The sequence below is a fragment of the Vibrio sp. Vb0667 genome (assembly GCF_033391095.1).
Genome location: NZ_JAWPOL010000007.1, coordinates 1 through 57,671 on the forward strand (window position 1 = coordinate 1; position 57,671 = coordinate 57,671).

A 57,671-nucleotide genomic window follows, 5' to 3' on the forward strand; every position below is an offset into this window, starting at 1 on the left:
TTAAAATACAAAACGCCCGATGAAGTACATCGAGCGTTTTAGTTAAAAAGTGTCAACCCATATCAGGACGGGTCAGTCGATATCATCACGATAAAGCTTACTGTTCGGAGTGATGCTCTCTCCCGAGCATAAGCAAACACGGTGTCAGAACTAACGTTAGCAAAGTCGCAAACGCCAAACCACCCGCGACAGCGGTCGCAAGCTGAGACCACCATTGAGTGCTTGGTGCGCCAAACTCCACTTTCTGATTAACTAAGTCGATGTTCATTTCTAACACCATTGGCAATAAGCCTAATATGGTGGTCACCGTCGTAAGTAAAACGGGTCTTAAACGCTGCACACCCGTACGCAAAATAGCCTCAGATTTTTCTAAGCCACGTTTACGCATCTGATTATAAGTATCGATTAAAACAATATTGTTGTTTACCACGATACCAGCCAACGCAATCACTCCAATTCCCGACATAATGATGCCAAATGGCTTTTGGAAAATAAGTAACCCGGCGAAGACACCAACGGTAGAAAACAGCACTGCACTAAGGATTAAGAAAGCTTGATAAAAGCTATTAAACTGCGTAATTAAAATCAAAGCCATCACACCAAGCGCGACAATAAAAGCATTTTGCAAGAATGCTGATGAGTTTTCCTGCTCTTCATTTTGACCCCGAATCTTATATTCAATGCCTTCCGGTAAGTCGAGCTGTTCCATTCCAGCGGCAATCTTAGGTAACTCAAGCGCCAAATTGTAACCTTCCACCATATCCGCTTTAATATTGATAACTCGATGACCGTCGACCCGACGAATAGTGTCTTGCTTATGATCTGGTTTGATTTGAGCAAAATTCGTAATCGGTACCAGACCAGCTGCCGTTTTCACTCTCAGTTGATCAAATCGACCTATGTCGCGCTTATCTTGCGGATAGCGCACCAAAATATCGACTTCTTCATCCGCATCATCGGGCAAATAATCACCTATTTTCAAGCCGTTCGTAACAAACTGGACGGTATTCCCGACTAAAGTAGCATCCGCTGCAAAGCGAGAGGCGTCATCTCGCTGGATATCAATTTGCCAATCAATCCCTTCCTTATTAGTGGTATCACTCAAGTTGGTCAGTGCAGGATTACCATCAGCCCAATGTCGTACTTTTTTGGCTGCTTCATCTAACGCACTAACACTCAAATTTCGTGATGACACTTCAATCACGAGATCATGCTCGACAGGCGGTCCTGCGTCCGGGAATTTATACTCAAGTTCAACACCATAAAAGCGGTCTGTCGTCTCTTTTAGTTCCTCAATAATGGTTTTCACTTTGCGTCGATACTGCCAATCCACAGGCGTTATTTGAATCTGGCCAATCTCGTCCCCATTATCGCTCGATCCTGTGCGCGTGTAGACACTTTCAAACTCGTCATGACCGAGCATCACCTTCTCGATTTCGCGCATAACAACATCTTTTTCGTGAATAGACAAGTCACCATAAGAACGAACTTTAACGGTAAAAAAGGCAGGGTCCACTTCAGGGAAAAACTCTGCACCCAAGCCAGCTTTGTTGTAAGTGAAGCCGACCCCTGCCGCTAGCAGTATCGCGCTGAGTAAGACTTTCCATGGATGACGAATCGCTACCGACAGAGTCTGGTAATAAAGCTTGGTAATGCCTGTCGCTTTTTCAAAGTTGCCGTTATGCAGCTCAACCATTTCTCGCTGAGCTTTCTGATTGACGACTTGAGGCTTGCCAATGATTCCACCGATGACAGGAACGAACAATAAAGCCATCATCAGCGAAGCGGCCAAAGTAGCAATTAAAGTAAGTGGTAAGTACTTCATGAACTCACCAGTGATGTCTGGCCAGAAAAGTAACGGAGCAAACGCAGCCAACGTGGTTGCTGTGGATGCAGTAATAGGCCAGGCCATTCGCTTTGCTGCATCTCGATAGGCTTCTTTACGTGGCGTTCCTTCTTGCATGCGCCGATCTGCAAACTCTGTCACCACAATGGCACCATCCACCAACATGCCTACTGCCATAATTAAAGCAAACAGTACGACGATATTGACCGTCAGCCCAAATACCGATAACACCAACAACCCAGTCAAGAACGATCCTGGAATAGAAATCCCCACGAGAAGCGCGGTCCTAACCCCCAATATGGCAATAATGACGATAACTACGAGGATAATTGCGGATAAGATATTGTTTTGTAGATCACTGAGCATCAATTTGACATCGTCGGATTGGTCCCAAGTGTATTTAACTTGCAAATTGTCGGGCCACTCGGAGCGCTTCTGTCCCTGAGCCAGTACTTCTTTTACCAGCTCAACCGTTTCAATGATGTTTTCCCCTGCCCGTTTTTTTACGTCCAAAACGATGGCAGATTCGCCATCTAAACGAGCAAAACTTTCAGGATCGCGAAATGCACGCCGTACTGTCGCCACATCGCCAAAAGTGATCACCTCTTTGCCATTCACCTTGATCGGTAGTTCAAGCACATCTTTCAGTGAATCAAAAACCGATGGGACTTTTACCGAAAAGCGTCCATACCCAGTATCGACAAACCCCGCAGCCACAACTCGGTTATTCAAGGCAATTAAATTATAGATGTCCGCTTGATCGAGACCGTAGCTTTCCATCAATAGCGGATCGACAACTATCTCCACGATGTCTTCGCGATCTCCTGCGATTTCAACCTCAAGAACCTGACGGAAACTTTCCAAACGATCACGTAACGTTCTGGCAATCTGAACAATGGTTCGCTCTGGTACGGTGCCATAGAGCACAACGGTCAAAACAGGCTCTTCAGATGCAAACGTGACTTCGTTTACCGTCGGCTCATCACTGTCCTCTGGTAACTTTGGCTTCGCAAGATCAACCGCATCACGCACATCTGCCATCGCTTTATCAAGATCCACTCCGACACTAAATTCCAGCGTCACCGAAGCATGACCTTCTGATGCCACAGAGGTCATCTCTTTTACGCCTTCAATAGAGCGCAACTCTTGCTCTATTGGGCGAACCAATAAACGCTCGGCATCGACAGGAGAAATGCCTTGATGTCCAACAGAAACATAAATAATCGGAATGGTAATATCAGGGCTCGATTCCTTGGGGATTGTGACGTAAGTAATGACACCAGCAATTAATATCATCACCAACAATGTCAGCATAGTGCGAGCGCGAGATAACGCAGCATCAATCAGAGTGTACATAAGTGCTCCTTACTGCTCACTAGCCGCTTCAACAACTACGTCATCAACTTTATTGGCCAGTACTTGATCACCATCTCGCACAAAACCTTGTCCCAGCACGATAATGTCTGCACGCTCTCCTAACCCAGAGAGCCACACACCATCATCCTCGGCCTTAACGAGTTGAATTGGAACAAACTCAACATACTCATTACGCAGTGTCTTGACACCTAAGTTACCTTCTTCATCTAGTGCTAACATGGCAGCCGTAATCTTTACTGCCAACACTTCACTCAAAGGCAGCTGTACTTCTGCGCTCATACCGGCAGGAATTCTTGCGTCTTGATTATCAATTTCGATTTCAATTGGAAATGTATTAGTAGAAGCAGAAGAAACACGTCCAATGTAGCGCACACGACCTTGATGATGCTGTTGGTTAATGGTTCTTACGTCGGCTTCTAGGCCTTCCTTAAGGTATTGTATATGCCGTTCACTGACATCGGCTTCAATCACTAAAGTATCCAAATCAATGACCGTCGCAATAGGATCGCCAATCCCGACAAAATCACCTAACTCAACAAAGTGGTGATCTACGATGCCATCAAATGGCGCTTTAACCTCAGTATTTCTTAAAGCCGTTTGCACGTTACTCAAATTCGCACGTGCATCTACCAACGCTGCTTGCGCTGTCGCAAATGCAACCTCACCTTGCAGTCCACGACTTTTTAGCGATTTAGCTGCATTAAACTCTTTCTCTTTAACCAACAGCATCGCCTGGGCCCGTTTAAGTTGAATGCCAAGGTCGCGCTTATCGATGTTTGCGATCACTTGTCCCTGTTTGACCGCTTGGCCTTTCTTTATGTTAAGACTGACTATTTTACCGGCAACTTCGGCGCCAAGACGCGCTTGACGATTGGGCGCTGTTCGTCCATACAATTCAATGGTTTTACTGGTAGGTTCGGCAAGAAAAGTATCAAACATCACCTTTGCAAGTGGTGTTGTGTTCGTGGATGTTGAAGAGTTAGGATGATCATCTTGTGCTTTGAGTTGGCCGATGGTTAGCCATGCAACAAGAAGTAAGACGAGGATAAGAGATACTAGCCAAGGGCGCTCGACAATTCGGCGTCCAAAAGAAAGTCCAGACATATAAAGTCCTTTTTATTATTTCTCTGCATATCTGCGAGTGTGCGCTTTACGTGACATCCTTCTACATAAAGCACAGGCAGCCATTAGCTGCCTGTTAGGTGTTAATTACACACTGAACGATGCACCACAACCACATGTTGTCGTTGCATTTGGATTATTTACGAAGAAGCGCGCTCCTTCCAACCCTTCTGTGTAGTCAACAATACCGCCAACGAGATATTGCAGACTCATAGGGTCTACAACCAGTGTTACACCACTGTTTACGATTGTCGTATCGCCTTCGTTTACATTTTCATCAAAAGTAAAGCCGTATTGGAAGCCGCTGCAGCCGCCGCCAGTAATGTATACGCGCAGTTTCAATGCTGGGTTTTCTTCTTCAGCAATCAATGCTTTAACGCGAGATGCTGCTGCGTCAGAAAAAGATAATGGTACGTTTACTTCGCTCACGAAGACCTCTCTCACTCGTGTAATGCGTCAAGCCTGAAGCAAGACGTCAAATTTGTGCTAATTGAGACGATTATCCAATACCTGACAAACTCGTTCAAGTATTCGCCGCCGATTCTTTATAACAGATGCGGATATATAAGATTACACTGCGAAACAACACATAAATTAAGCAAAACGTTTCTAACTTGATTATAGCTAGGTACAATGCGCTCCACTTGGTCCGAGCAATCAAAAGAGGATAACCCCATGACCAAATCATCAGAGCTGTATCAAAAAGCTCAGCAAACCATCCCTGGCGGTGTCAATTCACCAGTTCGTGCATTCAACGGCGTTGGCGGCTCTCCGCTATTTATCGAACGAGCAGACGGTCCACTGATTTTTGATGCCGATGGTAAAGCGTATATTGATTACGTTGGCTCTTGGGGTCCAATGATTCTTGGCCACAACCACGCAGTTATCCGCGAAGCAGTAATTGATGCAGCGCAACGCGGTCTTAGCTTCGGTGCGCCAACAGAACTTGAAATCGCGATGGCAGAATTAGTTTCTGAGCTTGTTCCATCAATGGAGCAAATCCGCATGGTAAGTTCTGGTACTGAAGCTACGATGAGCGCGATTCGCCTTGCACGTGGCTTCACCGGTCGCGACAAGATCATGAAATTTGAAGGTTGTTACCACGGCCATGCTGACAGCTTGCTAGTAAAAGCAGGTTCTGGTGCACTAACTCTAGGCCAACCAAGCTCTCCTGGCGTTCCTGCAGATTTTGCTAAGCACACGCTAACAGCAACATTCAACGACCTAGATTCTGTACGCGAGCTATTTGCTGCTAACAAAGGCGAAATTGCTTGTATCATCGTTGAGCCAGTAGCAGGCAACATGAACTGTATTCCACCAGTGGAAGGCTTCCACGAAGGGCTACGTGACATCTGTGATCAAGAAGGCGCGCTACTAATTTTTGATGAAGTAATGACAGGCTTCCGTGTTGCTCTAGGCGGCGCGCAAGCACACTACAACATCAAACCCGACCTAACGACACTGGGTAAAGTGATTGGTGGCGGTATGCCAGTAGGTGCTTTCGGTGGCCGTAAAGAAGTGATGCAATACGTTGCACCTACAGGCCCAGTTTACCAAGCTGGTACCCTTTCCGGTAACCCTGTCGCAATGGCAGCAGGCTACGCATGTTTGAACCTTCTAAAAGAAGAGGGCAACGAAAAGCGCCTAGCTTCTAAAACGAAACAACTTGCTGAAGGTTTTAAGTCTCTAGCAGAAAAACACGGTATTCCGCTAGTTGTTAACCAAGTGGGCGGTATGTTCGGCTTCTTCTTCACTGACCAAGAAAAAGTAACTTGCTACGAAGACGTAACGAAGTGCGATGTAGAACGCTTCAAGCGTTTCTTCCACTTAATGCTAAAACACGGTGTCTACCTTGCGCCATCTGCGTTTGAAGCGAGCTTTACTTCACTCGCTCATGGTTCAAAAGAGATTGATGCCACACTAGAAGCTGCTGACCGCTGTTTTGCTGTTCTTGCAGAAGAAGCGAAGTAATCGCTAAAAACGGCGATAACGCATTTAGAAAAGGACCGTAACGGTCCTTTTTTATTGCCAATTCAAAATAACCAATATCGCTAATACCCCAACGACAATGCCAAACCACGGTATTCGCTTAGCTTTTTTCTCGGTTTGACACTTTTTATCACCGTTGCAACAACCCATAGCTCATCTCTTGATTGATAACCGACTGATTTGTAGTCATTATAGCAAGGTACATCGCCCTGCTCTAATTCGGCATTGTCATAAGCTTGAAAGAGTTAAGAGTGCAAAGTAATAAAGGTTACACGCCATCATTGAAGGCATAAACCATAAACGTCACCTGTAAGTTGGACTAATACCATGCCAAATAATGTAAAAATAACGTCGAGTCACCGAGTACTAATGGTTGCTTTACTCGCCGCTGCTTTTGCTTGCTACTTATTGGTTGAGCCATATATCAATTCAATTGTGATGGCTTTTATCATTTCTTTGCTCATGTTTCCGATACACGAATGGTTTGAGCAGAAAATTCCCAAGCACCCCAATATGGCGGCACTGCTGTCATGTGTCGTCTTGACGTTTATTATTGTTATCCCGCTTTTATTTGTGTTTGCCGCCATTGTTCAGCAAGGCTCTGTTTTCTCACAAAATACATATAATTGGGTTACCAATGGTGGTATCCAAGATATATTCCAACATCCTTTCGTTATCAAAGGCTTAGCGATTGTTAATGAGTACTTACCTTTTGATAAAATCGAGCCCAAAGCCATCGCTGAGAAAATTGGGCAATTTGCCACATCGTTTGGCTCTAACTTAGTCGCTATCAGCGCAAAGATTTTAGGAGACGCAACCAACTTCCTAATGAACTTCTTCCTGATGCTGTTTGTGCTGTTTTTTCTGCTTCGTGACCACGACAAAATTATCTCTGCGATTCGTCATATCCTGCCACTCTCACGTAGCCAAGAAGACCGCATATTGACAGAGATAGAGCAAGTTTCTAAATCAGCCGTAATGGGCTCATTCATGACAGCGATTGCTCAAGGTTTGGCTGGCGGTATCGGTATGTGGCTCGCCGGTTTCCCTGGGTTATTTTGGGGAACAATGATGGGCTTTGCATCATTCATTCCAGTGGTAGGAACCGCGCTAATCTGGATTCCTGCAGCAGCGTACTTGTTCTTAACAGGCGATATGACTTGGGCTATCTTCTTGACGGTGTGGAGTGTAGTTATCGTTGGCTCTATAGATAACCTATTACGTCCGTTGCTAATGCAAGGCAGCGCCGGCATGAATACCCTTATGATTTTCTTCTCATTACTGGGTGGTCTGCATCTGTTTGGTTTGATTGGTCTTATCTACGGCCCACTTATTTTTGCCGTGACCATGGTACTGTTTAATATCTACGAGGAAGAATTCAAAGACTTCCTTAACCAACAAGACAACAGCTAGTCACCGCTTAATCACTTCAAGCTTGGGGCAGATTGTGCGAAAATCTGCCCCAAATTATTTCTGATGAACCAAATTTATGTCTGCTTATATCGCTCCTAGCCAAATAGCTCAGCGCCAACTTGAATACTTCAACGGAAAACACGTTTTAGTCGCTGGTGAAGTTGAAGACCTATTTCCTCTTGAGTTAGTAGCTCATTGTGAGTCTGTTGAAGTGTTTACTTCCAACTATAGCTACTACCGCCAAATTCAAACCTCTGACAAAGTGAAAAGTCATTTTGGCTCTGTGTTTGATGTTGAAACAAAAGCAGACATGGTCCTTTTATACTGGCCAAAAGCAAAAGCCGAAGCAGAATACTTGCTGGCGATGTTGATGGCGAAACTGGGCATTAACACCGAAATCGTCATCGTTGGTGAAAACCGCTCCGGCATCAAGAGCATCGAGAAGATGTTCCAAGAATACGGCCCTGTGAACAAGTACGACTCTGCTCGTCGCTGCTCATTTTACTGGGGTAATTGCCTCAATGAACCCAAACCTTTCAACCAAACAGATTGGTTTAAGTCTTACACTGTTACACTCGGTGAGCAGTCGCTAGCGGTTAAGAGCCTACCTGGCGTATTCAGCCATGGCGAATTCGACTTAGGTAGCCGATTGCTGCTTGAAACCTTACCTAAGCTTTCGGGCAAAGTGCTAGACTTTGGTTGTGGTGCAGGTGTGCTCGGTGCGTTTATGGCGAAAGCGAATCCAGAGATCGCGATTGAGATGTGTGACATTAATGCTTATGCGATCACTTCTAGCCAAGCCACATTAGAAGCGAATGGTTTATCCGGACGCGTATTTGCATCAGATATATACTCGGATACCGCAAAAGACTACCGCTTTATTATCAGCAACCCGCCATTCCACAGTGGTCTAGACACAAATTACAACGCAGCGGAAACCTTGTTGGGTCAGGCACCACAATATTTAACCAAAGACGGCGAAATGGTGATTGTCGCGAATAGCTTCTTAAAATACCCACCAATTATCGAGCGGGCGTTTAATAATTGCGAGACGCTAAATAAGACCAATAAATTTTCTATCTACTACGCGAAAAAATCATAACTTCCCCCCGCGCGGGCACAAACCTGCGCGATTTTTTCTCATAAATTCAACACTCATAAGAAAAACTGCGTCACCCTGCACGCTTTACAACTAACTTTCTTGTCAAAGAAAAAAAACTCGTTAATTTTGTTAATTCTATCTAGTTGAACATCTTATCCGTTTTTAACGAGAACCTCGGCAGCGAAGTATGTTTTAGAACTGCCCATTATGAGTTGTAATCTTATCCATGTTTAAATTCTACAAAAAACAGAAATTTAAGCGCCTTCAGAGTACACTGATGACCGCATTTCTGGTGCTCAGTATCACACCTCTTACCATTACTGCGATCTTTTTCTTGCAGTCCCACAGTAAAGATCTGCAAGAACAAAGCACCTCGCACTTACTGTCTGTTCGAGATACAAAACAGCAGCAAATCATCGACTACTTTGAGGCACGAGAAACCGAAGTCATGGGCTTTGTGCGCTCAGAGTTGGCTTACGCCAGTGGTGGCCGATTCTACGGTCTCGTCAATGCTTTTAGTCGTTTAGGCAATGATATTGAAGAGTCTCGTAAAAACGCCCAACAGCGCTACATCGAGGGCAGCGGAGACCAAATCAAAACCTCAACGTTACCCGAGTCATCCAACTATGTAGGAAGTGAACGTTACAGACTTTTGCACAAACGCTATCATTGGGCCTACTTGGAGCTCCTCAAGCGCTCTGATTTTAATGACATTTTGCTGGTCGACATCAATGGTAACGTCACCTACTCGATCAACAAAGACGATAACTACGGAACGAACTTGTTATCAGGCCCCTACAAAGACTCGGCACTTGGCAAAACTTTCAAGCGTCTCGCCGATGATGTGACTGAACGTCGAAAAGTAAACGAAGACTACACTCCTGTGATTGTGTCTGACTTCGAGCTGGAAGGGGGTAAATCAGTCGCTTGGCTAGGTGCACCAATTGTTCAGCAAGGTTATCTACACAGCTATGCCATGTTCCGCTTGCCAAATAATGGCATCACTAAGTTAGCCGCAGACGCTAATCGAGAGTCATCCATTAACACCCTGCTGGTTGGAAATGATCACCAACCTCGCACAATTAACACGAAACAAGACGACATTAAGAACAGTTTAGAAGTGATCGATAAAGCACTCTCTGGTGCGTTTGGTGTCGGCACTTACACGAACGGCTTAGGTGAAGAAATCATCGCGGCTTATGCACCGATTGAAACTCGTGGTGTGATTTGGGCGCTCGTCGTACAGTTACCAGAAAACGAAGCTTTCGCTCGTATCCATCAACTCGAAAAACTATTCGTTATCGCTATGTTGATCGCCATTATCCTTGTGGTGATAGCTTCTCACTATTTATCAAACTTTATCACTTCTCCGTTGCTGAAATTGACTTGGGTTGCCGAAAAGGTCTCTGCAGGGGATCTTGATGACACGTCTTTTAATACGGTTCGTAAAGATGAAATTGGTCGGCTTGCGTTAAGCTTTGAACGAATGCAACGCTCTATTCGAGAGAAGATTCAAACCATTAAGAAGCAAAATGAAGAACTAGAAAGCAACATACAGATCATTCAAAAACAGAATGAAGAACTGCAATTGGCCGATAAATTAAAAGATGAATTCTTAGCCACGACTTCTCATGAACTTCGTACACCGTTACACGGCATGGTCGGGATTGCTGAAACCTTAGCGTCCGGCGCCAATGGTGCGATCCCCGCTAGCCAGAAATATCAGCTTGATATCATCATTAAAAGTGGTCAGCGTCTCGCTAATCTAGTCGATGACTTGTTGGATTATCATAAAATGCGTTATGGAAGCATGGATATCCAGAAATCAGCAGTGAGTTTGGGCAGTGCAACACGATTGGTTTTAGAGCTTTCTAGCCATTTACTCGGAAGTAAAACCATCCGCATCATCAACCAAGTCCCAGCGGATTTAAAAGCAGTGTCAGCTGACCCGCAACGCCTTGAACAAGTGCTATATAACCTGATTGGCAATGCGATTAAATACACCTCAGAAGGTAAAATTGTTATCTCCGCTAATGTGGTAGATGATCATGTACGCGTACAAGTTGTGGATACTGGACAAGGAATTCCCGCAGAACAACTTGAACATATTTTTGAACCACTCATCCAAGCAGGGCAAGACGCGAGCCGTTATCGTCAAGGTGCAGGACTTGGGCTCTCCATTAGCCGTCAATTGATCGAATTAATGGGAGGCTCGTTATACGTCAGTAGCCAACCAATGGTCGGAACTACCTTCAGTTTCACTTTACCGCTCGCCAGTGAAGAAGAAATCCAAGCAACCCAGACTCTAGCTGCGCACGGACACTTCCAAATCCCTGAAGTTAATGTAGAGAACCGCGAAGACTTATCACTTCCAGAGAACCCAGACGGCCCGTTACTGTATGTTGCTGACGATGAACCAGTAAACTTACGCGTGCTTGAAAGCTTTTTACGTTTAGAGGGCTATCGTGTGCGTACCGTCTCCGATGGGCCAGAAACGTTAGCGCTCGTCGAGCAAGAGAAGCCGGAACTTCTGTTATTGGATATCATGATGCCAGGCATGAGCGGCTACCAAGTTTGTAGTGAACTACGTGAAACCTATGATCATGCCGAGTTGCCAATCATTATGCTCACCGCACTCAGTCAAACAGAAGATCGTGTAAGAGGTTTTGAAGCAGGAGCCAACGACTATTTATCGAAACCATTTAATAAACAAGAGTTGGCGGCACGTATCCAAGCGCATTTAACGGCAAGTAAAGCAGAAATGCGCCATATGGAAAACAAAGTGCTAGAGTCTGAACTTAGACAGCGAGCAGTCGTTGAAGCAAGCTTACTTGAGACTCAAGGTCGTTTGTTGGAACAGCTAGAATCGGCTCCTGAAGCTATCATCTGTCTACGTGAAGACAAGCGTATTCGCTTTGCTAACGAAGCTGCTTGTAAGCTATTCAAGCGCAGCTTAGAACAGCTAAAGCGCTCATCTGCTGATGAGCTGATTGCCCCTAAATATCTAACCGTCAAACAACCTCATTACTGTGGCAAGATTGATATCTATATTGAAGATATTCGTCAGAACATCGAAGCAGACATTCTTAAGCTCCCTGAAGGTTCAGGGTTAGATATCATGTACATCTTTAATGTCGGCGGTGGAGCCAGTGCCGCTCGCATACATAATCTAGAAACCGCCGTAGAAGTGCTTTCAAGTTATGCATTTGATGGTGACAAAGACCAATTGCAAAAGCTAAAAGAGCTTGGCGGAGAATTTACGCGCCTTGCAGACAAAGCACTCGGTAATAAAAAGGACAAGCAAGAACTTATGCGGGAAGTTCTAGTCGACGCAATGACACATGCTTTAGAGTATTGGGAATCTGTAACGGGTGAAAGTAAATTCGCATTTGCAGAGCAAAGTGGCTTGTGGCGCGTTTATCTAGACCGAAGTACTTTACAAACACGCACCTTAGATAAATACATGCGTATAGAAACATTACCCAAAACACCACGTTGGAGAACGGTGCTAAGCTCGATAGAGTTCATTCTCGAACACTGCAAAGAACAGAGCCCCGAGAGAGCATACATAGAAGCACAACGAGATAAACTACAGCGACTATTGACCAGCTAATATTTATCAAAAAAACTAGCCCAGCGTGCATGCTGGGCTTTTTTGTTATTCGAGTATTCCCTTCCTAGAGATAAAAGAGACCGCCTCTTCCTACCCCATTACCATATTTCCAATAACGAACATTCGGTTAGACAACGCTATCTATTGTTGGTCTTCAAAACGTACGACCTTATCCATTTAACTTGTCTTAACTAGGTAAGTTCGAGCAACCGAAAAAACTTCATTCATATAATAAAAAAAGGACAACAAACGGAAGAAAACTGTCGATAAAAAAGGCCATTTTTCAGATAACAAGCGGATTTTGACGAACTATTGATAGAGATTGCGAACTTAATCACAACAGAACGGCAGATTAATTTTTAGCTGATTAATTAACACCATTTCTGCATGTGAGCGAGATCTCCGAACCTAGAAAACAAGCAGGAAACGTATATTTAAAAAGGACCAGCAGGTTAGTAATCACCAACACTTATTATTAACAAGGATATAAACTGCGACGCATATCAACGTTTATTTTTTGGCCCAATGCTGGTTAAAATTAGCCAAAATAACGTTTATAACGGAGAGCTCAGAGATTTTAACGTTTTTAACGGGAATCAAGTTTGATTATTTTATGGATAAGGTGTTTTCTTACTCCTACCTAAGGCCTACAGGCCACTCTTGGCGAAACTCAATGTTGTAATGAGTAAGGCATGTACAAGAGGTAGGTCTTAGAGAGTGTTTATCAATTGATGACATTCAATTCCATTTAGTGAAATGAAAGCAAATAGTAAGGAACAGCTATGCTTGCCAATATTAAAAAAACAGCACTAGCAACAGCAATTATTGCAACGGCTACTACAGGTTTTGCATCGGTAGCTACTGCGGCTGAACGCAGTGAACTGACTATCCACCCTAAAGAGTTTACAACTTTCGTTCGTAACTTTAACCCTTTCTTGGGTGCAACTAACCTGCACACAACAACCGACTTTATTTACGAGCCGCTCGTTGTTTTTAACGAAATGCACGGTAACACGCCTGTATTTCGTCTAGCAGAAAACTTTACCATGGCTGATGACCTGATGAGCGTAACCTTCGATATCCGTAAGGGCGTAAAATGGTCTGATGGCAAAGCGTTTACCGCTGATGATGTTGTTTACTCTTTCAACCTAGTTAAAGAGAAGCCAGAGCTAGACCAATCTGGTATCAACTCTTGGGTGACTGGCGTAGAAAAAGTTAACGACTACCAAGTTAAATTCCGTCTAAGCGAAGCAAACTCAAACGTTCCTTACGAAATTGCGAAAGTACCAGTCGTACCTAAGCACGTATGGAGCAAAGTAAAAGATCCAGCAACATTCACAAACGAAAATCCAGTAGGCAGTGGTCCATTTACTGAAATCGACACTTTCACACCGCAGCTATATATCCAGTGTGAGAATCCGAATTATTGGGATGCAGACAACCTAGATGTAGACTGTCTGCGTGTGCCGCAAATCGCGAACAACGACCAATTCTTGGGCAAAATCGTTAACGGCGAAATGGACTGGACGTCTTCATTCGTACCAGACATCGACCGTACGTACGCTGCAGCAAGTCCGAATCACCACTACTGGTACCCACCAGCGGGTACTCAAGCATTTGTAGTGAACTTCAAAAACCCAGACGCTGCGAAAAACGAAGCACTAACTAACGTTGACTTCCGTCGTGCGTTCTCTATGGCGCTAGACCGTCAAACTATCATTGATATCGCTTTCTACGGCGGCGGTACAGTGAACGACTTCGCATCTGGCCTTGGCTACGCATTCGAAGCTTGGTCTGATGAAGAGACGCACAACAAGTACAAGGGCTACAACACATACAACGCGGAAGGTGCGAAAAAGCTTCTAGCTAAAGCTGGCTTCAAAGATGTAAACAAAGATGGCTTTGTGGATACACCATCTGGCAAGTCTTTCGAGCTCCTAATTCAATCACCAAACGGTTGGACTGACTTCAACAACACAGTACAACTAGCCGTTGAGCAACTAGCAGAAGTGGGCATTAAAGCTCGTGCTCGTACACCAGACTTCTCGGTATACAACCAAGCAATGCTAGAAGGTACTTACGACGTTGCTTACACCAACTACTTCCACGGTGCAGATCCACACTTGTACTGGGATAGTGGCTACAACTCGAAGCTACAAGCTGGTGACGGCATGCCTCGCTTTGCAATGCACTTCTACAAGAACGATAAGCTAGACGGTCTTCTTAACAGCTTCTACAAGACAGCAGATAAGCAAGAACAGCTAGAGATCGCTCATGGCATTCAGAAGATCATTGCTCAGGACCAAGTAACTATTCCTGTGCTATCTGGCGCGTACATGTACCAATACAACACAACTCGCTTCACTGGTTGGTGGAACGAAGAAAACCCTAAGGGCCGTCCAAACATTTGGGCAGGTATCCCAGAGCGTCTACTTCACGTACTGGACCTAAAACCAGTTAAATAAGTAGAAGTTCATTTCAAGCGGCATACATCCCGTGTGCCGCCTATAAAAATCCCTTGTTAACGAAACCAATATGTGGCGCTCGTCGTCAGGGGATTTTTCGCTCTAAATTTCGCTAGGAGCGACCTGAAACCAGAAACAGGGAAAAAATCTGGGTGAGTAAGGTGTGAGTTATGGGTTATTTTTTAAGACGTTTGTCGTTCTATCTTGTCGCGCTCTTAGTTGCAGCGACGTTAAACTTTATTATTCCGCGAGCAATGCCTGGTGACCCAGTTACCATGATGTTTGCTAATGCTTCAGTACAGGTGACTCCAGAACGAATCGCAGCAATGAAAGAACTGCTCGGTTTCGTTGATGGGCCAATTTACATTCAGTACTTCTCGTACATTAAAAACATTCTAAGTTGGGAATTGGGCACCTCAATCCAGTTCTACCCACTTTCAGTTAATTCTTTACTAGGTAGTGCATTTGGCTGGTCACTATTTCTAGCTGGTACTGCGGTTGTACTTTCTTTCTCCATCGCTTCTGTCCTTGGTATTTTTGCCGCCTGGAAGCGCGGTAGTAAGTACGATGCATTCGTAACGCCTGGCACATTGATCATTCAAGCGATTCCACAAATGGTTATCGCAATGTTAGCACTGTTTACCTTTGCGATTGGCCTGAAATGGTTCCCATCTGGCTATGCTTACACGCCAGGTACTATTCCTGATTGGACAAGCTGGGAGTTCATCAAGAACGTGGGTTACCACGCTGTACTACCTCTATTCTGTGCAACCATCGTTCAAATTGGTGGCTTCCTAGTTAACATGCGTAACAACATGATCAACCTTCTCGCCGAAGACTATATCACGATGGCTAAAGGTAAAGGGCTGAGTGAAAACCGCGTCGTCTTTAATTACGCCGCACGTAACGCACTACTTCCAAGTGTTACCGCACTGTCTATGTCTTTAGGTATGGCCATCGGTGGTCAATTAATCATCGAGATGATTTTCAACTACCCAGGCCTAGGTACTGTTCTATTGAACGCAATTCACGCTCGTGACTACCAAGTACTTCAAGGTCAGTTAATTATCATGACGATGTTCATGCTGTGCTTCAACTTAATGGCTGACATGCTGTACATGATTCTAGACCCTCGCCTACGTACGGGAGGCAAATAATCATGAAAGAACTATTCAAACTTATTTTAGGTAACGCATTTGCTCGCATTGGTCTTGGCATTGTTACGCTGTTCGTGTTCGTTGCGATTGCCGCTCCTTTACTTACAAAGCATGCGCCAGACAAGCGAACCGGTAACCCACACGAATACCCAAGCTTTGTTGTAAAACAGGCACAAAACAACCCTGATGGTTGGGTTGCTAAAAACCTAGCAGACGATCGTCGTACACTGATTATGTCTAAAAAGGCCGACCACGTATTAGGTACTAGCCGAATGGGTCGCGATATCTGGTCGCAAGTGGCTTACGGTGCACGAGTATCACTGGGTGTAGGCTTTGGCGCTGGCATCATCGTGTGCTTCTTAGCAACAGTCATTGGTATATCGGCAGGTTACTTCGGCGGCAAAGTGGATGACGTATTGAGTGCCGCGATGAACATCATGTTAGTAATTCCGCAGTATCCATTGCTATTCGTGTTGGCGGCCTTTATCGGTGAAGCAGGCCCACTCACTATTGCCTTGATTATCGCTGGTACTTCTTGGGCATGGGGTGCACGTGTTGTCCGCTCTCAAACTATGGCACTACGCGAGAAAGAGTTCGTTAAAGCCGCCGAAGTATTGGGAGAGTCTTCATTCCGCATCATCTTTGTTGAGATTTTACCAAACCTTATCCCAATTGTCGGTGCGAGCTTCATTGGCTCAGTAATGCTGGCGATCAACACTGAAGCGGTCATTTCGTTCCTAGGTTTGGGTGATGCCAACACGATCAGTTGGGGCATCATGCTTTACAACGTGCAAACCTCATCAGCCATGCTGATTGGCGCATGGTGGGAAGTACTAGCACCTTGTATTGCCCTAACATTACTGGTTACTGGTCTTGCTCTGTTGAACTTTGCCGTTGACGAAATTGCGAACCCTCAACTTCGTTCTCACAAAGGCATGAAACGCTGGAAAAAACTAGCAGCAAAAGACAAGAAAGAGCGTGAGCCTGAACTGGCACCACAAAATGCACTATGGAGCGGAGATAAATAATCATGACTGCACCACTAATTTCCATCCGTAACCTATGCGTAGACTACATCACAGACGCGGGCGATGTCCGCGCCTGTAACAACGTGAGCTTCGACATTGCACCCGGTGAAGTATTCGGTCTGGCTGGTGAATCTGGCTGTGGTAAGTCCACTGTTGCCTTCTCACTAATGCGCCTTCATAAGCCACCAGCGTTTATCACAGGTGGTGAGGTGATCTTCAACGGTGAAGATATCCTTCAGTACAGCGATGATCGCATGCAAGCGTTCCGCTGGAGTGAAATGTCGATGGTATTCCAGAGTGCGATGAACGCTTTGAACCCTGTTCTAACCATGGAAGAGCAGTTCTGTGACGTCATCATGCGTCATACCAATATGACTCGCGCTCAAGCAAAAACACGCGCTGAAGGTCTGCTGGAAATCGTTGATATCCACCCTAGCCGATTGAGTGATTACCCGCACCAGTTCTCTGGTGGTATGCGTCAACGTCTAGTAATCGCAATCGCTTTGGCTCTGAACCCAAAAATGATCATCATGGACGAACCGACTACCGCATTGGATGTAGTGGTTCAACGTGAAATTCTACAAAAAATTTACGCGCTTAAAGAAGAGTTTGGTTTCTCAATTCTGTTCATCACACATGACTTGTCATTGATGGTCGAGTTCTCGGATCGTATCGGCATCATGTACTCAGGTGAGTTGATTGAAGTCGCGCCTTCTAAGCAAATTCTGGAAAGTCCTTACCACCCTTACACCAAAGGTTTGGGTAGCTCTTTCCCTCCACTAACTGGACCAAAGACCAAATTGACTGGTATTCCAGGTAACCCTTTGAACTTGCTAGAAGTACCACAGGGCTGCCGCTTCCAAGCTCGTTGCGATCGCGTACATGAAGCATGTACACGTGTACCAACCCAATTACGTCAAATTGAACCAGGTCGCCTCTCAAATTGCCATTTGTACGGCGACACCATTGCTCAAGCTAAGGTTTAACAACAAAAAAACGCTAGCTAAGAACAAAAATTACACTGGAGAGAATTATGAGCAAACAATTCGGCGAACTGCTGATTGAGGGTAAAAATGTCGTTAAGGACTTCCCTTTAAACAGTAACTCAATCAAACAATCTAAGATGCGTGCAATCAACGACGTCTCTTTCAAAATGTACAAGAGCCGCGGCTTGTCAGTGGTAGGTGAATCTGGTTCAGGTAAGTCTACTACTGCAAAAATGATTGCAAAAATGTACGCACCAACCGATGGCATCATTGAATACAAAGGTCGTGATATCCAAGACATCACCTCTCGTCACGATTTAATGACCTACCGTGAAGGTGTACAAATGGTGTGGCAAGACCCGTTTGGCTCGCTAAACCCAACGCACAATATCTTCCACCATATTGCGCGCCCGCTGCTGATTCATAAGAAAGTAGCACCGTGCAACAAGAAAGAACTGGAAGAGCGTGTGTACGACCTACTTGAACAAGTTGGTCTTATTCCACCAAAAGAAACGGCGCAAAAGTTCCCGCACCAGCTATCTGGCGGTCAGCGTCAACGTGTAAACCTAGCTCGTAACATCGCAGTTGGTGCAGAAGTGGTATTGGCGGATGAGCCAACATCGATGCTCGATGTATCAATCCGTGCCGGTGTTCTGAACTTGATGGAAGAGATGAAGTTCGAGAAACAAATGTCTCTGCTTTACATCACTCACGACATCGCAACAGCGCGTTACATTGCTGAAGATCTCGCGGTCATGTACGTAGGTCACATGGTTGAATGGGGCGATACTGAAGAAATCATTCACGATCCTCAACACCCATATACGCAACTGTTGGTATCTGCGGTTCCAGATCCATCGAAGTCTATTCACGAGAAACTGAAAGGCAACAAAGGGGAAATCCCACTTTGGACACCAGAATCTGTCGGCTGTCCATTTGCTGGACGTTGTGTACACGCTACCGACAAATGTCGCGAACGACTACCGGGCGTCACTCAACTGTCCGACAACCACTTTGTCCGCTGTTACTTATTTGAAGATTAATCATAACGAGGGTCAGGTTCAGCCTGACCCATTCCTGTTTTTATCGTTTCCCGGAGACATTGAATGCTGCTACTGACTAACCACATTGGTTATGAACGTCTGGGCCCAAAGAAAGCCATTATCCAGACCGAACAACCACACTTGTCTTCTTACACTGCTCAATTGATTTGTGCCACTAGCGAGCAAACCGTGGCAACTTTTGCGGTTGAAGAACAAGGTAAAGTGGCGAACTGGCATCAGGGCTATTTCTACCTCATCGACTTTTCCTCTTTCACAACGTCAGGTGACTATTTCTTGCAAGTAGAAGATACGCGCTCTTCCTCTTTCATCGTTGGCGAACACATTCTGTTGGATCAAACTTTGTCAGATGTGATCCACTACTTCAAATCGCAACGTTGCGGCGGGATCTTCGATAAACAAGATCGACAACTTCCAGTACTAAACTCCAATAAAAAGGTTGATGTACACGGCGGCTGGTACGACGCATCAGGAGACGTTAGCAAGTATTTAAGTCACCTTTCATACGCGAATTATTTGAATCCTCAACAAACCCCAATGGTGGTTTGGAACATCCTAAAAGGGGTTTCATTGCTTGAAGGAAGCGAAGACATTGCAGCTTTCACACGTACACGTCTGATTGAAGAAGCCCTGTTCGGTGCAGACTTTCTTGTGCGTATGCAAAACGAAAAAGGCTTTTTCTACATGACGGTCTTTGACAAGTGGAGCAAAGATACTGCGCAACGCGAGATTTGCGCGTACGAAACTCAACTTGGTCACAAATTTGACGACTATCAAGCAGGCTTTCGACAAGGTGGCGGTGTCGCCATTGCAGCGCTAGCGGCAGCGTCGCGTTTAAGTGTTCACGGTGAATACGATCAACAAAAATACCGCAACGCTGCCGAAAATGGTTACTGGCACTTAAAAGAGCACAATACGCAGTACCTCAATGATGGGGAAGAAAACATTATCGACGAATACTGTGCGCTACTGGCTTGTGTAGAACTGTTTAAAGCAACCAAAGAAACTCGCTACTTGGAAGAGAGCCGTTTGTGGGCGCAACGTTTAGTTGCACGCCAAATGAGCGACGAGCAGATTCAACACTTTTGGTCAGCAAACCAAGACGGCAGCCGTCCATATTTTCACGCAGCCGAAGCTGGTCTACCAGTTATTGCCCTATGCGAATATCTATCAATTGAAGACGACTCAGCACGAGCGGAATCGGTAAAACGTATCGTCAACCTAGCGTGTGAGTTTGAGATCACAATATCGAATAAAGTGATCAACCCATTCGGTTACCCTCGCCAATATGTTAAAGGCGTAAATGAGTCAAAACGCGAGGCATTTTTTGTCGCACACAACAATGAATCCGGCTATTGGTGGCAAGGCGAGAATGCTCGACTGGGCTCACTCGCGACCATGGCGTACCTTGCTCAACCGCATATAGCGTCGCAAGAAGTACAGCAACAACTTTCTGTGTTTGCTCAAGATGCATTGAACTGGGTTGTAGGCTTAAACCCATACGACATGTGCATGCTAGATGGCCATGGTCGTAACAACCCTGATTACCTCCCTCAATATGGTTTCTTCAACGCAAAAGGTGGCGTGTGTAACGGAATCACTGGCGGCTTTGAAGACGAGGAAGACATTGCATTTAACCCACCAGCACAAAAAGAAGACGTGTTACAAAACTGGCGCTGGGGCGAACAATGGATCCCGCATGGCGCTTGGTACTTACTCGCGATAATGAGTCAAGCTCAGCATGTTTCTCAGTTGGCGACCTCTAAAAATATGAAGGAAGAATAATCATGGGAATGTATTTTGTCGGTATCGATGGTGGCGGCACGTCATGTCGAGCCAGGATTAAAGATTCACAAGGTAATTTTCTTGGCGAGGCCAAAAGCGGCAGTGCCAACATCATGCTAGGTGCTGAAATAGCAATGGCTTCGATTCTTGAATCCATCACTTCGGCTACCGAGCAAGGCGGTCTGACACAACAAGATTTCGCGTCGATGCACGTCGGCTTAGCCCTTGCTGGCGCAGAGCACAAAGCATCTTGGCAAGCCTTCATGTCTCTTCCTCATCCATTTGCCAGTATAACTCTGAATACCGATGCTTACGGTGCGTGCGTTGGTGCGCACAATGGCGAAGATGGCGCAATCATGATTGCGGGAACCGGTTCTTGTGGCATCTACCTTAAAGGATTGGAGCAACACGTTGTCGGTGGTCGTGAGTTCCCTATTTCGGATCAAGGTGGCGGCGCAGTGATGGGGCTACGCCTAGTTCAGCAAGTTTTGTTAGCTGAAGATGGCATCAGAGAAAAAACGCCCCTAGCACAACACGTTATGACGCATTTCGAAAATGAGGTCGACAACGTGGTGGCGTGGTCAAAACAGGCGCTTCCTCGTGATTATGGGCAGTTTTCTCCGGCTATTTTCCAACATGCGGAACAAGGCGATGCACTGGCCATTGAAATGCTGAAGCAAACCGCAGCGGATATAGAAATGTTTCTCGTGGCATTAAACAAGCGCGGCGCAACACGTATTTGTTTAATGGGCAGCATAGCTGAACGCATTGTACGTTGGCTTTCACCACCAGTTCAGCAATGGATTGTTGAGCCACAGTTTGACGCGATTGAAGGCGCAATTATGTTTGCTGGCAAACCAGAACATAACCTTTACTCGCTCAGTGCGGCGTAGGAGTAGATATGGAATATCGTGTTGATCTCGTAGTCCTTTCTGAGCAGAAACAAAACTGCCGCTTTGGCCTCACCTTTCATAACTTGAGCGACCAAGACCTAAACAGCTGGAGCTTAACTTTCGCTTTCGATCGTTACATTCTTCCAGACAGCGTTTCAAATGGTCAACTGACTCAAATTGGTAGTTTTTGCACACTTAAGCCAGAAGGGGTGGTACTGGCTGCCAACCATCACTATTACTGTGAATTCAGTATTGGTTCGAACCCATTCCGTTATTACTCGGATGGCTTTAACGAAGCGATGATCAACTTTGTCGTTGATGGAAACCCACAGCGCGCACAAGTGGATGTCACGCCTATCGTATTAGCTTCACCATACCGTGAACGCAGTGAGATTCCTGCAAGTTTAACCCATGCACAGCCCTTGCTGCCAAAACCAAACCATATTGAGGTCAGCGATCACTATTTTAGCTTTGATCATCATGCTGGCGTCGCGGTTTATTCAAGCCTGGCCAATTCAGCTAAAGAATGGCTACTTGATGAGCTTAAGCGCATTCACCAATTTGAGTTCGCATCAGACAATGGCAGTCAGATCATCTTCAAAGGCAACCCAACCTTGGATGAAGGCGCTTACAAACTGAAAGTAGCCGAAGAGTCAATCAAAATTGAAGCAGGATCTTCGTCTGGTTTTACCCATGCTTGTGCAACGTTATTACAACTAATCAAAGTTGGCGATCAACCTAACTCAATGGAAGTAGTTTGCTGTTCAATCAAGGACAGGCCACGTTTTCGTTACCGCGGTATGATGCTGGATTGTGCTCGTCATTTTCACTCCGTTAAGCAAGTCAAACGCTTGATCAACCAACTGGCTCATTACAAGTTCAATACGTTCCATTGGCATCTTACCGACGATGAGGGTTGGCGAATTGAAATCAAATCACTGCCTCAACTGACCGATATTGGTGCTTGGCGCGGATTGGATGAGATCAATGAACCACAGTACACGCACTTTGATGAACGTTACGGCGGCTTCTACACACAAGAAGACATCAAAGACGTTATCGAATTTGCATCGCAACGCGGCATCACCATCATTCCTGAAATTGATGTACCTGGTCATTGCCGAGCCGCCATCAAGTCGTTACCACACCTATTGGTAGAAGCGGAAGATACCACCGAATACCGCAGTATTCAGCATTACAACGACAACGTCATTAACCCTGCTCTGCCGGGGAGTTATGAATTTATCGACAAAGTGCTAGAAGAAGTCTCTGCACTTTTTCCTGCGCCTTACGTTCATATTGGTGCCGACGAAGTACCTAACGGCGTATGGTCAAAAAGCCCAGCATGCCAAGCACTAATGGAACAACTGGGTTACAGCGACTACAAAGATTTGCAAGGACACTTCTTGCGTTATGCCGAAGACAAACTTCGTAAATTGGGCAAACGCATGCTGGGCTGGGAAGAAGCTCAACACGGCGACAAAGTCAGTAAAGATACGGTGATCTACTCATGGCTAAGCGAAGAAGCGGCATTGAACTGTGCTCGCCAAGGCTTTGATGTGGTGCTGCAACCAGCACAAACCACTTACCTAGATATGACCCAAGACTACGCACCTGAAGAACCGGGCGTGGACTGGGCAAACCCACTGCCACTAGAAAAAGCTTACAACTACGAGCCGCTCGCTGAAGTGCCTGCTGACGACCCAATACGTAAGCGCATTTGGGGCATTCAAACAGCATTATGGTGCGAAATTATCAATAACCAACCTCGCATGGACTACATGATCTTCCCTCGTTTAACTGCAATGGCAGAAGCATGTTGGACAGACAAACAACACCGAGATTGGACCGACTATTTATCACGCTTGAAAGGCCATCTACCTCTGCTTGATTTGCAGGGAGTGAATTACCGTAAACCGTGGAAGTAATACAAAACTGATGTCGAAACATCACGCTTGAAGAGTTTTTAAATTTTGGCTGCTGATGCAGCTTCGTAAAAAGGAAAGACACAAATGAAATACGGCTATTTCGATAACGAGAATCGCGAATACGTCATCACTCGCCCTGACGTACCAGCACCATGGACCAACTACCTAGGTACTGAGAAGTTCTGTACGGTTATCTCGCACAACGCGGGTGGCTACTCGTTCTACAACTCTCCAGAATACAACCGTGTTACTAAATTCCGTCCAAATGCGACATTCGATCGCCCAGGACACTACGTTTACTTGCGTGATGATGAGACAGGTGATTACTGGTCAATCTCTTGGCAACCAGTTGCGAAGAGCCTAGACGAAGCAAACTACGAAGTTCGTCACGGCTTGTCTTACTCTAAGTTCAAATGTGAATACAGCGGTATTACCGCAACAAAAACTCTGTTCGTGCCAAAAGGCGAAGACGCTGAAATCTGGGATGTAGTGATTAAAAACACCTCTGACAAACCACGTACGATCAGTGCATTCTCATTTGTTGAGTTCTCATTCAGCCACATTCAATCTGATAACCAAAACCATCAGATGTCTCTGTACTCGGCAGGTACGGCTTACAACGAAGGCGTGATAGAGTACGACCTGTACTACAACACCAACGATTTCGAAGGCTTCTACTACCTAGCTTCAACATTTGCCCCAGATTCATACGACGGCCAACGTGACAGCTTCCTAGGCCTATACCGTGACGAAGCAAACCCGTTAGCGGTAGAACAAGGTAAGTGTTTCAACACAGCACAAACGTGTTACAACCACTGTGGCTCTCTGCACAAGCAATTCACTATCCAGCCGGGTGAAGAAGTTCGCTTTGCTTACATTCTCGGTATCGGTAAAGGCAATGGTGACCGTCTACGTGCTAAGTACCAAGACCTTGCAGAAGTCGACAATGCATTTGCGGGTATCAAAGCACACTGGGATGAACGCTGTGGCAAGTTCCAAGTGAAATCACCAAACGAAGGTCTAGATACCATGATCAACGCTTGGACACTGTACCAAGCAGAAACTTGTGTGGTGTGGTCTCGCTTTGCTTCATTCATCGAAGTGGGTGGTCGTACTGGTCTTGGTTACCGCGATACAGCGCAAGATGCGATCTCAGTCCCTCACGCTAACCCTGCAATGACGCGCAAACGTATCGTTGACCTACTGCGCGGCCAAGTAAAAGCGGGCTACGGTCTACACCTATTTGATCCAGATTGGTTCGATCCAGAAAAAGCTGACGTTAAACCATCGAAATCCCCAACCGTAGTTCCAACACCTTCTGATGAAGACAAAATTCACGGCATCGAAGACACTTGTTCCGATGACCATCTATGGCTAGTTCCAACCATCTGTAAGTACGTGATGGAAACCGGTGAGCACAGCTTCTTTGACGAAGTGATCCCTTACGCCGACGGTGGCGATGCAACGGTTTATGACCACATGAAAGCCGCGCTAGACTTCTCGGCTGAATACGTAGGTCAAACCGGTATCTGTAAAGGTCTGCGTGCAGACTGGAACGACTGTCTGAACCTAGGTGGTGGCGAATCTTCAATGGTGTCGTTCCTACATTTCTGGGCACTGCAGGAGTTCATCGACCTAGCGAAATACCTAGGTAAGGAAGCCGACGTTGAAAAATACACGGTGATGGCAGCAAACGTTCGTGAAGCGTGTGAAACCCACCTTTGGGATGACGAAGGCGGTTGGTATATCCGTGGTCTGACGAAGAATGGCGACAAGATCGGTACTGCGCAACAAGCGGAAGGCCGAGTACACCTAGAGTCAAACACACTTGCGGTACTTTCTGGTGCGGTATCTCAAGAGCGTGGCGAAAAAGCGATGGACGCTGTCGATGAGAACCTGTTTTCTGAATACGGCCTTCACCTAAACTCACCATCTTTTGCAACACCGAATGATGATATCGGCTTCGTAACTCGTGTTTACCAAGGCGTAAAAGAGAACGGTGCGATATTCTCGCATCCAAACCCATGGGCTTGGGTAGCTGAAGCGAAACTGGGTCGTGGTGATCGTGCAATGAAGTTCTACGATGCGCTAAACCCATACAACCAGAACGACATCATCGAAAAACGTATTGCAGAACCATACTCATACGTTCAGTTCATCATGGGTCGTGACCACCAAGACCACGGTCGTGCAAACCACCCATGGTTAACAGGTACGTCAGGCTGGGCTTACTTCGCTGTTACCAACTTTATTCTTGGTGTGCGTACAGGCTTCGATGGCCTAACTATCGATCCATGTATCCCAACGAACTGGCCTGGTTTCGAAGTGACTCGCCAATGGCTAGGAGCAACGTACAACATCAAAGTCGTTAACCCAGACTCAGTAAGCAAAGGCGTTAAGTCGATTACCGTGAACGGTGAAGCTGTAAATGGTGCATCTGTACCAGTTCAAGCGGAAGGTTCAGTAAACGAAGTTATCGTTACTCTAGGTTAATCATCTTTTGGGGGAGTCCTTCTCCCCTTTTGATTTATCCGGTGCATTTATGTTTTACAAGTGCATCGGTTCGCTAGCAAAGATTTAAGACGCGGTGGGATGCCGCTCTTATCGAGGATCGAATCATGATCAAATTTGGTACAGGCGGTTGGCGTGCATTTATTGGTGAGGAGTTCACCAAAGATAACGTACGCTTGGTTGCCCAAGCAGTTGCAAACATCACGAATAACGAATCGGTTGCTGATCGCGGTTTTGTGATTGGCTATGACCGTCGTTTTCTTTCCGATAAAGCAGGTCGTTGGTTCGCTGAAGTTCTAGCAGCAAACGGCATTATGGTTAGCTTTATCGACAAATTTGTCCCAACACCTATCGTAATGTTTAAAGCGAAAGAAATGGGCTGCGCATACTCGGCATGTATTACCGCATCACACAACCCTGCCGATTACAACGGCATTAAAGTCTTCATTGAAGGTGGTCGTGACGCAGATGAAATCATCACCCAAAAAATCGAATCACAAATAGACGCGCTCACTGCGCAAGATGTAAAAAGCGTCGACTTTGAACAAGCGGTTGAAGATAAGCTGATTGAAATCATCAATCCGATGAACGAATTCGTTGACTCAATCATCGACTTTATCGACATCGGAGCGATCAAGAAGGCGAATTTACGTGTTTTGATCGACCCAATGTTTGGTGTCGCGAAAAACGCACTGCAAACCGTATTAATCAACGGCCGCTGTGACGTTGATGTGATTAACGATGGCAAAAACCCAGACTTCGGTGGGTTAATGCCTTCGCCAAGCGCTGCAACACTCTACCGTTTGATGCACCTAGTGAAAGAGCAAGGTTACGATATTGGCATCGGTACTGATGGCGATGCGGACCGTCTTGGTATTATCGACGAAAAAGGTAACTTCATTCATCCAAATGAAGTTCTACTGCTGCTTTACTACTACCTACTTGAATACAAAGGCTGGAAAGGCTCCGTGGTACGTAACATCGCAACCACCCACCTTCTCGATAAAGTCGCCGAAGATCATGGCGAGAAATACTTTGAGGTTCCTGTAGGCTTTAAGCACATCAGCTCCCAAATGGAAGCGGATGACTCACTGATTGGCGGGGAAAGCTCTGGTGGCCTAACCATTCGCGGCCACATCAAAGGTAAAGACGGCGTATTCGCATCAAGCCTATTGGTAGAAATGATTTCAGTAACCGGCAAGAAGCTGTCTGAGTTGCTGGATGAAATCTACGGCAAGTACGGCTATGCCTACATGGCAGAAGGCGATTGCAAGTTCAAACCAGCGCAAAAAGACGTACTGTTCAACAAGATTTATGTTGAAAAGCAGTTGCCTGAGTTCGAGTTTGAAATCGAAAAAGTCAGCTATGAAGATGGTGCGAAAGTCTACTTCAAGAACGGCGGTTGGATCATCGCTCGCTTCTCTGGCACTGAGCCACTGCTACGAATTTTTGCAGAGATGCAAGATAAGGACACTGCGGAACGTGTTCTTCAACAGTTTAAAGACTTCTTGTCTTTATAACTGAACCTTGTGCCCGCTTCGAGCACTATGATGAGAGTCAACGCTGTCTGAAAAGGCGCTCATCAACAGGAGAAGAGCACTTGCCCGGCTCCACAGCCGGGCTTTTTATTGTATGTTGGGAAGTCGTAAACGAGATAGAAAAGATACTCAGGAGCGTTAAGCAAATGCCAGGACGCCTTGCGTTTCAATTTTCACCGCGACGGACTCACCTATATTTAATGCTTGCGAAGCTGTAGCTAACAAACGGTCACCATTCGCGTTAATCACATAACGGCAGTGATCACCCATAAAATGCTGTTCCAATACGGTTACCGAACTATCTTCATCGGATTGAATTTGCACATGCTGCGGTCTTAGCAGTAAAGAGCACTCCGCCTGTACTGGAATATCTTGTTGAGCCGTGGCTTCAACCACGCCCAAGTGGGTTTCATATTCTGAATTCGAAACCCGTTTAGCAGCAAGGTAACTGCCACCACCTAAGAAATCAGCGACAAATTTACTTGAAGGCTGGTAGTAAAGCTCAGATGCTGTGCCATATTGCTCGATGACTCCATTGTTCATCACTGCCATTTTATCGGCGAAAGCAAAAGCCTCTTCACGGCTATGCGTAACAAAAATGGCAGTCACACCTTGGGCCTTAAAAATCTTACGGATCTCACTTATCAACTCATGGCGAACTTGCGTATCAATATTAGAAAACGGTTCATCAAGTAACAATAAGTCTGGGCTGTAAGCTAATGAGCGAGCAATCGCAACACGCTGCTGCTGTCCACCAGACAATTGATGAGGATAACGATCGCCATAACCTTGAAGATGCACGAGTTCTAACATCTCTTGAACTTTGGCATTTTTCTCTTTTGTCGAGCACTGCTTTAAGCCAAAGGCAATGTTTTGCTCCACCGTCAAGTGAGGAAAAAGTGCGTAATCTTGGAAAATCATCCCGATATTACGCTGTTCTGGCGGCAACCAGTTTTCCCCATCATCAATTGTGACGCAATTTAGACTCATTTCGCCTGACGTTAACGGCAATAATCCCGCAACGGCCTTTAATAGTGTTGTTTTCCCACAGCCACTAGCTCCTAGCAAACAGACAATCTGCCCTTGTTCTACCTCAAGAGACAATGATTCGAGTACGGTTTGATCATCATATTGGCACGTTAGGTTTTTAATTGATAATGCACAGCTCATCAGTGATTTTGCTCCAGTGAACGGTTAACAACAACAAGCGGGATCAACCCAACAAGAACCAACAGAACCGCTGGCAAAGCGGCCAATTCTAAATGCTCATCCGAGGCGAAGTTATAAACGTATGTGGCTAGTGTTTCAAAGTTAAACGGACGAAGTAACAAAGCCGCATTAAGCTCTTTCATCGACTCGATAAACACTAATAAAGCCGCAATCAGTGCACCGCGCTTAACCAGCGGAAAGTGCACGCGCCACAGCATGACATTGGGCTTACAACCCATAGTGCGCGATGCCATATCTAACGACGGAGAAATTTTATTTAAATTACTTTCGATACTACCAATCGCCACCGCTGAAAAGCGCACAACCATGGCAAAAACCAGGGCGAACATGGAGCCAGAAAAAATAAGTCCCGGTCTTCCCCACTCCATGGCTTTAGCAACGTCGTTGACACGATGATCCATAAACAGCACAGCGACCATCACACCGATGGCTAGTACCGTTCCTGGTACTGCATAGCCCATAGAAGAAAGACGCATAAATGCCAAGCTTTCTCGTTTACCATTGACTCGATGGGTAAAGTTAACGATCAGTGCGACAGCAACACCAATAATCGCAGCAATAACAGACACAACTAAGCTATTCCATGCGTATTCACGAAACTCTGAGGTCCAACTCTGCGCAAAATAAGTGATCGCATAATCAATCAGCTGTAGTAGCGGCAAAATAAAAGCGACTGAAACCAAGCCCCAACACCAAACCAGTGCGGTCCACTTTTTCCAGCCCGTCAACTCGTAACGAAAATCTTCGTGACTGTTAAATTGGCTTTGAAAAAGCTTTTGTTTACGGCGGCTGTATCGTTCGGCACTAAGAAGCAGTACTACAATGACGAGCATCATGGCAGAAATCTTGGCTGCCGCATTAAGATTAGAGTACCCCAACCAAGTATCGTAGACCGCTGTGGTTAACGTATTCACCGCGAAGTAACTTACCGTACCAAAGTCACCGATGGTCTCCATTGCGACCAATGATAAACCTACTGCGATAGAGGGTCTTACTAACGGCATCGAGATGCGCCAAAAGCTTTCCCATGGAGAGCACTTGAGCAAACGCGCGCTTTGCAATAAAGATACATTTTGCTCCATAAACGCAGCCCGGCACAATAAATACACGTAAGGATACAACACCAAAGCCAACACAAAGGTCGCACCAGGCAACGTACGAATGTCAGGGAACCAATACTCGCCAGGTCCCCATCCGGTTACATCACGCAAAAAGATCTGAATCGGGCCTGCAAAATCAAACCAATCAGTAAAAATATAACCAATGATATAACCTGGCATTGCAAGAGGTAGCACCAATGCCCACTGCAACCATTTTTCGGTCGGCAGTTTACACATGGCCATTATCCAAGCGCTTGGAATACCAAGAATTAAGGACAGCACCATTACGCCAACAGTTAGCGCAACCGTGTTAAAAATATAAGTCGGCATGACCGTTGCCATTAAATGAGCAAACAAATCATCCGTTTCACCAATTGCGGTGTAGAAGATCGCTAAGATCGGCAAAACCAGTAGCAGAGTTATTACCCCACTACTGGTTTTCCATAAAGAGTGTTTATCTTTCATCGCCTAATTACTGCAAGGCTGTATGAAATACAAATGCTGTTGCAAATACATCTCATATCCTTTAATCAAATGGGGGTACTGTTATACCCCCACAAGGAATTAAAGGTCAAATTTCACTTCATCTAATAGCTTAATTGCCGCTTCGTGGTTGGCTGCAATATCGTCTAGAGAAAGCTTGTCTGCTTTAAAGTCACCCCAAGATTCCACAAGCTCAGAACGCTTCACGCCTTCTTTAACTGGGTACTCGTAGTTAACTTCTGCGTACATTTGCTGCGCTTTGTCACCCGTTAGGAATTCCATTAGCTTCACAGCATTGTCTTTGTTTGGAGAGTACTTAGCCATCGCCATACCAGAGATATTCACGTGAGTGCCTGTAGTCTCTTGGTTAGGGAAGTTGATGTAAACTGCATCAGCCCAAGCTTTTTGCTCTTTGTCGTTAACCATTTTACCTAGGTAGTAGCTGTTACCTAGAGAAACATCACATAGGCCTTCTTTGATCGCTTTAACTTGTGCACGATCGTTGCCTTGTGGTTTGCGAGCAAGGTTTGCTTTCACGCCTTCTAACCACTCTTTGGTTTCTGCTTCGCCATTGTGAGCAATCATTGCTGAAACTAGAGAAACGTTGTACGGGTGCTTACCGCTACGAGTACAAATTTTACCTTTGAACTCTGGCTTAGCTAAGTCTGCGTAGTTGAAATCTGCGCCTAGTTTACCTACGCGATCACGTGATGAATAAACGCTACGAGAACGTAGAGTTAGAGCAAACCACTCATTCTCTTTATCTTGGTATTGAGCAGGTACGTTTTCTTCAATGATTTTGCTATCGACTTTCTGAACTAAACCTTTGTTTGTCAGTTCAGCTAGACGGCTGATGTCTGTCGTAAGAATAACGTCAGCAGGGCTGTACTCACCTTCTTGAGCTAGCTTTTCTGCTAAGCCTTTTTTAGCAAATTTTACGTTTACTTTGATACCAGTTTCTTTAGTGAACTCATTGAACATAGGTTCAACTAGGAAAGGTTGACGGTAAGAGTAGACGTTCACTTCTTCAGCAGCCATTGCTGTTGGAGCTAGAGTAGCGCAAGTTAGTGCTGAAAGAGTTAGCAGTTTTTTCATTGTTTAATCCTTTACCATGCTAATGATAACGTTTATCAGTTGCGTTATTATATGTATGTTCAATAAGAAGACAATGACGAATATTAAAAAACCTGCTCATCGGAGCAGGTTTTATTGTGTTAAGTGTGTAACCATTTATTACAAGCTAATGATTATTTCACCGTAACAAACTCTGGGTAAGCACCAACACCACAATCATGCATGTCCATACCTTCCATTTCTTCATCTTCTGTAACGCGAATCCCAACGGTCGCTTTCAAGATTGCCCACACAACTAGGCTAGCACCAAATACCCAAGCAAAGATAACTACGGCACCTAAAAGCTGTGCACCAAACGTTGCATCACCGTTGCTCAGTGGCACTACCATTAGGCCGAAGAAACCACACACACCGTGAACTGAGATAGCACCTACTGGATCGTCAATTTTAAGTTTATCTAGAGCAATGATACTGAATACTACTAGTGCACCCGACACCGCACCAATCGCAACCGCGTACAGTGGTGATGGCGATAGAGGGTCTGCAGTGATGGCAACCAAGCCAGCTAGCGCGCCATTGAGGATCATCGTTAAATCGGCTTTACCCCAAGTAGTTTTACAAACGAATAGCGCCGCAATTGCACCAGCAGCCGCTGCTGCGTTAGTGTTTAGAAAGATCTGACCTACCGCTGTAGCATTCTCAAAATCTGAAACCATCAACTGAGAACCACCGTTAAATCCAAACCAGCCAAACCAAAGGATAAAAGTACCCAACGTTGCCAAAGGCATGTTAGAACCTGGAATCGGATAGATTTCACCATTTTTACCGTACTTACCCTTACGCGCGCCAAGCAGTAACACACCAGCAAGAGCAGCAGAAGCACCTGCCATATGTACGATACCAGACCCCGCAAAGTCACTAAATCCAGCTTCTGCTAGGAAGCCTCCACCCCATGTCCAGTAACCTTCCATTGGATAGATAAACGCAGTTAAAATCGCAGAGAAAATCAAGAAAGACCAAAGCTTCATGCGCTCAGCTACCGCACCAGAAACGACGGACATAGCAGTTGCAACGAAGACAACTTGGAAGAAGAAGTCAGACTCTAAAGAGTGGTCGGCCCCTTCACCTTGAGTACCAATTAGCGTACCAAATGAAGGTAACCAGCCTCCTTCTCCATTATCGACATACATGATGTTATAACCGACAATCAGAAACATCGTACATGCGATAGCGTACAAACAGATGTTCTTCGTAAGAATTTCTGTTGTGTTTTTAGAGCGCACAAGGCCAGCCTCTAGCATCGCAAAGCCTGCTGCCATCCACATTACCAACGCACCGGAAATGAGGAAGAAAAAGGTGTCAAGTGCGTAACGTAACTCGGTTACTGTTGTTGCTAATTCCATAATAAGTATCTCCAATCCTTTGAATTCTTAAAGTGCTTCTGCGTCCATTTCGCCAGTTCGGATACGCACCGCTTGGTTCAGATCGTAAACAAAAATTTTACCGTCGCCGATTTTTCCGGTTTGCGCAGCTTTTGTAATTGCTTCAACAACGCGATCTACATTGTCTGCGTGAGTCGCGATTTCAATTTTCACCTTTGGTAGAAAATCGACTTGATACTCTGCACCGCGGTACAATTCCGTGTGACCTTTTTGACGACCGAACCCTTTAACTTCTGATACTGTCATCCCTTCGATACCGACATCAGCCAATGCTTCTCGTACATCGTCTAATTTAAACGGCTTAATAATGGCATTGATTATTTTCATTGAGTTATCTCCGAAGCTTTCTTCCTGAAACACTTCTTATAATCCAATCTACGTGCCAAGTTTTTAAGTTATTGAATAATAAAAACTAACCTCAATTTACATATCTATAAACAAAAAGGGCGCACCATATCGGTGCGCCCTTTTCACAAATTTAAAGCAACGGCAGAGAAGTTACCCAAAATTGTGCATTAAATGTTCAAAAAGTCTTTCCACTGTTCGATAAGTGCCATGAAATCCTCTATCCCACAACTTGCTGTACTTTCTGCATTGTAGAAGTCGAACTCACTTTCCATCTCGACATCATATTCATGGGCTAATGCGTTTTCTTGTACAAGAACTTCGTCGCCCTGAATCATCAAGCTAATTTCCGTGCCTGTTAGGTTATGCTCCTGAGAAGGCACTGAAAATGACCGCTCAATTAGCTTTTCAACCTGTGCAATCTTCATCGGATCTTTGCCAATTTCTTCTTGCAACCAGCGCCCTACAATCTCATGTCCCATGCTACATTTTACGTAGTACTCGCCCATCAACGTGTTACGAATGAATTCAAATTCCACCGAGATTGCCTATTTCGTATCAATTTGGTGCGAGTATAGCGAATTGCTCCCATAAAAAAAGCACCTCATGTGAGGTGCTTTTGAATTGTGCATTTCTGATTATGCCGGTTCTTGGAAGATCACTTCGTCCGCTTTCTTGGTGTATTGATCCATTTTATGGAAGTTCAAGTAGCGGTACGTATCCGTTGCCGTAGCGTCGATTTGCTTCGCGTATTCTAGGTATTCTTCTTTGGTTGGAATTTTACCTAGGATTGCACCTACTGCAGCTAGCTCAGCTGACGATAGGTAAACATTCGCACCAGTACCCAGACGGTTCGGGAAGTTACGCGTTGAAGTCGACATTACTGTTGATTTATCTGCAACACGCGCTTGGTTACCCATACAAAGTGAACACCCTGGCGTTTCAATACGCACCCCTGCACGTCCGAAGATACCGTAGTAGCCTTCTTCAATCAGTTGGTCTTGATCCATCTTTGTTGGTGGCGCTACCCAAAGGCGCGTCGCTAACTGGCCATTGAACTTATCAAGCAATTTACCTGCTGCGCGGAAGTGACCGATGTTCGTCATACAAGAACCGATGAACACTTCATCAATCGCTGTGCCTTGTACTTCAGACAACAAACGAGCGTCATCTGGGTCATTCGGTGCACATAGTACTGGCTCATTGATTTCAGCCATATCGATTTCAATCACATGTGCGTATTCAGCGTCTTTATCTGCTTGCATCAGCTCAGGGTTTGCTAGCCACTCTTGCATTGCAGTAATGCGGCGCTCGATAGTACGGCGATCACCGTAACCTTCAGAGATCATCCACTTCAGCATCACGATGTTAGAGTTTAAGTACTCTTCGATCGACTCTTGAGACAGTTTTACAGTACAACCTGCCGCCGAACGCTCTGCAGATGCATCAGAAAGCTCAAATGCTTGCTCAACCGTTAGCGTCTCTAAGCCTTCAATCTCAAGGATACGGCCAGAAAATTCGTTGATCTTGCCCGCTTTTTCTACCGTTAGTAAACCTTGCTGAATCGCGTAGTAAGGGATGGCATGAACAAGATCACGCAGTGTAATACCCGGTTGCATTTCACCTTTAAAACGAACCAAGATTGACTCTGGCATGTCTAGCGGCATAACGCCTGTCGCAGCTGCAAAGGCAACCAAGCCCGAGCCAGCTGGGAATGAAATACCCAGAGGGAAACGAGTATGTGAGTCACCACCCGTACCAACAGTATCCGGCAGTAGCATACGGTTTAGCCATGAGTGGATAATACCGTCACCAGGACGAAGAGATACACCACCGCGGTTCATAATAAAGTCCGGAAGTGTATGGTGAGTGTTAACGTCTACTGGTTTTGGATAAGCCGATGTGTGACAGAAAGACTGCATGACAAGATCAGCAGAGAAGCCGAGACACGCCAAGTCTTTAAGTTCATCACGAGTCATAGGGCCAGTAGTATCTTGCGAACCTACTGTCGTCATTTTCGGCTCACAGTAGGTTCCAGGACGGATGCCTTCTACGCCACATGCTTTACCAACCATTTTCTGTGCAAGCGTGTAGCCTTTACCAGAATCTGCGATTTCACCAGGTTTGCGGAATACGTCCGAAGGCTCAAGACCTAGAGACTGGCGCGCTTTGTCTGTCAAACCACGACCGATGATCAATGGGATACGACCACCAGCACGAACTTCATCAATCAGTACTTCTGTTTTTAGCGAGAACTCAGCTAGAACCTCACCAGTTTCGTGGTTGCAAACTTTACCTTCATATGGGTAAACATCGATAACATCGCCCATGTTGAGCTTAGTTACGTCAACTTCGATTGGTAGTGCGCCAGCATCTTCCATTGTGTTAAAGAAGATAGGGGCAATTTTGCCACCAAGCACATACCCACCAGCTCGTTTGTTTGGAACGTAAGGGATATCATCACCCATAAACCAAAGCACTGAGTTGGTTGCCGATTTACGTGAAGAGCCAGTACCAACAACATCACCAACGTAAACCAATTGATGACCTTTTTCTTTTAACTCTTCAATTTGCTTGATCGGGCCAATAGTACCCGGTTGATCAGGGTTTATTCCTTCACGCTCGTTTTTAAGCATCGCCAGTGCGTGTACTGGGATATCAGGGCGAGACCAAGCGTCAGGTGCAGGTGAAAGGTCATCCGTGTTCGTTTCACCTGTTACTTTAAATACGGTTAGAGTGACTTTTTCTTCAAGCTTAGGCTTAGAAAGGAACCACTCAGCATCAGCCCATGATTGAAGTACTTTCTGTGCATGCGCATTGCCTGCTTTCGCTTTCTCTTCTACGTCATAGAAAGCATCAAACATCAGCAGCGTATGAGACAGCGCTTTTACTGCGATCTCTGCCAGTGCTTCATCATCCAATAGCTCAACTAGCGGTTCGATGTTGTAACCACCTTGCATAGTGCCTAGCAGTTCAGCCGCTTTTTCACGACTCACTAATGGTGATTTAACTTCACCTTTTGCTACTGCTGTTAGGAAACCCGCTTTTACATAAGCAGCTTCATCAACACCTGGAGGGATACGGTTTTCAAGTAGGTCAAGAATGACTTTTTCTTCACCTTGCGGGGGATTTTTCAGAAGTTCTACAAGTCCAGCAACTTGTTCTGCGTCTAGCGGTTTAGGAACAACTCCTTCAGCAGCACGCTCTTCGACGTGTTTACGGTAGGCTTCAAGCACGACTTTTTCCTCTCATTGCGGTTCCTCCTCTATTATTACTATTGTTAAAGTAAAGGAGTGAACATCCTTGGAAACTTGGCTCTCCATTGCCCTTGTTTTCATTCAATTATGATTGAGAAACAGCGCCGTAGAGGCCAAACTGTGGGCAAAATAATAGCAAATTTAACCTTAAATTAAAATCTTATCATTTTGACCAACATAGCAACTTACGACTAAAGTTCTGCTAATTTTGACCAAATATGCCAAGTTTTTGCTTTCTCATACCCGATTAATTAAACGATGTTCCTACGATCAAATACACAGCATCCAAATCTTGCTCGGTACGACCGTATGCCAACATTATTGGTCCTATTGGTGAGTCAACACCAAAGAAGATGGAGCCAGCATTGTAAAGCGGCGCTTCGTTTAGTTTCAGATCATTATCAGACCAAACGCCGCCATATTCGACCGATGCGCCCAGGTAGACTGGAGCTTCAAACAATCCGAAATCATTATCAAACCACTTATATCGGTACACCAAACTGCTGAAAAATAAGTTCTGTCCGATCAGGCTATTTCTTGGGATTCCCGATAGGCTTAAGAAGCCGCCCAACTCTCTGGGATCAAGCGGTAAAGATGAGTTTTTACTCTCTACAAAACTATATTCAGCATGTCCGACTAAAGTATGACGCTGATGACTCACTGCACCTTTAAATCGTGCAGAGATTTCATACACGGTATCTTCAATAATTTTGTCAGTTTCTAAAAGGCTAACGCCCTGAGGACTTTGATCATGAGACACTAAATATTCGAGATCGACTAAAAGCCCGCGAGTCGGAAATGCGAAATCATCAAGTGTATCTAGGCGATAGTTCGCAAACAGGCCACGACGTTCAAAATCCAATTTACCAGCAGAAGCCAAAGTAGAAAGCTCAATATCTCCGGTAGAGTAGCGAGCGCCAAATCGAAGTTCTTGCCACAATGTGGGTTGGATACCTATCGCTAACTCTGTTGTAAAATCATCGTAAGTGACCGGAAAAAAGTCATTTACTGACTCTAAATCTGGTGCTTGAGGCTCTGTTAAAGGTAAGTTTCGGCTCTCACTACCATAGGAAATTCGCCCCGATACAAAAAGTTCTTGGCTAGATAAAACAGGGGAATACAACTCAGCTTCAATCAGCTTATCCGTGCCCATTTCTACGTTGAACGCCAACTCCGCGCCATGAGAGTTTAAATTGGTAAAGTTGGTCGATATTCCTATGCCGTACTGGCTATCTGTATCGAAGTCATCTTCCAGAAAAAATCGGAAGTTGAGATAATTAGGCCCCCACGACTTCTCGTTAACATCAAAAACCAACAATGTCTCACCATCCACCTCTTCAAAGTGATAAGTGATGAGCTCGAACCGATCTAACGCGTAGAGGTTTTCAACGGCTTTCTCAATTTCGGCCGTTGAAATACGACGTCCGGTTTCTAATTCAATACGATTCGTCAACAGCACATCGCTGTAGTGCGTGTTATTAACAATCACTATGTCATCAACCACACGCTGATCGCCATAAATCAAAGTTTTACGAACTTCTTGTTTGCGATCGATGTATTTTTGATAGTCCGCGTTGGACAAGCGTAACTCTTTCAGCTTGTCTTTTAATTGCTTGGTAATATCGTACCCAGCTTGAAAAGCCCAAGGCATTTTGTCGAACTCGACGGTTTCCATGGTGCCCACATTGGGACGAATATAGATATCTTGAGGTTCAAGCTCGTCCACTTGCTGTTGTGTACTACGACGAACGAGATAGTTAGAGAGTTGGTCCGCGACAGTAAACAGCCCCGTAAATTCATCTTCGGTTTTGTAGTCGGTGCTAATATCGACGGCAATAACGACATCAGCCCCCATGGCGCGAGCCACATCGACAGGCATGTTATTGACGACGCCGCCATCAACAAGCATATGGCCATTGAGCTTATAGGGAGGAAGCGCTCCTGGTACAGACATGCTAGCCATCATGGCGTCCACAAGGTAACCATTGCCCAGTACGACTTCTTCTAGGGCAAGAATATCAGTCGCAACAGAACGATAAGGAATGGCAAGATCATCAAAAGAATCGAATCGCCCTAAGTTCCCTGTAGTCTCACGCAATACTCGCAACATGTTCTGGCCTTGCACCACACCCGTTGGTGCTCGTACCTCACCGAACCTTAAGCCGAGATCGGTATTAATTTGATAGCGGTCTTCATACTCTTTGTCACGAACTCGACGTTGGCTACGGTCAACACGATCTCGATAACCGCTGCCCCAATCGACGGTGTAGATAAAACTCTCGATTTCATCAGCACTCATACCCGTGGCATAAAGCCCACCCACATAGGCGCCCATACTGGTACCGGTCACAATATCGACAGGGATCTGCATTTCTTCCAATGCTTTTAAAACCCCAATGTGTGCCGCCCCTTTCGCTCCTCCACCAGCGAGCACAACCGCCACCTTTGGTCGAGGTTCCAAGTCATCCGTTTTTGTTAGAGAGTTTGCGAGGGAAACAGAAGGAGTGATCATCAAAAAGGTACTAACCCAAAGCGCAAAGTTGCGAACCGATGGGCTTGATAACAGCTTTTTGAACATTCACTTCTTCCTTTATTGAATATCTGATCAAGTAGGGCGTGCTAGCAGTACTGTACTAACACGCCCTAATATGTACTAAGAATTAATCAGATAAACAAGCTAATGTTGTTGATTTGGCGATGCTACCAATCAAATATGCTATTTAACCAGTTTGATTTCTTCTCACACTGTTGCTTTATCTGACCGGTTTTATCCCAAACCGGCAGTTTGTAATCACTACGGCAGTTCATTTCTAAACCTCCATCAGATGTAGGCTTGAACCCTAATGTGGTGATTTCTCTTGGCCATGGGAGCTCTAAGCGCTCAGGAATACGCTGCTTCAAGTACTCTGCGTACACTCGTAATGCACCACTCGACCCCGTTAGATTCACGGGTTTATTATCGTCGCGGCCTAGCCAAATTGTCGTCACCTCACGACCATCAACACCGACAAACCAACTATCGCGGTTGTCATTACTGGTACCCGTTTTTCCTGCCAATGCAGCCCAACCAAACTGGCTTTGTAAGAAGCGGCCAGTGCCTTGAGCAACCCCTTGTTTCATCGCGTAGGTCGTTAGCCATGCAGCTTGTTCATCCACGGCTCTTGATGAACGAGGCAAGGATTGATACAGCACATTACCTTCCATATCCATGACTGAGCGCAGAGCGGTCAGTTTTGCACGCTTACCTGAATTCGTCAGAGTCTGATACATCTGTGCGACTTCGAATGGCGTCAAAGAAAACGAACCCAAAAACATCGAAGGCACTGGGCGAATTTCGTCTTTGTTCACGCCCAAACGCGCTAAAGTATTGGACACTTCAGGAATGCCAAGTGCCATACCTAAGCGCACGGTTGGTACGTTAAGTGATTTCGCTAAAGCAATGTAAAGTGGCACATCACCACGATATTTTCTATCGTAGTTGCGCGGCGTCCACACGTTACCTTTACTGCTCTTCAGACTTAACGGCGTGTCGTGTAGCGTCGTGCCTAGGTTGTATTTATCCGGTTGTTCTAGAGCCGTTAAGTAAATCGCTGGTTTCACTAAAGAACCAATTGGACGACTGGCATTGAGCGCTCGGTTAAAGCCTTCATAACCGACACGTTTACCACCAACCATCGCACGGATTTCACCACTATGGCGATCAACGGCCACAGCAGCGGCTTCTAACTCTTTACCACCCCGTTTAGCTAGTTCTGGGATCTTTTTCGCGATAGCTTGTTCCATTTTGCTTTGCGATACTGGGTCCAGAGACGTAAATACGCGCAGTCCGGTCTCTGCCTTAAATCGCTCCCCAACTTTTTCTTTTAATTCAATACTCAATTGTTGGAAATAAGCTGGCTGACGGCTCGCAATACGTGGCTTGCTTTGCGTATCGAGTGGACGACTTACAGCTTGTTCATACTGCTCTGAAGTCAACATGTTTTGCTGCATTAACAGGCGCAGAACGAGATCACGACGCTCTTTCGTTCTCTCAGGGTAACGAATTGGGTTGTAGTAAGACGGTCCTTTTACCATCCCAACTAACATCGCCAGCTGATCGATTCGCAACTCCTGAATTGGCTGCCCAAAATAGTAACGCGACGCCAAGCCAAACCCGTGGATCGCTTCACCTCCACTTTGACCTAGGTACACTTCGTTTAGGTAGGCTTCTAAGATACGATCTTTGCTGTAACGGTAATCCAAAATTAGCGCGATATACGCTTCTCGAACTTTACGCCACAGTGTTTTATCACGAGTCAAAAACAGGTTTTTTGCCAATTGCTGAGTCAGCGTACTACCACCTTGAACAGTACGACCCGCCTTAATGTTCGCAACCAATGCACGTGCAATCGCGAGCGGTGACACCCCGTCATGTTGATAAAAATCCCGGTCTTCGGTCGCAAGCAGTGCATCCACCAAAATTTCAGGGAACTGATCACGACGTAAGAAAAGGCGCTGTTCATCACGGTCTTTCTCCAGCATGCCCAACATCTTCGGTTCTAGGCGCAAGTAACCAAGGTCTCCTCGAGATTCTAAAGACTGAATACGTTGCAAGCCGGAATCAGAGAAATGCAGCATAATGTGACGATCCGGCTCGGGACCATCGGCAAACTCGAATGGACGACGAATCAATTCAATCCGAGTGGAAGAAGAGGAATATTCGCCTGGGTAACGAGGTTGACTCACTTTACGGTAATTCAACACATCTAGCTCGTTGCGCAGTTCTTGGATGGTGATATTCTCACCAGGGCTTAGATTCAAGATACGGGCATAAACCACCGTTGGCAGCTCAAACAGCTGACCTTCAAAGCGTTCTTTCACCACACTATCTAAGTAAATCCCAACAAACAGCAAAACAGCGGCAAGTGCAACGCCAGCTTTCCAGCTAAACGACCACAGAACTTTCAACCACGAACGTTTCTCGTTAGTCGGCTTTTTACTCGGCGTACGTCGAGTCTGTTTTGCGGTTCCTTTATTGGTTGTACTTTTCTTCGCTGGCGCTTTTTTCGCGCTAGGCTTCTTGCTGTCAGTCATTATTCAATTGTCTTTTTGTTTTCGTTGTTGCTACATGATTGGCAGGATCATCTGGCCAAACGTGTTTTGGGTAGCGCCCTTTCATCTCTTTTTGAACGTCTTTGTAGCTTCCGTTCCAGAAAGCCGCCAAGTCCGACGTTACTTGCAATGGACGTTGTGCCGGTGAAAGCAGTTCAAGCACCAAACGCTTGCGGCCAAGAGCTACCGTTGGGGAACCACTCTCCCCAAATACTTCTTGCATACGCACCGATAATATCGGCTCGTGGCCATATTGGTAACGGATACGCTTCTTTGAACCTGTGGGTAGTTGGTAATGCTCAGGTAACCATTCATCCAGTTGTTGATTGAGTGGCCAACCTAATAGAGCATTAAGCGCTTCGACCAAGTTTATCTTGCTCAGGTCTTTAACCGAGCTGACAGACGTCATGTATGGTTCTAACCACTCCTCTAATGAATCCAGCAAACTGGCTTCATCAAACACTGGCCATGACTGCTCAGGTAACCATTCCACCGCACAACGAATCCGAGCCAACAAGCTCTCCGCTGCCGGTGTCCAGTTTAGACTCTGTAAGCCCTGGCGGCGGACATACGTGAGTAAAGCTTGTGTCATTTTTTCTTTGCCCGGGCTTGGCAACGGCTCGCGTTCAACGACCAGCAGACCGAGTTTTGTTTGTCGCTCAGCTATTAGACGGCCTCTTTTTTCATCCCAGTCCACTACTTCTTCAGACGAAAATAGCGTATCAAAGGTCGTTCGCAATATATTGACATCCAATTCACATGCCGAATGAATTTGACTTGAATTAGAATGAGAACGCATTAAGTCAACGGCAACCAAATACTCACAGCCACCTAGCATGTCTTCCTGATGACATTCTGCACCATGACCATTAGCCAAAGTAAATCGCCCAAATTGATTTGTGCGCTGCTGCGCAATGCGATCTGGAAATGCCAAACTTAACACCAGCGGTAATGCATCTTCATCCACGCCTTTCAGGTCAAATACCGTATCCAATTTGTACGCCAGAGATTGAGCACGCTTGAACAACATCGACTTTTTTGGATGAGTACCAACAAGCCAACGATGCAAGCTATGAGCGATATTGGTAACATTTCTCTCTGGCTCTTCAATCAGTGCGACCGCCGCCAAAGCAGCATTTAACATCTTATCACTGTAAGATAGCGCTTTAATTAGCATCGCAGCCGCACGAGGCTCAACGCCTAGTTCATGCGCCTGTTTTCCTTCGGACGTTAATTGCCCTTTTTCCGTCAGTAGTCCCAATGACACCAATAGCTGCTTCGCTTGTTCCAATGACGCATTAGCGGGAACATCAAGCCACTTTAGATCGTGGATATCACCCGTTCCCCAAAAGGCAAGCTCCATAACTAAACTAGCCAAATCGGAATGCAAAATTTCGGGTAGGGGAACCAGCGGTTGCTGCTTGAACTGGCTTTCAGAATAAAGACGAACACAAATGCCCTCTTCTATTCGTCCCGCTCGTCCTGCACGCTGAATCGCTGAAGACTGTGCAATGCGTGTTTGCTCTAAGCGTGTTAAACCGTTTTTCAAATCAAAGCGGGCAATACGCTCTAACCCAGAATCAACGACGAGGCGAATGCCTTCAATCGTTAGTGAAGTTTCTGCAATGTTGGTCGCTAGAACGACTTTACGCTTACCTTGTTCTGCTGGCGTAATCGCTTTTTGTTGATCTGCAAAGCTCAGTTGACCATAAAGTGGGCATACGTCGATATCATCCGCTAAATGAGACAACCGCTCTTCAACTTGTTTTATGGCACCAACACCCGGTAGGAAAGCCAACAAAGATCCAGACTCTTTGTTCATAAGACTTTCTATTGTTTTTGCCATACTCGTAGGTAAATGCTCGTTCACACCTAACGGCTGGTAGCGCATTGCCACATCAAAGCTGCGCCCTTCAGATTCAATGTAACTGGCTTCTGGCAACAACGATTGTAATGCTTGTTGGTCAAGCGTTGCCGACATTACCACCAGCTTGAGATCGTCTCGCAATGCCTCTTGAACTTCTAAACTGAATGCCAAAGCGGTATCGGCATGAATGCTGCGTTCATGAAACTCATCAAAGATCAGTAGATCAACCCCATCCAGTTCAGGGTCAGTTTGGATCATCCTGGTCATGATCCCTTCGGTCACGATCTCCAGCTGCGTTGCAGAACTTACCTTTGCCTCGCCACGAACTCGATAACCCACGCGTTGACCAACTTGTTCTCCCAATTGCTCAGCAAGATAACGGGCAATGTTACGCGCCGCGAGTCGTCTTGGCTCAAGCATGATGATTTTTCCAGCAACCGAATGATTTAAGAGTAACTGCAAAGGGAAGTAAGTCGACTTACCGGCACCAGGCGCCGCTTTTAAGATCACTTGATGTTGATTTTTGACCGCCGTCAGCAACTCAGGCATCACGGCTTCAATCGGCAATTGTGACAAAGGAAATACCTTATGGTGTAATGGTGGCAACATTGTACATAAAAAATTTTTTGTCTAAATAAGCAAATGCATTTCACACCCGCTTTAGAGTCCGCCACTCTACTCAAACGTTATAAACGCTTTCTTGCCGATATCGAGCTCGATACTGGTGAAATCCGTACAATCCACTGCGCAAATACAGGTGCAATGACGGGTTGTGCTACGCCCGGAAACAAGGTTTGGTTTTCTACTTCCGACAACCCGAAACGAAAATACCCCAATAGTTGGGAGTTGAGTGAGACCGAACAAGGCCACCGTATTTGTATCAATACCGCGCGCGCCAATCAATTAGCCGTAGAGGCTATTGAAAATAATGTCATTTCAGAGCTTTGTGGTTATGACACACTTCAAACTGAGGTGAAATACGGCAATGAAAATAGCCGAATTGATATCTTGCTCAGCGCAGACGACAAGCCAAAGTGCTATATAGAAGTGAAAAGCGTCACTCTTCTTGATGAGACCGACTCTACTGGACAAGGATACTTCCCAGATGCGGTCACGACTCGGGGACAAAAACACCTGAGAGAGCTCACAGAAATGGCACAAAATGGAAGTAGAGCCATACTTTTATTCACTGTTTTACATTCAGGTATTGAAAAAGTATCCGCGGCGCACCATATAGACGCGAAATATTCACTATTACTCAAACAAGCACAAGACGCTGGAGTGGAAGTTCTCTGCTACAAAGCTGAACTGAGCGATACTGGAATGAAGCTGATTTCCGCTATTGATTTTATCAATTAAGAGAAAAAATGATGTCGTCTTCACATTGACGATAACTTTGCGATTCAGTATTTGCTTGCACCGCCTCTTTTTGCTATAGATACCCGCCTTAAATTGACTGCGTAGCAGTTGACTAGGTGTAAGTAGGAGATGCTGTATGCCAGAATCAAAGAAGAAAACGATAGGCATCCTAGCCATTGCCGGCGTGGAGCCATATCAGGAAAAACCTGGTGAAGAGTACATGTCACCAGAGCAGGTTGAACACTTTACGAAAATCTTAACAGCTTGGCGCGACCAGCTAAGAGCTGAAGTGGATCGTACTGTTCACCACATGCAGGACGAAGCAGCAAACTTCCCAGATCCAGTTGACCGCGCCTCTCAAGAGGAAGAGTTCAGCCTAGAACTGCGTAACCGTGACCGCGAACGCCGTTTGATCAAGAAGATTGAAAAGACTTTGGATAAAATCAAAGAAGACGATTTTGGCTTCTGTGAGTCTTGTGGCGTAGAGATTGGCGTTCGCCGTCTTGAAGCACGTCCAACCGCTGACCTTTGTATTGACTGTAAAACACTTGCAGAAATCAAAGAGAAGCAAATGCAAGGTTAATCACCCAGCATTATGATTGTTGAAGGGAGCTCAGGCTCCCTTTTTGTTTTGGCTATCTTCGCACCCTATTTGTTTACTAAATTCGAGATACACGCATGACACGCTATGTAGGTCGATTCGCCCCATCTCCTTCTGGTCCACTGCATTTTGGTTCACTGATTGCCGCTCTTGGCAGTTATTTTCAAGCGAAAGCACAAAACGGAGCTTGGTTAGTACGTATTGAGGACTTAGACCCACCAAGAGAAATGCCAGGTGCAGCGCAACTTATCCTAGAGGCACTCAAGGCCTATCAGCTGCATTGGGATGGAGAAGTGGTATACCAGAGCGAACGTCACGACCTTTACCAAGCTCAAATAAACAAATGGCTCGAAAATGGAGAAGCCTATTATTGCCAATGTACTCGTAAGCAAATTAAAGAGCATGGCGGTTTTTATCCTGGCACTTGCCGCGATAAAAACTTGAAAGACGGCGCGATTCGCCTAAAAATGACCAAGCCTGTCGCTCATTTCCTCGACCAAAAGCAGGGAACCATTACGATTCCAGAGCAACTCGTTAATGAAGATTTCATTATTAAACGTCGAGATGGATTATTTGCTTATAATCTTGCGGTAGTATTGGACGACATCGACCAAGGCGTCACAGAAGTCGTGCGAGGTGCAGACTTAATCGAGCCGACAGGGCGTCAAATTAGCCTGTACCAAATACTTGGTCAGCCTGAAGTTAGCTACTTGCATTTACCATTGGCGATGGACAACAACGGCAATAAATTGTCGAAACAAAATCACGCGACGGCTATTGATATAGATACACCAAAACCTACTCTATTGCGCGCCATGACATTTTTAGGTTTCGAGATACCTGAAACCGTAAGGGCGGCCAACATAGAAGATATTCTTCGTTGGGGCTGCGAAAACTGGCGGTTGGAACAGCTTCCAGCAGAGATCGAGATCACACCGTGATTCTCAAATGGCATTGTGTAGGCTATCATTAGCCGCAAATTAGGCCCTAGAGGCGTATAAAACTAACCAAAGCAAGATTGGATTAAACCCAGTTATTGCCAGATGCACATGAATACAAACGACTATACACCAAGCGAACCTGCCACAATTCCAGAGCTCGCTCTCAATGTAATAACTCGTGAAGAGCACAACATTTCGCGTAAGCAGATCAGTGATAATGCGCTGAAGGTACTGTACCGCCTAAATGGTGCTGGTTTCGATGCTTTTCTTGTGGGTGGCGGGGTTCGAGACTTACTGCTTGGACAAAAACCAAAAGATTTTGACATTGCGACCAACGCAACGCCGGAACAGATCAAACAGCTATTTCGTAACTGCCGTTTGATTGGTCGCCGCTTCCGCTTGGCTCATATTATGTTTGGCCGAGACATCATTGAGGTTGCGACATTCCGTGGTCACCACCAAGAGCAAAAGAATAAGAGCATTTCTCAGCAATCAAAAGAGGGTATGCTGCTGCGTGACAACGTCTACGGCACCATCGATGAAGATGCTGAGCGCCGTGATTTCACGATTAACTCGATGTACTACAACATCGCAGATTACTCGATTCACGACTACGCACGTGGTATTGAAGATTTAGAAGATCGCCTAATTCGACTGATTGGTGATCCAGAAACACGCTACCGTGAAGACCCTGTGCGCATGCTGCGTGCGGTTCGTTTCGCGGTAAAACTAGACTTTGATATTGAAGAAGACACCGCAGCGCCAATCGAACACATGGCACCGTTGCTCGGTGACATTCCGTCAGCGCGTCTTTTTGAAGAGTCACTCAAATTATTGCAATCCGGTCATGGCTTAGAAACCTACCACCTACTGCGTGAGTACAACCTATTCCAGCAACTATTCCCGACGATTGCAGCGCACTTTACAGAAGATTACTCCTCTCATACTGAGCAGATGTTGGATCTTGTCCTAGATTCTACCGACATGCGCATCGAAGATGGGAAACGCATCAATCCAGCATTTATGTTTGCTGCAATGCTGTGGTACCCACTGTGTGCGAAAGCCGATGAACTGATGGAAGAGCGCAACTTAGGCCATTACGACGCCATTATGGAAGCGAGCAACATCATTCTTGACGAGCAAGTTCGCACAATTGCCATTCCAAGACGCCACACCGCAACCATTCGCGAGATTTGGCAGTTACAGCTTCGTCTTCCACGACGTAACGGTAAACGTGCATTCCGTCTTATGGAGCTCAATAAATTTAGAGCTGGCTTTGATTTTCTTGAAATGCGCGGTGAAATTGAAGGTGGTGACACTCAGAAGCTTGCCAAGTGGTGGGAAACTTTTCAAAATGCAGGCCGAGAAATGCGTCAAGCAATGGCTGCCGACTTAGACGGTCAATCACCGAAAACAGGCCAGCGCCGCCGTAAAACTTATCGCAAGAAAAAGAGTAAGCCCAAATCATGATTACAGCGTACATTGCGGTAGGCAGTAACTTGGCGGATCCTGTCAGCCAAGCGAAGCAAGCGATTGAAGCATTAAAAACGCTGCCTAAATCAGAGTTTGTTCAAGCTTCTTCGCTATACAGCAGCACGCCAATGGGGCCACAAAACCAACCGGATTACATCAATGCGGTTGTGTCTATTAACACCAGTTTGACGCCTATTGAATTGCTCAATTGCACACAAGCTATAGAGCAAGAACAAGGGCGTGTCCGTAAAGACGAACGCTGGGGACCAAGAACCTTGGACCTCGACATTGTGCTTTATGGCAATGAGGTGATTAATTCCGAGAGGCTGATCGTTCCTCATTATGGAATGAAAGAGCGTGAATTCGTACTCTACCCTCTTGCGGAAATTGCACCAAATTTACAACTCCCTGATGGGACCGAGGTCTCTAAACTACTGGAACAAGTAGATAGAAACGGCCTCAGTATCTGGCAGTCATAGCCAACTCCTAGTAAGGATAAAACCATGAAAAAAATGACCATCAACGACCTAATCAAGTGGAAGCAAGAAGGTCGTAAATTTGCTACTTCAACCGCTTATGATGCGAGCTTTGCCCAACTGTTTGAAAGCCAAGAAATGCCAGTACTTCTTGTCGGTGATTCTCTAGGTATGGTTTTGCAAGGTCACAACGATACTCTACCAGTAACGGTCGATGATATCGCTTACCATACTCGTTGCGTACGCGCTGGTAGCCCAAATTGTTTGTTGATGGCAGACATGCCATTCATGAGCTACACCACGCCAGAGCAAGCTTGCGAAAATGCGGCTAAACTGATGCGTGCTGGTGCCAATATGGTAAAAATTGAAGGTGGTGACTGGCTTGTCGACACGGTGAAAATGCTCACTGAACGATCAGTTCCAGTTTGTGCTCATCTTGGTTTAACTCCTCAAGCTGTTAATATTTTTGGTGGTTACAAAATCCAAGGTCGCGATCAAGAAAAAGCAGACCGCATGGTAAAAGACGCATTAGCGCTACAAGAAGCAGGCGCTCAAATCGTCTTACTAGAATGCGTACCAGCTGAGCTTGCTGAACGTATTACGCAAGTGCTTGACGTTCCTGTTATCGGTATTGGTGCAGGTAACGTAACAGATGGCCAGATTCTCGTAATGCATGATATGTTTGGTATTTCTGCCAACTACATGCCGAAATTCTCCAAAAACTTTCTTGCTGAAACAGGTGATATGCGCAAAGCCGTTACTAAATACATTGAAGATGTAGCCAACGGTGTATTCCCAGACGACGCTCATACCATTGCCTAGAGGATAAATGCATGCAAACTTTTGCGGAAATCTCAGCAGTTCGTGAACACCTTAAAACCTTTAAACGTGAAGGTCGTAAAGTGGCGTTTGTCCCTACCATGGGCAACCTTCACGAAGGCCACTTAACTTTAGTGCGTAAAGCACGCGAATACGCTGATATCGTTGTCGTAAGCATCTTTGTTAATCCGATGCAGTTTGATCGTGCAGACGATTTAAATAATTACCCACGCACGCTAGAGGAAGACTTAAGCAAGTTAACCTCTGAAGGGGTCGATGTGGTATTTACGCCAACACCAGAAGTTATCTACCCTGAAGGTCTGGATAAGCAAACCTTCGTCGATGTCCCTGGCCTATCAACAATTCTCGAAGGCGCGTCTCGACCAGGTCATTTCCGTGGCGTGACGACGATAGTGAATAAGCTGTTTAACATCGTACAACCGGATGTCGCGTGCTTCGGCGAGAAGGACTTCCAACAACTTGCTGTTATCCGCAAGATGGTTGATGACCTAGCAATGGACATTGAAATCATCGGTGTACCAACCGTACGTGAAATGGACGGTTTAGCAATGAGTTCACGCAATGGCTTGCTTACGCTGGACGAGCGTCAACGTGCGCCTGTACTTGCTCGTACAATGCGTTGGATCAGCAGTGCCATTCGCGGTGGCCGCGATGACTACGCATCGATCATCGAAGATGCAAGCGACCAACTTCGAGCTGCAGGTCTGCACCCTGATGAGATCTTCATTCGTGATGCTCGTACATTACAAGTGATCACACCAGAAACGACACAAGCTGTCATTCTGATGTCTGCGTTCCTAGGCAAAGCTCGTCTTATCGATAACCAAACGGTAGATATGGTTGTCGAAACGAAGGAAGAAGCTGAATCTAACAATACAAACTCAGAGAACGCAGAGTAAGCTCTGAGCCATAAAAGTAAAAAGGTCGACTCTTAGTCGACCTTTTTTATACTCTACGTATAGACGCAATCTAACCCTTCAGGGCGAGTTTTAAACCGCTTGTGCAGCCACATCCACGCTGGAATATCACGTTTTATCATTTTCTCAAGCTCTTGGTTCAAGATGCTTGCCGCTTTAACCGCATTACGTCTCTCGAAACGCTCGCTAATGTCTTTTCCAATGTACAGCGTGTAATGGTGATTTTTACTCACTGTAACGCCAGATATAACCGCGCACTTTGTTGCATCAATGAGAACACTAGACCCGACGGTACTCGCCGCTTGTTCAACAGCAAAAAACGGCGCAAAAACAGAATGGCTAACGCCATAATCATGGTCGGGTAAATACCAAAGTCGATGACCATTCTTCAGAACTTTGAGCATTGATTTCACGTCTTTTCGATCAATCATTTGATGTCCAAAACGAGTTCGACCTCGATGTTGAATAAACTCATAAGCAGGATTCGAATTTGGGCGATAAACGCCATAACCTTGGGCAAACTGGCTAAAAATACGAGCGGTTATCTCCAAGTTTAAATGGTGACTGCACACCACCAACACACCACGTCCATTCTTTTCCTCAGCGAGTAAACGATCTTTTCCAACAATAGAGGTTATCCGACGTATCCGCCAATCTGGCCAAAACCAAGCGATACCGGTTTCGATGATCGCCATTCCAGTATATTGAAAGTTTTTTCGTACTACGTCCTTACATTGCCAATCCGTAAAATCAGGGAAACACAGCTGGAGATTACGCAGAGCGATCTTGTGTCGGCGCTTCATTACATGCATCGCAATACAGCCGATGCTTCTACCTAAGATTCGCAATACTACGTATGGCAGTACATTAACAAGAATCGCTAAAGATCCAAATGCCAGCCATACAGACCAATATTTGGGCTTAAGTAACTGATAGGAGAAAGGCGGCGGCGGGACAATATTCATAGGATCACTCATTTATTACAAATGATTGAAACCTACCATGATAAAAACCGAAAAATTGTATGGGTATGTATTGTTATGCACGCGAAAGAGCAGCGTGAATCGCCGCTCTTTGCTTTATGAGAATGGCTTAGCTTCTTAGCCCAATCCCTTTGGTTACTAGATAATGCGCAATGGCATACAGTGCAACAACAAACACTGCAAGTACACTAAATGAAGTGACAATGCCCACATCCGAGACACCTAAAAAGCCGTAGCGGAACGCATTCACCATGTAGACGATTGGGTTGATCTTAGAAACGCCTTGCCAAAATTCAGGCAGCAGACTGATCGAATAAAAGACTCCTCCCAAGTAAGTTAAAGGAGTCAATACAAACGTAGGGATGATCGAAATATCATCAAACGTTTTTGCGTAAACCGCATTGATCAAGCCACCGAGAGCAAATACAACCGACGTCATGAAGACAGTCGCGACAATAATGCCCCAGTGCTCCACTTGCAAATCAACGAACAAAAGTGACACACAAGTAACAATTGCACCGACCAACAAACCTCGAGTCACGCCGCCCATCACATAGCCAGCAATAATCACATAGTTTGGTACCGGTGCCACCAGCAGTTCTTCAATATTCTTCTGTAGCTTTGCACTAAAGAATGACGACGCCACGTTCGAGTATGAGTTAGTGATCACCGACATCATGATCAAACCTGGAACAATGTACTCCATGTAACTAAAGCCGCTCATCTCACCAATTCGAGAGCCAATAAGATTGCCGAAAATGATGAAGTACAACGTCATCGTAATGGCTGGCGGCACTAAGGTTTGCACCCAAATACGTGTAAAACGAGTAACTTCTTTGCTCAGCAAGCTGCGAAATGCCGTCCAATATAAACCGTACATTTAATTACTCCCCTCTCTTACAATGCTGACAAACAACTCTTCAAGTCGGTTGGCTTTGTTACGCATTGAGAGAACTTTAATGCCATGCTCTGTTAACTGACTGAATACCGAATTCAATCCTTGGCTTTTATCTAGTTCTATCTCTAAAGAGCCATCAACAATACTTTGTCGATTAACACCTTCAAGCTCAGGCACCTCGACTTCTGACTCAATATCCAAGATAAATGTCTCGACGCTTAGCTTACCTAGTAACGCCTTCATGGTGGTATTTTCAATCAGCTCACCACGATTAATAATGCCGATATTTCGACACAGCATCTCCGCTTCTTCTAGGTAGTGTGTCGTTAAAATAATCGTAATTCCTTGCTCTTGGTTGATCTCTTTCAGAAACCCCCACATTGAGCGGCGTAGTTCAATATCCACTCCAGCCGTTGGTTCATCTAAAATGAGTAACTGCGGCTCGTGCATCAAAGCTCTTGCGATCATTAAACGACGCTTCATCCCACCGGATAGGTTACGAGCACGCTCTTGGCGTTTTTCCCATAAATCCAATTTTTTCAGGTATTTTTCTGCTCTTTCTTTGGCTAATACTTTAGACACACCGTAATAGCCAGCTTGCTGCATCACAATTTGCTCAACGGTTTCAAACTGGTTGAAGTTGAACTCCTGTGGCACCAAGCCTAAATTCTGCTTGGCCAATTCGAGGTCGGTATCAATGTCATAACCGAAAACTTTCGTCGTTCCGGAGGTTTTATTCACTAAGGAGGAAATGATGCCAATCGTGGTCGATTTTCCTGCACCATTGGGACCCAGAAGCGCGTAGAAGTCACCCTTTTTCACTTGGAGACTTATACCTTTTAACGCCTCAAAGCCACCTGCATACGTCTTGCGCAATTGTTCAATTTCTAATGCGTACATAAGGTCTTGATTGCCGTTTGTTTGTGATTACTAATACCGACTCATATTTAGCAGCGGTTTACTACAAAATCGCCTTGGGTATCGTACTGGAGGTCCATCAGTTTATCGTTGAATAACGATGATTACAAATAAACCTTTCGATAATATTGGAAATATAACCCTTACCTCGTAAAGGTTATCTCTAAGTAAGACAAAATAGAGCATAAAAAAACGCAACAGGAAACTGTTGCGTTTTTAACTGTCAGAATGATTACGCCGTTATGCGCTGATACTGGTCTGCCTCAACATGTGCCACCGCCGCATTCAATGCTTCGTAACGGAATTGGTACATATTTTCATCCGGGACAAGGTCAATCACATGGAATTTCTCTAGCTGTTCTCGTGTTCGCTCATTCGGGCATAATAAATACACGGCACAATTGGCATCGAGAGCATCCTTAATCGCATTCTCTAACGCCAAACCGACGGTTACATCAATCATTGGTACATCCGTAAGATCGAGAATCATCACGTCATAGTCCGAAATACTAGAGTGCTGACGTGAAATGGCTTTAGAAACACTAAAGATCATCGGACCGGAAAGATAAAAGAACAGCACTTTACCATTAGCACGATCCAACAAACCACGCTCGCTGTCAGTCAGCGGCACATCATCTTCATCCGCGTCGCTGATCGCTTTTACTTGTCGCGCCTGCTCTCGGCTCAAACGCTCGATGATGATAATGTTCGAGATAAAGACGCCTAAACCCACCGCAACGATAAGATCAACGAATACTGTAAGCAACATAACGCCATACATCACCGCCATTCCGGAAAAGCTTACCTTATGTGCCCTCTGAATAAAGCTCCAGTCTAGGATGTTAAAGCCAACATACACCGCAATGCCTGCTAACACAGCCATCGGGATTGGCTCTGTTAGCCCACCAGCAACCAGTACAACCAACGCCAACATTAGTGCGCGAATCACACCAGATAATGGCGAACGAGCCCCAACTTGGATATTCGTTACCGTCCCCATGGTAGCTCCCGCCCCCGGCAGCGCACCAAACAAGCCAGAGATCATGTTAGCTAACCCTTGACCTCGCAGCTCTTTATCTGAGTCGTGTTCTTTACGAGTTAATGAGTCACCGATAACCGCCGTTAACAAAGTATCAATACAACCTAACGTGCCGAGCACTAATGCATCAATGACCATCTCGACAAACATATCTGTGTCAATATAAGGGGCGACGAGAGAAGGTAACCCAGCAGGAATTTCACCGATACGACGAATATCTTCTGTATCAAAGAGAATCACAGACAATAAAGTCACCGCGACCAATGCCACGAGCTGTGCAGGAACGTATTTACGATATTGCTTAGGGAAGAAAAAAAGAATCCCCAAAGTCAGTAGTCCCAAAAACAACTCACTGAACTTAAGGTTAGAAATGGTCTCCGGCAAAGCAGATAACGTTCCGAGTACTCCCCCTGAAGGCGCAGCATGCCCCATCAAAGGCGATAACTGCAGAATGATAAGAATCACACCTATGCCAGACATAAACCCAGAAATAACGCTGTAAGGCATCAAGGTAACGTATTTACCCAGTTTTAACGTCCCCAATAGGATTTGGAACGCTCCAGCCATCATGACAACCGTGAAAGTCATAGCCATGCCCGTTTCTGGGTATTTCGCCATCATACTGGTTAATACTGCGGTCATGATTACCGTCATTGGCCCTGTCGGTTCTGATATTAACGTATTAGAACCACCAAATAACGAGGCAAACAAACCGACCATTATTGCCCCCCAAAGGCCGGCCTCAGCACCGGCTCCGGATGCAACACCAAACGCTAACGCCAGAGGGAGAGAGATAATCGCCGTGGTTACCCCGCCAAACACATCCCCTTTGAAATTGATATCTTCAAAACGACTACCGAACACTGCTGATTTTCCCTGCATTCAATTTTAAAAAGTAAAATATCACTACTTTAACGAGCTAGGCGAAAATTTAAACCATAAATAGATTAAGGCTAAATTCACACCACAAATAGTTTCACCAGATTTTACTTTTTTCTTAATGAAAACTAGTCAGATGAGTCCTATCTGACGAATATTTAACGAGATCGAAATTGTAACATTGTGTATAGTTACAACACTGATCGCTTGCATGTGCACACAAACAGCGGCAGCGATTTTGTCTTTTAAGGGAAGTAGTTTGCAAAATGCCGGAAATAAAACAGTTATTTGAAAACAATTCGAAATGGTCTCAAGAGATCAAATCTGATCGACCTGAATACTTCGCAAAACTCGCTGAGGGGCAAAAGCCTGATTTTCTTTGGATTGGCTGCTCTGATAGCCGCGTCCCTGCCGAGCGACTAACCGGACTATACTCAGGTGAACTCTTTGTTCATCGGAATGTTGCAAACCAAGTTATCCATACTGATCTCAACTGTCTATCCGTCGTCCAGTACGCCGTAGACGTTCTTAAGGTTAAACACATCATTGTCTGTGGACACTATGGATGTGGTGGCGTAAATGCAGCCATTGATAACCCTAAGCTAGGTCTTATTAATAATTGGCTGTTACATATCAGAGATATCTATTTCAAACACCGCACTTACCTAGATCAAATGCCGCAACAAGATCGAGCGGATAAACTAGGCGAGCTTAATGTTGCAGAGCAAGTGTACAACTTGGGTAACTCAACCATCCTGCAAAACGCTTGGGAGCGTGGACAAGATGTTGAAATTCATGGTGTGGTATACGGAATTGAAGATGGTCGCTTAGAGTACTTAGGCATTCGTTCTAACTCTAAGGAAACCGTAGAAGCGTCTTACCAGAAAGCTCTTTCGACGATTCTAAATACAGATAACAAGCTGCTTTGTCGCTAAGTCATATCTAAAAGTTGAACAAAAAACGCCCATCTTAGATGGGCGTTTTTTTTATATTTTTAATGCTGCTCTCAATGATTATTCTTGAGGTACAACTTTACCGATGTATGGTAAGTGGCGGTATTTCTGCGCGTAATCAATACCCACCCCAACGACAAATTCATCTGGAATTTCGAAACCAATCCAATCCACAGGAACATTCACTTCACGACGAGATGGCTTATCTAGGAGCGTACAAATAGCGATAGACTTCGGCTCACGTAGCGAAAGAATCTCACGGATTTTATTTAGTGTGTTACCAGTGTCAATGATGTCTTCAACAAGCAGAATGTCTTTACCTTTGATGTCATCATCCAAATCTTTCAAGATACGAACGTCACGTGAGCTTTCCATCGTATTGCCGTAGCTTGACGCAGTCATAAAATCAACTTGGTGAGTCAGTTCGATAGCACGTGCCAAGTCTGCCATAAATACAAATGAGCCACGCAATAAGCCTACCAACACAAGATCTTCACTACCTTGATAACGCTCTGTAATTTGTTTGCCTAATTCACGAACTCGCTCCTGAACTTCTTGCTCAGAAATCATGACTTCTATTGTATGTTTCATACTGTGCTCAATCTAAATTTGTGGGTTGAGGTAAGTCGCACGCAAACGATCACCTAATCTTACGGCGTGTAGTGTATCACCACGTTCATTGGGTTGAAAGTCGCATCCTGTTGCCAAAAAATCTTGGAAGAAGGTCTTAGTTTTATAAAGTTCATAGCTAAATTTATCAATAATAATGACATTACTGTATATAAATTGTTCTACAGATGTTGACCTTGTGCATATGCACCATTACACTCATCACTGCTTTAAGCAACTATTAAAATAATCAATTAGGGGGTTACCCCCAATATCAACTCAAATGGCAAGGAAAATGGATATGGACTCAATTGCAAAGAGACCTAGAACTAGGCTTTCTCCAATTAAGCGTAAGCAACAGTTAATGGAAATCGCATTGGAAGTATTTGCGCGCCGCGGCATCGGTCGTGGTGGTCACGCAGATATCGCAGAAATTGCTCAAGTTTCTGTAGCGACTGTTTTTAACTACTTCCCTACACGCGAAGACTTGGTGGATGAAGTTCTCAATCACGTCGTACGTCAGTTCTCAAACTTCCTATCGGATAACATAGACCTAGACTTACATGCACGTGAAAACATCGCCAATATTACTAATGCGATGATCGAGCTTGTCAGCCAAGATTGTCACTGGCTAAAAGTATGGTTCGAGTGGAGTGCTTCAACACGTGACGAAGTATGGCCATTGTTTGTTTCAACTAACCGTACTAACCAGTTGCTGGTACAAAACATGTTCATTAAAGCAATTGAACGTGGCGAAGTGTGTGACCAGCACGATTCAGAACACTTGGCAAACCTGTTCCACGGTATTTGTTACTCACTGTTTGTCCAAGCGAACCGCGCTAAAGGTGAAGCGGAGCTGAAACATCTAGTGAATTCATACTTAGATATGCTTTGCATTTACAACCGTGAACACTAAAGCTTAGCTCGTAATATATGTCAGCCCACCGTTTGGTGGGCTTTTTATTGTCTGCTGTCAGCTAAGCACACATTTATATTTCTATATAACAAGCATAAAAAAACCGCTGCAATGCAGCGGCTTCTATCATTCAGTCAGAAAAAGCTTACTTCTTCTTAACTGCTTT

At 45.3% G+C, this 57,671-nt stretch carries 42 protein-coding genes (1 of these 42 running past the window's edge); 23 read left to right on the forward strand and 19 right to left on the reverse strand.

Features of this window, described 5'->3' with window-relative positions; all coding sequences use genetic code 11:
- Positions 1-97 precede the first annotated feature (97 nt).
- From vmeK to erpA, 3 genes are all read right to left on the reverse strand, one after another.
- On the reverse strand, positions 98-3,202 hold the full coding sequence (gene vmeK / locus R8269_RS09610) for a multidrug efflux RND transporter permease subunit VmeK (protein ID WP_213907276.1): 3,105 nt from the start codon (positions 3,200-3,202) through the stop codon (positions 98-100).
- A gap of 9 nt (positions 3,203-3,211) precedes the next feature.
- A complete protein-coding gene (locus R8269_RS09615) occupies positions 3,212-4,327 on the reverse strand; it encodes an efflux RND transporter periplasmic adaptor subunit (protein ID WP_005386537.1) in 1,116 nt (371 codons plus the stop codon).
- A 105-nt stretch (positions 4,328-4,432) separates the two neighbouring features.
- Positions 4,433-4,774, reverse strand: coding sequence for an iron-sulfur cluster insertion protein ErpA (erpA, locus tag R8269_RS09620; protein ID WP_005380031.1), 342 nt, complete (start codon positions 4,772-4,774; stop codon positions 4,433-4,435).
- A gap of 246 nt (positions 4,775-5,020) precedes the next feature.
- Between erpA and hemL the strand changes: the two genes are divergently transcribed.
- The 14 genes from hemL to R8269_RS09690 all read left to right on the forward strand — a co-directional run bounded on the left by hemL (position 5,021) and on the right by R8269_RS09690 (position 27,796).
- Entirely contained in the window at positions 5,021-6,316 is a 1,296-nt protein-coding gene (hemL, locus tag R8269_RS09625) for a glutamate-1-semialdehyde 2,1-aminomutase (protein WP_017820414.1), read from the forward strand.
- A gap of 345 nt (positions 6,317-6,661) precedes the next feature.
- Complete coding sequence (locus R8269_RS09630; RefSeq protein ID WP_031779035.1) at positions 6,662-7,747, forward strand: AI-2E family transporter; 1,086 nt, start codon at positions 6,662-6,664, stop codon at positions 7,745-7,747.
- Positions 7,748-7,823: 76 nt separating this feature from the next.
- Positions 7,824-8,849: a 16S rRNA (guanine(1207)-N(2))-methyltransferase RsmC gene (gene rsmC / locus R8269_RS09635; protein ID WP_017635899.1), complete on the forward strand. Its 1,026-nt coding sequence runs from the start codon at positions 7,824-7,826 to the stop codon at positions 8,847-8,849.
- 226 nt (positions 8,850-9,075) lie between these two features.
- Positions 9,076-12,462 (forward strand): response regulator, encoded by a 3,387-nt coding sequence (locus tag R8269_RS09640; protein ID WP_054579089.1) that lies wholly within the window; start codon positions 9,076-9,078, stop codon positions 12,460-12,462.
- 782 nt (positions 12,463-13,244) lie between these two features.
- Positions 13,245-14,927: an ABC transporter substrate-binding protein gene (locus tag R8269_RS09645; RefSeq protein WP_005380037.1), complete on the forward strand. Its 1,683-nt coding sequence runs from the start codon at positions 13,245-13,247 to the stop codon at positions 14,925-14,927.
- Between the two features lie 170 nt (positions 14,928-15,097).
- Entirely contained in the window at positions 15,098-16,084 is a 987-nt protein-coding gene (locus tag R8269_RS09650; protein ID WP_005380038.1) for an ABC transporter permease, read from the forward strand.
- A gap of 2 nt (positions 16,085-16,086) precedes the next feature.
- Positions 16,087-17,112, forward strand: coding sequence for an ABC transporter permease (locus tag R8269_RS09655; RefSeq protein WP_025768199.1), 1,026 nt, complete (start codon positions 16,087-16,089; stop codon positions 17,110-17,112).
- A 2-nt stretch (positions 17,113-17,114) separates the two neighbouring features.
- Positions 17,115-18,098, forward strand: coding sequence for an ABC transporter ATP-binding protein (locus tag R8269_RS09660; RefSeq protein ID WP_005386550.1), 984 nt, complete (start codon positions 17,115-17,117; stop codon positions 18,096-18,098).
- Positions 18,099-18,145: 47 nt separating this feature from the next.
- Positions 18,146-19,141: an ABC transporter ATP-binding protein gene (locus R8269_RS09665; RefSeq protein WP_053304111.1), complete on the forward strand. Its 996-nt coding sequence runs from the start codon at positions 18,146-18,148 to the stop codon at positions 19,139-19,141.
- 63 nt (positions 19,142-19,204) lie between these two features.
- Positions 19,205-20,944 (forward strand): glycoside hydrolase family 9 protein, encoded by a 1,740-nt coding sequence (locus R8269_RS09670; protein WP_017635902.1) that lies wholly within the window; start codon positions 19,205-19,207, stop codon positions 20,942-20,944.
- Between the two features lie 2 nt (positions 20,945-20,946).
- Complete coding sequence (locus R8269_RS09675; protein WP_017820409.1) at positions 20,947-21,837, forward strand: N-acetylglucosamine kinase; 891 nt, start codon at positions 20,947-20,949, stop codon at positions 21,835-21,837.
- 8 nt (positions 21,838-21,845) lie between these two features.
- On the forward strand, positions 21,846-23,765 hold the full coding sequence (locus R8269_RS09680; protein ID WP_005380048.1) for a beta-N-acetylhexosaminidase: 1,920 nt from the start codon (positions 21,846-21,848) through the stop codon (positions 23,763-23,765).
- An 84-nt stretch (positions 23,766-23,849) separates the two neighbouring features.
- The gene (locus R8269_RS09685) at positions 23,850-26,258 is read left to right on the forward strand and encodes a GH36-type glycosyl hydrolase domain-containing protein (RefSeq protein ID WP_318222518.1); all 2,409 of its coding nucleotides are present in this window, start codon (positions 23,850-23,852) and stop codon (positions 26,256-26,258) included.
- A gap of 125 nt (positions 26,259-26,383) precedes the next feature.
- Entirely contained in the window at positions 26,384-27,796 is a 1,413-nt protein-coding gene (locus tag R8269_RS09690; protein WP_053304116.1) for a phosphoglucomutase/phosphomannomutase family protein, read from the forward strand.
- Between the two features lie 156 nt (positions 27,797-27,952).
- Here R8269_RS09690 and R8269_RS09695 read toward each other — a convergent pair whose 3' ends face one another.
- The 10 genes from R8269_RS09695 to hrpB form a co-directional block, all read right to left on the reverse strand.
- On the reverse strand, positions 27,953-28,984 hold the full coding sequence (locus R8269_RS09695; RefSeq protein WP_005380055.1) for an ABC transporter ATP-binding protein: 1,032 nt from the start codon (positions 28,982-28,984) through the stop codon (positions 27,953-27,955).
- Positions 28,984-30,609: an ABC transporter permease gene (locus R8269_RS09700; protein ID WP_053304117.1), complete on the reverse strand. Its 1,626-nt coding sequence runs from the start codon at positions 30,607-30,609 to the stop codon at positions 28,984-28,986. Before R8269_RS09700 ends, R8269_RS09695 begins: the two co-directional genes overlap by 1 nt.
- A gap of 99 nt (positions 30,610-30,708) precedes the next feature.
- Positions 30,709-31,722, reverse strand: a complete 1,014-nt coding sequence (locus R8269_RS09705; protein WP_005386566.1) for a Fe(3+) ABC transporter substrate-binding protein — start codon at positions 31,720-31,722, stop codon at positions 30,709-30,711.
- A gap of 152 nt (positions 31,723-31,874) precedes the next feature.
- Positions 31,875-33,104 carry an ammonium transporter gene (locus tag R8269_RS09710; protein ID WP_047102648.1) on the reverse strand — a complete coding sequence of 410 codons (1,230 nt, stop codon included), beginning with the start codon at positions 33,102-33,104 and terminating at the stop codon, positions 31,875-31,877.
- A gap of 27 nt (positions 33,105-33,131) precedes the next feature.
- Positions 33,132-33,470, reverse strand: a complete 339-nt coding sequence (locus R8269_RS09715) for a P-II family nitrogen regulator (protein ID WP_005386570.1) — start codon at positions 33,468-33,470, stop codon at positions 33,132-33,134.
- A gap of 188 nt (positions 33,471-33,658) precedes the next feature.
- Positions 33,659-34,027 carry a YacL family protein gene (locus R8269_RS09720; RefSeq protein WP_206954587.1) on the reverse strand — a complete coding sequence of 123 codons (369 nt, stop codon included), beginning with the start codon at positions 34,025-34,027 and terminating at the stop codon, positions 33,659-33,661.
- Between the two features lie 99 nt (positions 34,028-34,126).
- On the reverse strand, positions 34,127-36,724 hold the full coding sequence (gene acnB, locus R8269_RS09725) for a bifunctional aconitate hydratase 2/2-methylisocitrate dehydratase (protein ID WP_318222519.1): 2,598 nt from the start codon (positions 36,722-36,724) through the stop codon (positions 34,127-34,129).
- A gap of 268 nt (positions 36,725-36,992) precedes the next feature.
- Positions 36,993-39,323, reverse strand: a complete 2,331-nt coding sequence (locus R8269_RS09730) for a patatin-like phospholipase family protein (RefSeq protein ID WP_047102650.1) — start codon at positions 39,321-39,323, stop codon at positions 36,993-36,995.
- Positions 39,324-39,445: 122 nt separating this feature from the next.
- The gene (mrcB, locus tag R8269_RS09735) at positions 39,446-41,818 is read right to left on the reverse strand and encodes a penicillin-binding protein 1B (protein WP_170897444.1); all 2,373 of its coding nucleotides are present in this window, start codon (positions 41,816-41,818) and stop codon (positions 39,446-39,448) included.
- The gene (hrpB, locus tag R8269_RS09740; protein WP_258473815.1) at positions 41,811-44,279 is read right to left on the reverse strand and encodes an ATP-dependent helicase HrpB; all 2,469 of its coding nucleotides are present in this window, start codon (positions 44,277-44,279) and stop codon (positions 41,811-41,813) included. The genes mrcB and hrpB overlap by 8 nt, the downstream gene beginning before the upstream one ends.
- 66 nt (positions 44,280-44,345) lie before the next feature.
- On the opposite strand from hrpB, the gene sfsA reads away from it, so the two are divergent.
- The 7 genes from sfsA (at position 44,346) to panC (ending at position 50,292) form a co-directional block, all read left to right on the forward strand.
- Positions 44,346-45,062 carry a DNA/RNA nuclease SfsA gene (gene sfsA, locus R8269_RS09745; protein ID WP_017635909.1) on the forward strand — a complete coding sequence of 239 codons (717 nt, stop codon included), beginning with the start codon at positions 44,346-44,348 and terminating at the stop codon, positions 45,060-45,062.
- A gap of 136 nt (positions 45,063-45,198) precedes the next feature.
- Positions 45,199-45,645, forward strand: coding sequence for an RNA polymerase-binding protein DksA (gene dksA / locus R8269_RS09750; protein ID WP_005386584.1), 447 nt, complete (start codon positions 45,199-45,201; stop codon positions 45,643-45,645).
- 95 nt (positions 45,646-45,740) lie between these two features.
- Positions 45,741-46,604: a tRNA glutamyl-Q(34) synthetase GluQRS gene (gluQRS, locus tag R8269_RS09755; protein ID WP_047102653.1), complete on the forward strand. Its 864-nt coding sequence runs from the start codon at positions 45,741-45,743 to the stop codon at positions 46,602-46,604.
- Positions 46,605-46,706: 102 nt separating this feature from the next.
- Positions 46,707-48,074, forward strand: coding sequence for a polynucleotide adenylyltransferase PcnB (pcnB, locus tag R8269_RS09760; protein ID WP_005386589.1), 1,368 nt, complete (start codon positions 46,707-46,709; stop codon positions 48,072-48,074).
- The gene (gene folK / locus R8269_RS09765) at positions 48,071-48,556 is read left to right on the forward strand and encodes a 2-amino-4-hydroxy-6-hydroxymethyldihydropteridine diphosphokinase (protein WP_054700470.1); all 486 of its coding nucleotides are present in this window, start codon (positions 48,071-48,073) and stop codon (positions 48,554-48,556) included. Before pcnB ends, folK begins: the two co-directional genes overlap by 4 nt.
- A gap of 24 nt (positions 48,557-48,580) precedes the next feature.
- Positions 48,581-49,375, forward strand: coding sequence for a 3-methyl-2-oxobutanoate hydroxymethyltransferase (gene panB / locus R8269_RS09770; protein ID WP_005386592.1), 795 nt, complete (start codon positions 48,581-48,583; stop codon positions 49,373-49,375).
- An 11-nt stretch (positions 49,376-49,386) separates the two neighbouring features.
- Positions 49,387-50,292 carry a pantoate--beta-alanine ligase gene (gene panC, locus R8269_RS09775; RefSeq protein ID WP_065274834.1) on the forward strand — a complete coding sequence of 302 codons (906 nt, stop codon included), beginning with the start codon at positions 49,387-49,389 and terminating at the stop codon, positions 50,290-50,292.
- Between the two features lie 53 nt (positions 50,293-50,345).
- On the opposite strand, the gene R8269_RS09780 is transcribed toward panC, so the two are convergent.
- The 4 genes from R8269_RS09780 to R8269_RS09795 form a co-directional block, all read right to left on the reverse strand.
- Complete coding sequence (locus R8269_RS09780; RefSeq protein WP_053304122.1) at positions 50,346-51,275, reverse strand: Kdo(2)-lipid IV(A) acyltransferase; 930 nt, start codon at positions 51,273-51,275, stop codon at positions 50,346-50,348.
- Positions 51,276-51,402: 127 nt separating this feature from the next.
- On the reverse strand, positions 51,403-52,173 hold the full coding sequence (locus R8269_RS09785; RefSeq protein ID WP_005386598.1) for an ABC transporter permease: 771 nt from the start codon (positions 52,171-52,173) through the stop codon (positions 51,403-51,405).
- The gene (locus R8269_RS09790) at positions 52,174-53,091 is read right to left on the reverse strand and encodes an ABC transporter ATP-binding protein (RefSeq protein WP_005380000.1); all 918 of its coding nucleotides are present in this window, start codon (positions 53,089-53,091) and stop codon (positions 52,174-52,176) included. It abuts the gene before it with no gap.
- Positions 53,092-53,341: 250 nt separating this feature from the next.
- The gene (locus tag R8269_RS09795; protein WP_005379997.1) at positions 53,342-55,012 is read right to left on the reverse strand and encodes a SulP family inorganic anion transporter; all 1,671 of its coding nucleotides are present in this window, start codon (positions 55,010-55,012) and stop codon (positions 53,342-53,344) included.
- A 281-nt stretch (positions 55,013-55,293) separates the two neighbouring features.
- Here R8269_RS09795 and can point away from each other — a divergent pair, with 281 nt between their 5' ends.
- The gene (gene can, locus R8269_RS09800; protein ID WP_005379996.1) at positions 55,294-55,962 is read left to right on the forward strand and encodes a carbonate dehydratase; all 669 of its coding nucleotides are present in this window, start codon (positions 55,294-55,296) and stop codon (positions 55,960-55,962) included.
- 78 nt (positions 55,963-56,040) lie between these two features.
- Here the strand turns inward: can and hpt are convergent, their stop codons facing one another.
- Positions 56,041-56,571: a hypoxanthine phosphoribosyltransferase gene (hpt, locus tag R8269_RS09805; RefSeq protein WP_005379995.1), complete on the reverse strand. Its 531-nt coding sequence runs from the start codon at positions 56,569-56,571 to the stop codon at positions 56,041-56,043.
- 319 nt (positions 56,572-56,890) lie between these two features.
- Between hpt and opaR the strand changes: the two genes are divergently transcribed.
- Positions 56,891-57,505, forward strand: coding sequence for a transcriptional regulator OpaR (gene opaR / locus R8269_RS09810; RefSeq protein ID WP_005379994.1), 615 nt, complete (start codon positions 56,891-56,893; stop codon positions 57,503-57,505).
- Positions 57,506-57,650: 145 nt separating this feature from the next.
- On the opposite strand, the gene lpdA is transcribed toward opaR, so the two are convergent.
- Positions 57,651-57,671: the 3' portion of a dihydrolipoyl dehydrogenase gene (gene lpdA, locus R8269_RS09815; RefSeq protein ID WP_005379993.1), read on the reverse strand. It continues 1,407 nt past the right edge of the window; the window shows 21 of its 1,428 coding nt (coding positions 1,408-1,428); the start codon falls outside the window, past its right edge — the gene reads right to left on this strand; the stop codon is at positions 57,651-57,653.

Excerpts from the sequence above, each read along its gene's own strand:
- dksA (WP_005386584.1), top strand. The coding sequence starts at position 45,199 with ATGCCAGAATCAAAGAAGAAAACGATAGGCATCCTAGCCATTGCCGGC.
- R8269_RS09665 (WP_053304111.1), top strand. The coding sequence starts at position 18,146 with ATGAGCAAACAATTCGGCGAACTGCTGATTGAGGGTAAAAATGTCGTT.
- R8269_RS09700 (WP_053304117.1), bottom strand. The coding sequence starts at position 30,609 with ATGAAAGATAAACACTCTTTATGGAAAACCAGTAGTGGGGTAATAACT.
- R8269_RS09730 (WP_047102650.1), bottom strand. The coding sequence starts at position 39,323 with ATGTTCAAAAAGCTGTTATCAAGCCCATCGGTTCGCAACTTTGCGCTT.
- R8269_RS09660 (WP_005386550.1), top strand. The coding sequence starts at position 17,115 with ATGACTGCACCACTAATTTCCATCCGTAACCTATGCGTAGACTACATC.
- R8269_RS09780 (WP_053304122.1), bottom strand. The coding sequence starts at position 51,275 with ATGAATATTGTCCCGCCGCCGCCTTTCTCCTATCAGTTACTTAAGCCC.
- mrcB (WP_170897444.1), bottom strand. The coding sequence starts at position 41,818 with ATGACTGACAGCAAGAAGCCTAGCGCGAAAAAAGCGCCAGCGAAGAAA.
- R8269_RS09710 (WP_047102648.1), bottom strand. The coding sequence starts at position 33,104 with ATGGAATTAGCAACAACAGTAACCGAGTTACGTTACGCACTTGACACC.
- pcnB (WP_005386589.1), top strand. The coding sequence starts at position 46,707 with ATGCACATGAATACAAACGACTATACACCAAGCGAACCTGCCACAATT.
- R8269_RS09645 (WP_005380037.1), top strand. The coding sequence starts at position 13,245 with ATGCTTGCCAATATTAAAAAAACAGCACTAGCAACAGCAATTATTGCA.
- folK (WP_054700470.1), top strand. The coding sequence starts at position 48,071 with ATGATTACAGCGTACATTGCGGTAGGCAGTAACTTGGCGGATCCTGTC.
- R8269_RS09715 (WP_005386570.1), bottom strand. The coding sequence starts at position 33,470 with ATGAAAATAATCAATGCCATTATTAAGCCGTTTAAATTAGACGATGTA.
- R8269_RS09655 (WP_025768199.1), top strand. The coding sequence starts at position 16,087 with ATGAAAGAACTATTCAAACTTATTTTAGGTAACGCATTTGCTCGCATT.
- R8269_RS09680 (WP_005380048.1), top strand. The coding sequence starts at position 21,846 with ATGGAATATCGTGTTGATCTCGTAGTCCTTTCTGAGCAGAAACAAAAC.
- panC (WP_065274834.1), top strand. The coding sequence starts at position 49,387 with ATGCAAACTTTTGCGGAAATCTCAGCAGTTCGTGAACACCTTAAAACC.
- gluQRS (WP_047102653.1), top strand. The coding sequence starts at position 45,741 with ATGACACGCTATGTAGGTCGATTCGCCCCATCTCCTTCTGGTCCACTG.
- R8269_RS09695 (WP_005380055.1), bottom strand. The coding sequence starts at position 28,984 with ATGAGCTGTGCATTATCAATTAAAAACCTAACGTGCCAATATGATGAT.
- panB (WP_005386592.1), top strand. The coding sequence starts at position 48,581 with ATGAAAAAAATGACCATCAACGACCTAATCAAGTGGAAGCAAGAAGGT.
- can (WP_005379996.1), top strand. The coding sequence starts at position 55,294 with ATGCCGGAAATAAAACAGTTATTTGAAAACAATTCGAAATGGTCTCAA.
- R8269_RS09670 (WP_017635902.1), top strand. The coding sequence starts at position 19,205 with ATGCTGCTACTGACTAACCACATTGGTTATGAACGTCTGGGCCCAAAG.
- R8269_RS09630 (WP_031779035.1), top strand. The coding sequence starts at position 6,662 with ATGCCAAATAATGTAAAAATAACGTCGAGTCACCGAGTACTAATGGTT.
- R8269_RS09790 (WP_005380000.1), bottom strand. The coding sequence starts at position 53,091 with ATGTACGCATTAGAAATTGAACAATTGCGCAAGACGTATGCAGGTGGC.
- R8269_RS09615 (WP_005386537.1), bottom strand. The coding sequence starts at position 4,327 with ATGTCTGGACTTTCTTTTGGACGCCGAATTGTCGAGCGCCCTTGGCTA.
- R8269_RS09640 (WP_054579089.1), top strand. The coding sequence starts at position 9,076 with ATGTTTAAATTCTACAAAAAACAGAAATTTAAGCGCCTTCAGAGTACA.
- R8269_RS09785 (WP_005386598.1), bottom strand. The coding sequence starts at position 52,173 with ATGTACGGTTTATATTGGACGGCATTTCGCAGCTTGCTGAGCAAAGAA.
- R8269_RS09650 (WP_005380038.1), top strand. The coding sequence starts at position 15,098 with ATGGGTTATTTTTTAAGACGTTTGTCGTTCTATCTTGTCGCGCTCTTA.
- hpt (WP_005379995.1), bottom strand. The coding sequence starts at position 56,571 with ATGAAACATACAATAGAAGTCATGATTTCTGAGCAAGAAGTTCAGGAG.
- opaR (WP_005379994.1), top strand. The coding sequence starts at position 56,891 with ATGGACTCAATTGCAAAGAGACCTAGAACTAGGCTTTCTCCAATTAAG.
- R8269_RS09690 (WP_053304116.1), top strand. The coding sequence starts at position 26,384 with ATGATCAAATTTGGTACAGGCGGTTGGCGTGCATTTATTGGTGAGGAG.
- vmeK (WP_213907276.1), bottom strand. The coding sequence starts at position 3,202 with ATGTACACTCTGATTGATGCTGCGTTATCTCGCGCTCGCACTATGCTG.
- R8269_RS09685 (WP_318222518.1), top strand. The coding sequence starts at position 23,850 with ATGAAATACGGCTATTTCGATAACGAGAATCGCGAATACGTCATCACT.
- R8269_RS09675 (WP_017820409.1), top strand. The coding sequence starts at position 20,947 with ATGGGAATGTATTTTGTCGGTATCGATGGTGGCGGCACGTCATGTCGA.
- hemL (WP_017820414.1), top strand. The coding sequence starts at position 5,021 with ATGACCAAATCATCAGAGCTGTATCAAAAAGCTCAGCAAACCATCCCT.
- sfsA (WP_017635909.1), top strand. The coding sequence starts at position 44,346 with ATGCATTTCACACCCGCTTTAGAGTCCGCCACTCTACTCAAACGTTAT.
- R8269_RS09705 (WP_005386566.1), bottom strand. The coding sequence starts at position 31,722 with ATGAAAAAACTGCTAACTCTTTCAGCACTAACTTGCGCTACTCTAGCT.
- rsmC (WP_017635899.1), top strand. The coding sequence starts at position 7,824 with ATGTCTGCTTATATCGCTCCTAGCCAAATAGCTCAGCGCCAACTTGAA.